44 protein-coding genes and 2 pseudogenes are annotated in these 42,341 nt (G+C 72.0%); 15 read left to right on the top strand and 31 right to left on the bottom strand.

The genetic code is table 11. The features are described 5' to 3' along the window. Positions 1-456: pseudogene (locus ABD401_RS24870) on the top strand (hypothetical protein); the annotation flags it as partial. 121 nt (positions 457-577) lie between these two features. Here the strand turns inward: ABD401_RS24870 and ABD401_RS24865 are convergent. The 4 genes from ABD401_RS24865 to ABD401_RS24850 form a co-directional block, all read right to left on the bottom strand. Beyond that, entirely contained in the window at positions 578-856 is a 279-nt protein-coding gene (locus tag ABD401_RS24865) for a hypothetical protein (RefSeq protein WP_344609904.1), read from the bottom strand. A 206-nt stretch (positions 857-1,062) separates the two neighbouring features. Beyond that, positions 1,063-1,416: a hypothetical protein gene (locus tag ABD401_RS24860; protein ID WP_344609902.1), complete on the bottom strand. Its 354-nt coding sequence runs from the start codon at positions 1,414-1,416 to the stop codon at positions 1,063-1,065. Positions 1,417-1,678: 262 nt separating this feature from the next. Further along, positions 1,679-3,139 (bottom strand): ABC transporter substrate-binding protein, encoded by a 1,461-nt coding sequence (locus ABD401_RS24855; protein WP_344609900.1) that lies wholly within the window; start codon positions 3,137-3,139, stop codon positions 1,679-1,681. A gap of 84 nt (positions 3,140-3,223) precedes the next feature. Continuing rightward, positions 3,224-4,195 (bottom strand): zinc-binding dehydrogenase, encoded by a 972-nt coding sequence (locus ABD401_RS24850; protein WP_344609898.1) that lies wholly within the window; start codon positions 4,193-4,195, stop codon positions 3,224-3,226. A 181-nt stretch (positions 4,196-4,376) separates the two neighbouring features. Here ABD401_RS24850 and ABD401_RS24845 point away from each other — a divergent pair, with 181 nt between their 5' ends. Both ABD401_RS24845 and ABD401_RS24840 read left to right on the top strand, forming a co-directional pair. After that, positions 4,377-5,003, top strand: coding sequence for a TetR family transcriptional regulator (locus tag ABD401_RS24845; RefSeq protein WP_344609896.1), 627 nt, complete (start codon positions 4,377-4,379; stop codon positions 5,001-5,003). Between the two features lie 47 nt (positions 5,004-5,050). Continuing rightward, the gene (locus ABD401_RS24840; protein WP_344609894.1) at positions 5,051-5,638 is read left to right on the top strand and encodes a TetR family transcriptional regulator; all 588 of its coding nucleotides are present in this window, start codon (positions 5,051-5,053) and stop codon (positions 5,636-5,638) included. Between the two features lie 75 nt (positions 5,639-5,713). On the opposite strand, the gene ABD401_RS24835 is transcribed toward ABD401_RS24840, so the two are convergent. From ABD401_RS24835 to ABD401_RS24800, 8 genes are all read right to left on the bottom strand, one after another. Next, positions 5,714-6,193, bottom strand: a complete 480-nt coding sequence (locus tag ABD401_RS24835) for a (2Fe-2S)-binding protein (protein WP_344609892.1) — start codon at positions 6,191-6,193, stop codon at positions 5,714-5,716. Positions 6,194-6,233: 40 nt separating this feature from the next. Further along, positions 6,234-8,609: a molybdopterin cofactor-binding domain-containing protein gene (locus ABD401_RS24830; RefSeq protein WP_344609890.1), complete on the bottom strand. Its 2,376-nt coding sequence runs from the start codon at positions 8,607-8,609 to the stop codon at positions 6,234-6,236. A gap of 312 nt (positions 8,610-8,921) precedes the next feature. Then, the gene (locus tag ABD401_RS24825) at positions 8,922-10,424 is read right to left on the bottom strand and encodes an ABC transporter substrate-binding protein (RefSeq protein ID WP_344609888.1); all 1,503 of its coding nucleotides are present in this window, start codon (positions 10,422-10,424) and stop codon (positions 8,922-8,924) included. Positions 10,425-10,598: 174 nt separating this feature from the next. Then, positions 10,599-11,282 carry a siderophore-interacting protein gene (locus tag ABD401_RS24820; protein WP_344609886.1) on the bottom strand — a complete coding sequence of 228 codons (684 nt, stop codon included), beginning with the start codon at positions 11,280-11,282 and terminating at the stop codon, positions 10,599-10,601. Positions 11,283-11,335: 53 nt separating this feature from the next. After that, on the bottom strand, positions 11,336-11,848 hold the full coding sequence (locus tag ABD401_RS24815; RefSeq protein ID WP_344609884.1) for a hypothetical protein: 513 nt from the start codon (positions 11,846-11,848) through the stop codon (positions 11,336-11,338). A gap of 166 nt (positions 11,849-12,014) precedes the next feature. Then, entirely contained in the window at positions 12,015-13,280 is a 1,266-nt protein-coding gene (locus ABD401_RS24810; protein ID WP_344609882.1) for an MFS transporter, read from the bottom strand. Continuing rightward, entirely contained in the window at positions 13,277-13,960 is a 684-nt protein-coding gene (locus ABD401_RS24805) for a GntR family transcriptional regulator (RefSeq protein ID WP_344609880.1), read from the bottom strand. The genes ABD401_RS24810 and ABD401_RS24805 overlap by 4 nt, the downstream gene beginning before the upstream one ends. Before the next feature lie 59 nt (positions 13,961-14,019). Further along, on the bottom strand, positions 14,020-14,670 hold the full coding sequence (locus ABD401_RS24800; RefSeq protein ID WP_344609878.1) for a maleylpyruvate isomerase N-terminal domain-containing protein: 651 nt from the start codon (positions 14,668-14,670) through the stop codon (positions 14,020-14,022). Positions 14,671-14,692: 22 nt separating this feature from the next. Between ABD401_RS24800 and ABD401_RS24795 the strand changes: the two genes are divergently transcribed. Continuing rightward, positions 14,693-14,977, top strand: a complete 285-nt coding sequence (locus ABD401_RS24795) for a DUF4404 family protein (RefSeq protein WP_344609876.1) — start codon at positions 14,693-14,695, stop codon at positions 14,975-14,977. Here the strand turns inward: ABD401_RS24795 and ABD401_RS24790 are convergent. After that, the gene (locus ABD401_RS24790; RefSeq protein ID WP_344609874.1) at positions 14,937-16,496 is read right to left on the bottom strand and encodes an MFS transporter; all 1,560 of its coding nucleotides are present in this window, start codon (positions 16,494-16,496) and stop codon (positions 14,937-14,939) included. The genes ABD401_RS24795 and ABD401_RS24790 overlap by 41 nt on opposite strands. Before the next feature lie 133 nt (positions 16,497-16,629). Here ABD401_RS24790 and ABD401_RS24785 point away from each other — a divergent pair, with 133 nt between their 5' ends. Continuing rightward, entirely contained in the window at positions 16,630-17,151 is a 522-nt protein-coding gene (locus ABD401_RS24785; protein ID WP_344609872.1) for a GAF domain-containing protein, read from the top strand. Here ABD401_RS24785 and ABD401_RS24780 read toward each other — a convergent pair. After that, the gene (locus tag ABD401_RS24780) at positions 17,126-18,991 is read right to left on the bottom strand and encodes a peptidase M6 immune inhibitor A (protein WP_344609870.1); all 1,866 of its coding nucleotides are present in this window, start codon (positions 18,989-18,991) and stop codon (positions 17,126-17,128) included. The genes ABD401_RS24785 and ABD401_RS24780 overlap by 26 nt on opposite strands. Before the next feature lie 75 nt (positions 18,992-19,066). After that, positions 19,067-19,774 carry a hypothetical protein gene (locus ABD401_RS24775; protein ID WP_344609868.1) on the bottom strand — a complete coding sequence of 236 codons (708 nt, stop codon included), beginning with the start codon at positions 19,772-19,774 and terminating at the stop codon, positions 19,067-19,069. 120 nt (positions 19,775-19,894) lie between these two features. On the opposite strand from ABD401_RS24775, the gene ABD401_RS24770 reads away from it, so the two are divergent. Together ABD401_RS24770 and ABD401_RS24765 are read left to right on the top strand one after the other, a co-directional pair. Next, complete coding sequence (locus tag ABD401_RS24770) at positions 19,895-20,380, top strand: toxin-antitoxin system HicB family antitoxin (RefSeq protein ID WP_344609866.1); 486 nt, start codon at positions 19,895-19,897, stop codon at positions 20,378-20,380. A 34-nt stretch (positions 20,381-20,414) separates the two neighbouring features. Then, positions 20,415-21,044 (top strand): DUF4097 family beta strand repeat-containing protein, encoded by a 630-nt coding sequence (locus tag ABD401_RS24765; RefSeq protein ID WP_344609864.1) that lies wholly within the window; start codon positions 20,415-20,417, stop codon positions 21,042-21,044. A 24-nt stretch (positions 21,045-21,068) separates the two neighbouring features. On the opposite strand, the gene ABD401_RS24760 is transcribed toward ABD401_RS24765, so the two are convergent. The 5 genes from ABD401_RS24760 to ABD401_RS24740 form a co-directional block, all read right to left on the bottom strand. After that, positions 21,069-21,509: an OsmC family peroxiredoxin gene (locus ABD401_RS24760; RefSeq protein ID WP_344609862.1), complete on the bottom strand. Its 441-nt coding sequence runs from the start codon at positions 21,507-21,509 to the stop codon at positions 21,069-21,071. Between the two features lie 139 nt (positions 21,510-21,648). Then, positions 21,649-22,317 carry an AIM24 family protein gene (locus tag ABD401_RS24755; protein WP_344609860.1) on the bottom strand — a complete coding sequence of 223 codons (669 nt, stop codon included), beginning with the start codon at positions 22,315-22,317 and terminating at the stop codon, positions 21,649-21,651. Between the two features lie 24 nt (positions 22,318-22,341). Beyond that, the gene (locus tag ABD401_RS24750) at positions 22,342-23,046 is read right to left on the bottom strand and encodes a hypothetical protein (protein ID WP_344609858.1); all 705 of its coding nucleotides are present in this window, start codon (positions 23,044-23,046) and stop codon (positions 22,342-22,344) included. A gap of 78 nt (positions 23,047-23,124) precedes the next feature. Next, positions 23,125-24,120 (bottom strand): non-homologous end-joining DNA ligase, encoded by a 996-nt coding sequence (gene ligD / locus ABD401_RS24745; protein ID WP_344609856.1) that lies wholly within the window; start codon positions 24,118-24,120, stop codon positions 23,125-23,127. Positions 24,121-24,141: 21 nt separating this feature from the next. Next, on the bottom strand, positions 24,142-25,746 hold the full coding sequence (locus ABD401_RS24740) for a non-homologous end-joining DNA ligase LigD (RefSeq protein WP_344609854.1): 1,605 nt from the start codon (positions 25,744-25,746) through the stop codon (positions 24,142-24,144). A gap of 142 nt (positions 25,747-25,888) precedes the next feature. On the opposite strand from ABD401_RS24740, the gene ABD401_RS24735 reads away from it, so the two are divergent. Next, positions 25,889-28,075, top strand: a complete 2,187-nt coding sequence (locus ABD401_RS24735) for a malate synthase G (protein WP_344609852.1) — start codon at positions 25,889-25,891, stop codon at positions 28,073-28,075. Further along, entirely contained in the window at positions 28,072-28,497 is a 426-nt protein-coding gene (locus tag ABD401_RS24730) for a GlcG/HbpS family heme-binding protein (protein ID WP_344609850.1), read from the top strand. The genes ABD401_RS24735 and ABD401_RS24730 overlap by 4 nt, the downstream gene beginning before the upstream one ends. 54 nt (positions 28,498-28,551) lie before the next feature. Here ABD401_RS24730 and ABD401_RS24725 read toward each other — a convergent pair whose 3' ends face one another. Beyond that, entirely contained in the window at positions 28,552-29,922 is a 1,371-nt protein-coding gene (locus tag ABD401_RS24725; protein ID WP_344609848.1) for an FAD-binding oxidoreductase, read from the bottom strand. 63 nt (positions 29,923-29,985) lie between these two features. Between ABD401_RS24725 and ABD401_RS24720 the strand changes: the two genes are divergently transcribed. Continuing rightward, positions 29,986-30,393: a thioesterase family protein gene (locus ABD401_RS24720; protein ID WP_344609846.1), complete on the top strand. Its 408-nt coding sequence runs from the start codon at positions 29,986-29,988 to the stop codon at positions 30,391-30,393. Here ABD401_RS24720 and pntB read toward each other — a convergent pair. Further along, a complete protein-coding gene (gene pntB, locus ABD401_RS24715) occupies positions 30,390-31,838 on the bottom strand; it encodes a Re/Si-specific NAD(P)(+) transhydrogenase subunit beta (RefSeq protein WP_425566248.1) in 1,449 nt (482 codons plus the stop codon). The genes ABD401_RS24720 and pntB overlap by 4 nt on opposite strands. Continuing rightward, the gene (locus ABD401_RS24710) at positions 31,838-33,376 is read right to left on the bottom strand and encodes a Re/Si-specific NAD(P)(+) transhydrogenase subunit alpha (RefSeq protein ID WP_344609842.1); all 1,539 of its coding nucleotides are present in this window, start codon (positions 33,374-33,376) and stop codon (positions 31,838-31,840) included. Before ABD401_RS24710 ends, pntB begins: the two co-directional genes overlap by 1 nt. 107 nt (positions 33,377-33,483) lie before the next feature. On the opposite strand from ABD401_RS24710, the gene ABD401_RS24705 reads away from it, so the two are divergent. Further along, complete coding sequence (locus ABD401_RS24705) at positions 33,484-33,978, top strand: metallophosphoesterase family protein (protein ID WP_344609840.1); 495 nt, start codon at positions 33,484-33,486, stop codon at positions 33,976-33,978. A 17-nt stretch (positions 33,979-33,995) separates the two neighbouring features. Here the strand turns inward: ABD401_RS24705 and ABD401_RS24700 are convergent, their stop codons facing one another. The 3 genes from ABD401_RS24700 to ABD401_RS24690 form a co-directional block, all read right to left on the bottom strand. Continuing rightward, the gene (locus ABD401_RS24700; RefSeq protein WP_344609838.1) at positions 33,996-35,036 is read right to left on the bottom strand and encodes a CobW family GTP-binding protein; all 1,041 of its coding nucleotides are present in this window, start codon (positions 35,034-35,036) and stop codon (positions 33,996-33,998) included. A 33-nt stretch (positions 35,037-35,069) separates the two neighbouring features. After that, entirely contained in the window at positions 35,070-35,429 is a 360-nt protein-coding gene (locus ABD401_RS24695; RefSeq protein ID WP_344609836.1) for a hypothetical protein, read from the bottom strand. A gap of 169 nt (positions 35,430-35,598) precedes the next feature. Further along, positions 35,599-36,624: a hypothetical protein gene (locus tag ABD401_RS24690; RefSeq protein WP_344609834.1), complete on the bottom strand. Its 1,026-nt coding sequence runs from the start codon at positions 36,622-36,624 to the stop codon at positions 35,599-35,601. A gap of 321 nt (positions 36,625-36,945) precedes the next feature. Between ABD401_RS24690 and ABD401_RS24685 the strand changes: the two genes are divergently transcribed. From ABD401_RS24685 to ABD401_RS24675, 3 genes are read left to right on the top strand one after another with little or no spacing between them, the layout of a single operon-like run. Next, positions 36,946-37,542 (top strand): hypothetical protein, encoded by a 597-nt coding sequence (locus ABD401_RS24685; protein WP_344609832.1) that lies wholly within the window; start codon positions 36,946-36,948, stop codon positions 37,540-37,542. Between the two features lie 2 nt (positions 37,543-37,544). After that, positions 37,545-38,072, top strand: a complete 528-nt coding sequence (locus ABD401_RS24680; RefSeq protein ID WP_344609830.1) for a hypothetical protein — start codon at positions 37,545-37,547, stop codon at positions 38,070-38,072. Next, positions 38,069-38,959: a signal peptidase I gene (locus tag ABD401_RS24675; protein ID WP_344609828.1), complete on the top strand. Its 891-nt coding sequence runs from the start codon at positions 38,069-38,071 to the stop codon at positions 38,957-38,959. Before ABD401_RS24680 ends, ABD401_RS24675 begins: the two co-directional genes overlap by 4 nt. A gap of 17 nt (positions 38,960-38,976) precedes the next feature. On the opposite strand, the gene ABD401_RS24670 is transcribed toward ABD401_RS24675, so the two are convergent. Continuing rightward, positions 38,977-39,132, bottom strand: coding sequence for a hypothetical protein (locus ABD401_RS24670; RefSeq protein WP_344609826.1), 156 nt, complete (start codon positions 39,130-39,132; stop codon positions 38,977-38,979). A gap of 72 nt (positions 39,133-39,204) precedes the next feature. On the opposite strand from ABD401_RS24670, the gene ABD401_RS24665 reads away from it, so the two are divergent. Beyond that, positions 39,205-40,026 (top strand): crotonase/enoyl-CoA hydratase family protein, encoded by an 822-nt coding sequence (locus ABD401_RS24665; protein ID WP_344609824.1) that lies wholly within the window; start codon positions 39,205-39,207, stop codon positions 40,024-40,026. A 22-nt stretch (positions 40,027-40,048) separates the two neighbouring features. Here ABD401_RS24665 and ABD401_RS24660 read toward each other — a convergent pair whose 3' ends face one another. From ABD401_RS24660 to ABD401_RS25145, 4 genes and pseudogenes are all read right to left on the bottom strand, one after another. Continuing rightward, positions 40,049-40,366 (bottom strand): hypothetical protein, encoded by a 318-nt coding sequence (locus ABD401_RS24660; RefSeq protein WP_344609822.1) that lies wholly within the window; start codon positions 40,364-40,366, stop codon positions 40,049-40,051. A 237-nt stretch (positions 40,367-40,603) separates the two neighbouring features. Next, entirely contained in the window at positions 40,604-41,743 is a 1,140-nt protein-coding gene (locus ABD401_RS24655; protein ID WP_344609820.1) for an HNH endonuclease signature motif containing protein, read from the bottom strand. Beyond that, complete coding sequence (locus ABD401_RS24650; RefSeq protein WP_344609818.1) at positions 41,658-42,197, bottom strand: hypothetical protein; 540 nt, start codon at positions 42,195-42,197, stop codon at positions 41,658-41,660. The genes ABD401_RS24655 and ABD401_RS24650 overlap by 86 nt, the downstream gene beginning before the upstream one ends. Before the next feature lie 33 nt (positions 42,198-42,230). Beyond that, positions 42,231-42,341 (bottom strand): annotated as a pseudogene (locus ABD401_RS25145) (IS1595 family transposase); the annotation flags it as partial.

Here is a 42,341-nt window from a genome sequence, read left to right as displayed (position 1 = left end):
GACTTCTTCGGTCCCGGCGGCATCGGCGCCGTCGGCCCGAGCGGCGGCGCGGCCGTCGACACGGTCGCGGGCCAGGACGGCCACGACGGACTCGACGAGCAGTACGGCGGAGGCGGCGGCGCCGGCGGTTACGGCACGTCGAACTCCATCAAGCACTCCGGCAACTGGGCCGGCGGCACCGTCGGCGCCGGTGGTGGCGGCGGTGGCTACGCCGGTGGTGGCGGCGGCTCGGCCGGCGCGACCGCCGGTGGCGGCGGGGGCGGCGGCAGCGGCTACATCGCCGCCTGGCGCCTGTCCGACCTGGCCACCGTGCAGCTGCTGATGGGACAGGGCTCGACCAACGACGGCCTCGTCGTCATCACCTACCAGCTACCGGCCCAGCGACCCGGCAAGTCCGGCACCGGCGCCCCGGCCGCGCAGCTGAGCGCCGCGACGGCGCCGGGCAACCGGGACTGAGCGCCCGCAGAAAGACTGAAGACCTCCCGCTCGGGAACGCCGGTCGGCGACCCCGTGGCGGGAGGTCTTCAGTTCGTTGAGGCGAGTCGAGCTCGTTGCGGTCGAGCTGCGACCGGAGCGGCTACTTGCCGCCGGGGGTGTCGTCGCCGGCGAAGTCACCGGCGTTGCTGCCGGTCACGCCGTTGCCGTAGTAGCCGGAGGCGCCACAGGTGGTGAAGCCGTCCAGCGGGCTCCCGGTGCACGGGACCGGAGGGGAGGCACCCGGGGTGCTGGCGCTCGCGGCGGCAGGAGTCGCCAGGACCGCGACCGCCGCGGCGCCGGCCGACACAGCAGTACGCAGCGCGATGGCGCGGGTGCGGTTGGGCTTGCGGTGACGACCACCGCTCGAGGTGTTGTGCATGGGGACGCTCCCAATCGTTAACCGGTCCGGCGGGGCAAATCCGGACAAGGTGGGCAGCTCGCAGGTTAACGGCTGAGCGGGTCCCCCGAAAGGCGTCCAACCAAACTTGTGTGACAGCACCAACAAAAGTCTTACCCCTGAGTGGCGGTCAATTCTGACCGCCACTCAGGGGTTTTTGTTCAGGAGCACAAGCGCCTGAGCGTGAATCAGGCCTCCGGGCCGCCCTCGCCGCCGGTCTTGCCGCCGCCGTTCTCGCCGCCGCTGTTGGCGCCGCCGAGCTGCGGGGTGTCGCCACCGACGCCGTCACCGCGGTCGCCGCCCTTGTCGTAGTGGCCGCCGCCGGCGCAGGTGCTCTGCGCGTCGAGCGGGGAGCCGGTGCACGGGATCGGGATCGGGAACAGCGGGACCGGGTCGACGAAGGCGACCTGGGTGCTGCTCGACTCGGCGCCGCTGTCGGTGGCCGCGACCAGACCGGTCGCCGCGAGGATCGCGGCCGCGCCGGTCGCTGCCAGCCGGGTCGCGAGGGAACGAGTACGGGTCTGCGTGGGGGCGGTTCGCATTCACTACTCCTCTGGGTCTCGCCCGCTCGGGGAAAGCGGACGAAGCTGGACGAATGCTGCGTCGTTCGTGCCGCATCGCTGCCCGCCGCGATCACCCACAAACAGAGGCCCACGTCACCCCGTGTCAACGCGCTGTGTCGACGCGCCGTGTCGACGCGCCGTGTCAGAAAAGGGTGACACCCCTTACTGCGCAGTAAGGGGTGTCACCCTTTTTTGACAGCCGCGGGCGGGCACACGACTGAAGCGACGTCAGAAGCAGGCGTCAGAAGCAGACGTACTTGTTGCCCCGGGGGGCTTCCCAGCCGCGCTCGGTGAGCAGGGCGTAGTACACGCAGTTGTGCTCGTGCGCCGACTTCTGCCCGGGCGAGAAGGTGATCGGCGGGGCGAGGCCGTCGAGGGTCTCGTTCTTCACCCGGCCGAGGCCGGTCAGGATCGACTCCGAGGTGATCGGCGCGGTCCGGGTGGCGTCCCCGAGGTTCTCGATCGCGACGACGAACAGTTGCGCGGCCGCCCACGAGGCGAGGGAGACGGCGTCGCGTGGCGTCCCCGGTGCGTACCGGTCGAGGGCCGCGGCGAACTCCTTCTGCCCCGCGTTCTCCGTCAGCATCCAGGGCGCGTTGGGCGTCGAGACCGAGAGGGTGTTCTGCCGCATGCCGGGGTCGTTCGCCTGCGCCGCGCTGACCAGCATCGCGCCGGAGATGAGTTGCGGCCGGTAGCCGAGGGCCGCGCAGGAGCGCACGACCCGCGTGATCGTGGACCCGTCGACACCCATGCCGAAGGACTGCACGCCGGCGTTCTTGGCGTTCTGACACTGCGCGGTGAAATCGGTCTGGGTCAGCGAGACCGGGGAGCTGTAGACGAGTTTCGCGCCCATCTGCTCCGCGTACTTCGACACGACGTCCTGCACGCCGGCGCAGAGCGGCGTCTCCACGCAGTAGAGCATTCCGATCTTCGTGAACCCCGCGTCGACGGCCTGTCGGAGCGCGCCGGCGACCGCCCCGTTGAGGCCCGCGCCCTGCGGGAACAGCAGCGGGTGCTGGTACCAGTCCGGCATGACGGAGTCGCCCCCGACGACGGGGAGCCGATACCGCTCGATCGCCGACCGCATCGCGGGGATCGACAGCGGCGCCCACAGCGACACCAGGGCCTGCACCTTGTGCTGCGTGGCGAGGGTGCCGACCGCGGCCGCGCCCCGGCTGGGGTCCATGCCGTCGTCCATCACGTAGAGCGTGACGGGGTGGCACGCGAGTCCGCCGGAGGCGTTCACGTGCTTGACCCAGACGGCGAGCGCGGTTCGCCCACTGGCCGTGATGGGGCCCATGACGCCGCTGAAGCTGCCGATCTGACCGATCGGCAGCGGCGCCTCCCGGCCCGTGCACGCGGCTGACCGCGCGCTCGCCGGGGCGGAGCCCCGCGCCGCCGTGGGCACGGCGGCGTCGACCTGGACCTCACCCGGCTGCGCTGCCGGGGCCGCCGGGCCGCCGGGCGTCGAACCGACCGCCGCGGGCGCGGTCGCCCCGCCCGGGTCGCTCGCCGCCGGGGCGGCGACCGGAGCGGAGCCGGCGGAGCGCAGTTGTTCCAGCGACTCCGGAGCGATCTCGACCGGGCCGGTCTGGACGCCCGCGCGCACCTCGTCCTCGCTCATCCGCGTCCCGCACCCGGACGCGAGCAACCCGAGGGCGGCCGCGATCGCGGGCACGGCGAGACGGAGCCGGGCGGACATGGCGCCGAGTATCGCCTGGCCACGGCCGGGCACCAACCCCCGACCGATCGGACGACGGGGCGTTTGTCCGCACCGACAAAGCGGTCAGGGGACGAGGACGTACCGACCCGTCGCCGAGCGGTCGGCGAAGCCCCGCAGAACTGACGCAGCGTCAGCAAGGGGAGCCGCGGTCGGACGCACGGGGTGGAGCTCGCCCCGACCGATGCGGCCGAGGACGTCGGCGAGCAGCCCCGCGTTCTCCTCGACGGTCGCGACCTCGCGGGCCCAGTCCCCCCAGTCGACGCCGACGATCGTGCGGTTGCGCAGCAGCACGAAGTTGGCCGGCAGCCGCGGGATCTCGCCCGACGCGAAGCCCAGGACGCAGAAGCGGCCGTAGGCGCGCAGCGCCCGCAGCGCCGACTCGGCCGCGGCTCCGCCGACCGGGTCGATCACGACGTCGGCGCCTCCACCCGTCGCGGCGCGGATGCCGTCCTTGAGGTCGGTGTAGTCGATCGCGACGTCGGCGCCGGCGGCGGTCGCGGCCGCGCGCTTGCCCTCCGACGAGGCGACCGCGACGACCTTCGCCCCGAGGCTGCGCGCGACGTCGACGGCGGCGAGGCCGATCGCCCCGCCCGCGCCGAGGACGACGACCCACTCCCCCGGCGCGATCGTGACCCGGCGCGTCACGGCGTAGACCAGCGTCCCGTAGCTCTCGAGCACGCTCGCGGCGATCTGCGCGTCGACACCCTCCGGCCGCGGCACCACCGCCGCGGCGGGGACGACGACGTGCGACGAGTACGCGCCGGCGGTGAAGCCCGACCCGGCGATCGACGTCCCGACCGCGACCACGTCGACCCCGGTCCCGACCGCCGCGACCGTGCCGGCGAACGACGTCCCCGGCGTGAACGGCAGCGGGGGCTTCACCTGGTAGAGCCCGCGGGCGATCAGACCGTCGGCGAAGCTCACCCCGGCGGCGGCGACCTCGACGAGCACCTGCCCCGGCCCGGGCTCCGGCGTCGGTTCCTCGACGAGCGCGAGGGAGTCCAGGTCGAACGAGGTGCACACGATCCGCTTCATGCGCGCCATTCTCCGCGGCCCCGATCGGCGGATTCGCCCGCGGGTCGAAAAATCGGTATGCCTAAATCATTTAGGGCCAGGCATCTGCCGCTGACCAGGGAATTTATGACCTCAGGCACAACCGTGCGGTAACCAGCCTTATCCGTGTAGGCAAACTGACCGAGCACGCGATAATCGATGCATGACCAGCTCGCCCGCCCCGGTGCTCAACCGCCGGTCGATCGCGCGGACGGCGCTGAACCTGATGGACCGGGACGGGTTCGCCGCGTTCAGCCTGCCGCGTCTCGGGGACGAGCTCGGCGTCCGGACGCCGTCGCTCTACCACCACTTCCGGGACCGGGCCGACGTGCTCGAGGAGGTCGCGAAGACGATCGTCCTCGACACCGAGGTGCCCGAGACGATCCCCGGCGAGCCGTGGCCGGAGTACTTCGTGAAGTTCTCGCTGAACTTCCGCCGGACGATTCTGCGGCACCGCCGGGCGGCGCCGGTCCTGCTGCAGTTCCTCCCCCGCGGCATGCTGCTGCGCCGCTACGAGATCGTCGCCTCGCAGGTCGCCCAGCACCCCGACGTCCCGGACCGCCGGCACCTGCTGTTCATGGACGGCCTGGAGAAGTTGACGCTCGGCAGCGCCCTCGTCGAGGCCGTCGCGCTCGACGGTCCACGTGACAACCCGTTCCCCACCGCGAACGAGGACGAGCACCCCGCACTGATGGCCGCGATCCGCGCGAACGAGCTCGACGCGGAGCGTCTGTTCGTGGATCAGATCAGGGCATTTCTGGCCGGCGTCCCTGTATTGGATGTCACATAACTGCTATTTTCGGACTCAGCCCGCCACCCGAGTCCCGGAGCGTCAAGATGGGCCGAGCGTCCCGCGCGGTCGCCGAACAGCACCACCGCCAACTCATCGAGGCCGCGGCTCGCCTCTTCCGGGAGCGCGACCTCGGCGCGGTCAGCGTGCCCGACGTCATGGGCGAGATCGGCCTGACGCGCGGCGGCTTCTACAAGCACTTCGAGTCCAAGGACGCCCTCGTCGCGGCCGCGGTCACGCAGGCCTTCCGGGAGCACCTGGACCGCCTCGACGCGTTCTCCGAGGCGCACGACCACGACCCGATCGCGACCCGGCAGGCGTTCGTCGACTTCTGCCTGTCCTTCGCCCACCGCGACAACCCCGGCGACGGGTGCCCCAGCGCGTTCGCCAGCGGCATCTCCCGCACCGAGCCCGGCAGCGCACCCCGGGTCGCGTACACCGAGGGCATGCGGACGCTGCTGGCCGTCCTCGCCGAGCGCACGGCCACCGACGAGGCCGACGCCGCCGTCCAGCGCGAGCGGATCATCTGCGACTTCTCGATCCTCGTGGGGGCGCTCCTGCTCGCCCGCGCCACCGCCGGCGACTGCCTGTCCGAGGAGTTCCTCGCGGCCGCCCGCGACCGGCTCGCCCAGTAATCCCCCGCGCGAAAACGGCCCCCCACCCGAGCAACTCGGGTGGGGGGCCGTCCACGGTGCACGCTCCCGTGGGTCCTACATCTTGCTGGCGGCGTACTTGATCGCCTCGCGGATGCGGGGGTAGGTGCCGCAGCGGCAGACGTTGCGCAGGGTGTCGAGGTCGGCCTCGGAGATCTTGCGGCCGGACTTCTTCACACGGTTGATCAGCGCGGTCGCGGCCATGATCTGGCCGGGCTGGCAGTAACCGCACTGCGCGACGTCGTACTTGATCCAGGCTTCCTGGACCGGGTGGAGGTTCTTGCCCTTCACCGTCTTCGCGAGGCCCTCAATGGTCGTGATCCGGTCCGAGGAGCGGATGTCCGACACCGGGACCGAGCACGGGTTGAAGTGCTTGCCGTTCAGGTGGGAGGTGCAGGCCTGGCACACGCGGATGCCACAGCCGTACTTCGGGCCAGTGACACCGAGGACGTCACGCAGCACCCACAGCATGCGGACGTTGTTCTCGATGTCGACACTGACCTTCTTGCCGTTCAGGACGAACGAGTGCTTGGGCACGGGGTTTCCCTTTCTGAGTACCCGTTAGGAACGGAGTTGGTCAGCGCGCGAAGCGACGGCCGTTGACGGGCGACTGCGGAATGGGCGGAACCGTCGGCTTGACGACGAAGCCCAGCGGCTCCCGGAAGTTCACCGGGATCTCGGTGATGTTCTTGCCGGTGGCCTTGGCGTAGGCACACGCCGCCGCACCCTGCGCGGCCGCGACGCCGGCCTCACCGACGCCACCACCGATCTCACGGTTGGCCGGCATGACGTGGCAATCGAAGACGTACGGGACGTTCCACTGCCGGGTGTACCGGTAGTTGTCCCACGACGCCTCCTGGACCGTGCCGTCCTTGATGTGGCAGGCCGCGGTGAGCGCCTGCGCGATGCCGTCCATGGCACCACCCATCAGCTGGGCCTTGATGTTGCGCGGGTTGATCGGGTTGCCGACGTCGATAGCCATGAACGTCTTCGTGATGCGCGGGCCGGTGTAGGCCTCGCGGATCTTGCGGTTCACCATCGCCGGGCGGCAGTCGATCTCCATCAGCGTCGCCACGTAGGCCTGGTACTCCTCGTGGAACGCGATGGCCTGCGCGGTGCCCTCGGGCATCGAGCGGCCCCAGTTGCCCATCTCGGCAACCTTGTCGAGGACCGCGCGCATCCGGTCGTTCTTGAGGAAGGCGCGACGGAACTCGTAGCCGTCCATGCCGAAGTTGTCGGCGAGCTTGTCCACGAACAGCTCACGCGAGACCGCGACGTCGGGCGAGTACACGTTGCGGACCGCGGAGGTCGGCAGCGTGTCGTACGAGAAGACCTCGTTCAGGTACAGCGCGGTCGGGCCGAAGTTGTAGGGCACCGTCGTCACGAGCTGGTAGAAGGCCACGGCCACCGAGAGGTTGCCGAGCTCCTTGTTGCCCGTGAAGCCCAGACGCGGGTCCTGGGCCGCGGCGGACCCGGAGATGATCTCGCCGAGGCCGTGGGTCCAGTCGCAGGCGCTCGACGCGCTGCTCATCGCGAAGCTGGTGATGCTGCCGCCCTGCTTCGTCGCGCGCACCCGGTTGACCATCATCGGGTGCATGCGGCCGTGCCGCGCGTCGTCGGCGCGGTGCCACATCAGCTTGACCGGCTTGCCGAACAGCGCGGAGGCCTCGACGGCCTCGTAGATCGCGTCCGAGAACAGCTTGCGGCCGAACGATCCACCGGCCGGCGGGCAGTGCAGCGTGACGTTGTCCTCGGGGAGGTTCAGCATCATCGCGATGCGCTGGAGCGTCACGATCGGCATGTTCGCCGCGCCCCAGACCTCGGCCCGGTCGGGACGGACGTCGGCCACCGCGGTGTTGGGCTCCATCGGCGAACCCGAGCGGTAGTGGCAGACGTAGTCCTCCTGAATGACCTCGTCGGTCGGGAGGGTCGGGGCGAGCGGCAGCAGGACCGCGGCGACCTTCTCGGTCAGGGTGTCGTTGTTCTCGTTGTCGACGGTGCCGCCGCCCCAGGTGACCTTGAGGGCGCGGATGGCGTCGATGCACTGACCGAACGTGCGGGCGCGGACCGCGACACCGCGCGAGATCGCACCGACGTCGGTGACGCCCGGCATCGCCTTGACCTGCTCGAGGTTCTCGATCGACTGCACGGTGCCGTTCAGTGTCGGCGGCCGGCAGATCATCGTCGGCAGCGCGTTCGGCACGGGCAGGTCGCCGGCGAACTTCTTCGCACCGGTGACCATGTCGAGGGCGTCGACGCGGCCGACGTCCTGGCCGACGTACTTGCCCGGCTTGCTCTTGAGCTTGACGTCGAGCGGCTTCGTGATCGTCGACGCCGCGAGCTGCGAGAGCGAGCCGTAGGTGGCGCGCTGACCGTCGGGGCCGAACACGGCACCGTCGCGGGTGGTGACCGCGGAGACCGGGACGCCCCACTTCTCGGCCGCGGCCGCGGCGAGCGCGGTGCGCGCCGTGGCGGCCATCATCTTGATCGGCATCCACAGCGAGAAGTGCGCCGTCGAGCCACCGGTGAGCTGGTTGAAGATCAGCTCCGGGCGGGCGTCGGCGAGGGTGACCTTCACGTCCTCGATGCGCATGTCGAGCTCGTCGGCGATGACCTGCGCGAACGAGGTGGTGATGCCCTGACCGGCCTCCTGCCGCGGGAGGGCGAAGACCGCCTTGCCCTGCGGGGTGATCTCGATCTTGAGGTGGTGGTTGGTCGGCAGGCAGGCGTCGCGGTACGCGTCGAGGAAGTCGTAGGCGTCCGAGAGCGTCGGGTTGCTGGGAATGGGAGTGGCGCCCGCAGCGCGGGCGGTGCTCGGGGTGAGCGTCAGATCGGCGGTGACAGCCAGCGTCGTGCCGGCCAGCACGTACCCGACGAACTGGCGTCGCGTGGTGCCGGTCGGTGCGATCGCGTCGACCGCAGTAGCCACATCCGGGCGGGGAGATGCAGACATGGAACCGTTCCCTTCACGCCGGCTCGGGGGAGACCGGCATCGGGTTCGTCGCGGGGCAGGGGGCAGTGCCCCTCGTCGCCCTCGACGACGAGATGGAGGGGGCGTGCGCCCGAGTGAGCTCTCCGACCGGAGGACGTCACTCCGGTCGGTGCAGCGCGCACTCAGGCTGATTTAAGATGCACTCTGTAATCTAATGCACAGTTCCGCCGGTCACAAGGCTTTAGATGATAAATGACCGCTATTTGTCCGGGTTCCCCCAACACACCGCGGCCCCCCGCCCGAGGGGCGAGGGGCCGAAGAACGGCGCCGAGGTCAGCCGCTGGCGCCCGGCAGTGTCCCCGTGCAGCGGAGTGCCTTGCCCGGGAAGCGTGAGTACTTGGCGTTCTTGATCACGACGACGCCGTAGCAGAGCTGCCGCTTCATCGGCTGGCCCTTGACCATCGTGATCGGGAACGTCATCCCGTCGAGGTTGTCGTTCTTGACCCCGTACACGCCGGCCTCGACGTCGGCGAGCGTCACCTCACCGGCCGGGAAGTTCTTCCCGATGGACTCGAAGAACCGCCCGAGGATCCAGCCGTTCGTGTTGCCGCCGGTCGGCGGCGCCCCCGGTGCGTACTGCGCGAAGGCCTGGGTCACCTTCGCAATGCCGGGCACCGAGGTGTCCGTCCAGGGGGCCATCTTCGACGCGATGATCATGCCGTCCGCGTTGGGGTCGGACGGGAGACTGGAGAGCGCGAGCAGGTCGGCGGTGCCGAAGATCGGCCGGTAGTTCTGCCGCGCGCAGTCGCCGGCGAAGCGGCGGAGGCTGGCCGTGTCGAGCGCGAGCATGATGACCTCGGCCCCGCCCTGTTTCGCCGCGAGGCACTGCGCCGTGTAGTCCGGTTGCGTCAGCGACGGCCGGCCGCGCGCCACGATCTCGAACCCGACGGCCTTGAGCGCCTCGGGGTTCGACCAGCGCTGGTCGAAGTTGTCGCACAGTCCGAAGTCACTGCAGGCGAACTCGGCGAACTTCTTCTTGCCCAGCGGGCGCGCGACGTCGCCGAGCGCGAGCAGGATCGAGTCCGCGTTGACCTTGCCCGTCGGCGTCGCCGTCAGGACGTAGGGGTTGTTGTAGGCGGTCTCCAACCCACCCTCGGTGCCGAGCGTGAAGATCTTCTTCGCGTCCAGGTACTTGTTGTTGCCGTTGGGCGAGAAGCCGAGCGTCGCGTAGAGGAACGCGACCGCGCCCTTCTGCTCGACGAACTGCTGCTCGATCGAGTTGAAGCGCGCCGGGTCGCCGCCGTCGTCGCCGACGAGGACCTCGATCGGGTGGCCGGCGACGCCGCCGCGGGCGTTGATCCACTGCATCCACACGCGGATGCCGGTGATCGTGTCCTTCACCAGCGCACCCACCGGGCCGGTGAACGTGCCCACCGCGCCGACGCGGATGACCGGACCCGTGGCGGGACCGGACGCCTTGCCGCCGCCGCTCGCCTTGGCACCGCCGGAGGCCGCGGTCTGCGCGTTCGACTTCGTGCTGCCCGCGGAGTTCGTCGTCGTGGTCGTGGTGCCCGTCGTCGCGGGGCCGGTGTCGACGGCCGCGGGGTTCGCCGCCGCGGCCGGGTCGACGGCGCCGGGGACAGGCGCGACCACGCCGGCGTCGGGGACGACTCCCGCGGCGGCATCGGGGTTCGCGACCTGGACGGCCTGGCCGACCCCGGCGGCCCGTTCGATGGCCTCGTCACTGACGCGGGTTCCTCCACACCCCGTCAGCAGAACGGCGAACGCGGTGATCGTCGCCGCGACGGCGCTGCTCCGATGGCGGTGGCTGGGCATGGCGAGTCCTCCTCGCAGCCGATCCGGGACCGGGGGCGGTTCGGCTAATAGTGACAACGAGGGGCGTTTGTCAGGAAAGCGCCCGGACCCATCTCACTCGGATCGGGCCGTCACGTAAAGAGGTCGCGAGCACAAAAGTCGGTCACACGACCGATTTCCTCGGCGGTGCCGGGCTCAACGCGCGTGGCGCCAGTACCCGATGGCCCCGAAGCGGTCGTTGCCGAGGCTCCACTCGTCCCGGAGGAACTTGCGCGCGGTGCGGGTGGCCTTCGACTCCCCCGCGACGTAGACGTAACCCGGCCCCTCGGGGCGGTGCAGCCCGCGGACCAGGTCGCCGAGCGTGCTGTGCGCGGCGAGGTCGGCGTTGTGGACCCAGCGGACCTCGGCCGCCGGGATCGGGATCTCGTCGGCCGGGTCGGGGACCTCGAGGACCACCTGGGTCGGGATCGTGCTCTCGGCGCAGATGCGGGCGAACGCCGGCAGGGCGGTGATGTCGCCGAGGAGGATCTGCCAGGCGGCGTCCGCGGGGCGCTTGAACCAGCTGTTGTGCTCGGTGATGCGCAGCGTCTCGCCGACCGTCGCGCGCTCGGCCCAGCCCGAGCCCCGGCCGCCGGGGTGCAGGACGATGCCGATCACCATCCGCCGCGGCCCGACCTCGGCCAGGGAGTACCAACGCCCGGGCTCGGGCAGGTGCCGACGCGGCGAGTCCGGCGCCGGGAACTCGAACACGCACGCCTCGTCGGGGACGCCGAGCGAACGGAACTCCGCGAGACCCTCGCCCCCGAGCTCCACCCGCATCAGGCTCGGCGACTGCCGCGTCACCGCGGTCACCTCAGCGGTGTACGACTGCTTGCTCACGCGCCTGTCCCCCGCGGTCCTTCCGACGACCGCGAAACTCTACGTCGGCGACGTCAGCAGGAGGCGGCGACCTCCGTGTTGGAGCGAACGATCGTCGCGGTCTCGTGCAGAGTCCGGTCGACCGGGGCGATGGCGGGGCCGGCGGCGTCGGCGACGGTGTCGAGGGTGTCGGCGACCGCGTTCACACCCTGGTTCGCGACGTCGTTGCCGGCCGCGAACGGGGCGACGCCCGCGCGGAGCTGGTCGACGTAACCGGGGGCGTCCGAGCGGAGCTGCTGGACCCCGTCGGCGGCACCCGAGAGCACCTGGGACTGGACGGTGTCGAACGGCGGCGGCAGTGGCTGCGACAGCGGGACGAGCAGCACGCCGAAGGCGATCGACGGGCCGGCGGCCGCGGCGGTGCCGACCGTGTCGAGCGCGGACGAGAGCCCGGTGACGCGGGCCGCGGGGCACTCCGCGGAGTCCCCGGAGTCAGCCTTCGCGATCGTGGGCAGCGCGACCGCCGCACACACGACGGCACCAGCCACGACAGCGGCGGTACGACCAGCCCGCACGGCGATCTTCATTTCGCGCTCTCCTTGGTTCAAAGGGCTCACCTACACCCCGTAGTTATCGCTCAGTCCACCGTGCGCGGCCGTGATCGTTCTCCGGGTTGCCTTGCCTTTGGGTAAGCCCTGGACATTGCCGCCCGACATCCGCGGTCAATCCGGACAGACCGGCGTGACGGCCGTCTCAGGCCGCGGCGGGGAGGTGCTTCGCCCAGTGGGCGGCGCACACCGCGGCGCAGCCGGCGGCGAGCACCGCGACGGCGGTGAGCATCGCCGGGTAGCCGAACCAGTGCGCGAGCCCGGCGAGGACCGCCGGGAGCAGGAAGCCGACGTAGCAGAGCGCGTAGTAGACCCCGGTCAGGCCGGCGAGCTCGTCGGGCCGCGCGATGCGCTGGACCTCGAGCAGCCCGGACACGACCGCGATGCCGTAGGCCGCGCCGAGCAGCAGCGCGACGGGCGCGGCGAGCCAGGGCGACTCGGTCGCCGCGGTGACGGCCGCGAGCGCGACACCGACGGTCATCAGCGCCATCGACACGACGATCGCGCGCGCCGAGCCGGCGTCGTCGAGCCGCCGCGCGACGGGCTGGACGAGCACGCCCGTCCCGAGCGTCCCGACGGCGAGCGCGGCCGCGAACAACAGCGCCCACTCCCCGACGGCGCCCTCGACCTGCTGGGGCACGATCGCGTAGGCGACAGCGGCGGAGCCGAACACCCACGGCGCCATCGGCAGAACGACGCGGAGGAAGCGGCGGTGCCGCACCGCAGGCACACGCAGGTCGGCCAGGCGCAGCGGCTCGGTGCGGCGCGCCCGGGTCTCCGCCCAGGGCGCCGTGGTCAGCAGCACGATCGCGGGCACGCACAGCAGCGCGTGGGTCAGGAACGGCCACGTCAGCGCGGGGCTCGCGTACTGCGCGAGCAGACCGGCCGACGCCGGTCCCAGTCCGAGCCCGGCGGTCAGCCAGAGCGCGGAGCGGCGCGCCCCGGCGCCCGAGCGCGTCCCCGAGCGCGTCGCGAGTTCGCTGACCCACGTCGTGCCCACGGACATCGCGATGCCGACGGACACGCCGCTGAGCATCCGGCCGCCGACGACACCGGCATAGCCGCCGTGCACCCCGAGCGAGAGCAGCAGCGTGCCGACGAGCGCGGACCACAGCCCGGCCAGCAGCACCGGGCGGCGACCGAGCCGGTTCGACAGCGCGGACGCGACGAGCAGGCCGGGGATGAGACCGAAGACGTAGGCGCCGAGGAAGACGTCGACGTCGAGCTGGGTGAACCCGCCGAGCTCCTTGTAGACCGAGAGCAGCGGCGTGAACTGGTTGCCGCCCCAGCCGATGACGAACATGGCCGCGGCGACGCGACGCCAGGCGTGCGGGTGCGGGTCGTCCACGGCGGTCGCGGCGTCGGTCGCGGCGTCGGTCGCGGGCGGGCGGAGCGAGGCGTCGACGCTCACGCGTCCTCCCGCACGGCGAAGATCGGCTGCGTCCCGGCCTGGCCGAGCACGCTCTGATGGGTCGTCAGGAAGTGCCGCGCGAGCAGGGCCTCGAACGCTGCCACCTCGGCGTCGACGACGAGACCGGCCAACTGGCGGTGCTCGTCGGCGAGGACCGGCAGACGGTCCGTGCGGGCGCCGACGGCGCCGATCGTCATGCGCTGCTGACGGTCGGCCAGCGAGGCGTAGACGCGGTCCGCGATCTGGTTGCCCGAGGCGGTCACGATCGCGCGGTGGAAGTCGGCGTCGGCCGCCGCGAACGCCGCGAGGTCACCGGCGGCGGCGATGCGGTCCTGCTCGGCGAGCAGCGCGGCCGCGGCGGCGCGGAAGGCCTCGCGCACCGCGGGGTCCGCGTGCGCCAGGCGGCGGGCCGCGGAGACCTCGAGCGCATGGCGGATCTCGAGGACGTCCGCCGCCTCCCCCGGCCGGACCGGGACGACGATCGCGCCGCGCCGCGGCGCCAGCTCCAGCAGGTCCTCGGCCTCGAGCTTGCGGAAGGCCTCGTGCACGGGCGTCCGGCTGACCCCGAGCCGCGCGGCGACCTCGACCTCGCTGAGCAGGCTGCCGCCGGCGAGCGTCCCGTCGAGGATCTCCTGCCGGATTCGGTCGTACACGCGCTGGGCCGCGGGGGCTGAGGTCATCCGCAGCAGCGTACCCCGCTTGCATGCAAGCTTGCATGCAAGATGCCTCACACGACCGGTCAGCCCAGGATCAGCGGCACGCGCTCCGCGAGTTCACCCAGGTCAGCGGCCAGGTCGGGCGTCAGGGGCCGCCGCCCGGTGCCGACCTGGAGGGCCTCGGCGTCCGGCCAGGCCGCCGGGAACTTCGCCGCCGCGATCCGCTCGAGCAGCGCCCGCGCCGCCGCCCGGGACGCGGCGGCCGGCCCCGGCCGATCCAGGTGGGCCACGAGGTCGAGGTGGTGCAGCGTCGCCTCCAGGACGTAGGCGTCGAGGTAGTCCCCGACGCGCAGCACCTCGCCCTGCGTCCGCACCGGAGCCGCCCGGTCGGCGAGCGCCGCCGCCCGCCCCGCGGCGGATCCGACGTCGTCGAGGTGGAACTGCAGCAGGGCGGGGTCCTCGTACGCGGCGGCCAGGCGCACGGTGAGCGCGTCGAGGGGGTCGTCCCCGGTCGGCGGGGCGTTCCCGACGGTCCAGTACGACGCCGCGTCCCGGGTCGCCGGCCCGGCGGCGGGCGTCGCCAGGGTGATCAGCACGTCCTGCGCGTCGATGACGAGATGGCAGACCAGGTCCCGGACGAGCCACCCCGCACAGCCCGACGGCTGGGCGAAGTCGGCCGCGTCGAGCGCTGCCACCGCCGCCAGAAGATCGCCCCACGCGGTGCTGAAGTCCATGCCAGCAACCTAGGCTGACCCCGTGAACCCCTTCCGGCGCCTGCTCGACGAACTGGACGAGATCCTCGACCGGCACGACCCGGACGCCGAGGACGAGACGACCGAGGGAGCCGACTCCCTGTCCGAGCTCCGGGCCGAGGTCGCGGACCACCTGGCCCACGACCGGCCGGCGGACGAGGATCCCGAGAAGCACTCGCGGATCGTCGAGATCCTCGAGGACGCCGAGGACCGCTGGCAGGCCCAGCACCCGCGACTCGCGCAGGCGATCAGCCAGACGCTGCGGTCGTTGTCGGACGCGGGTCTGTGACCTCACCCGCCGGCCGGTCGTCCCGCGCCGGGTAGCGCGCCAGGAAGTAGCCGGTCGCAAGCGCACAGAACGCGGCGACGGTGCCCATCGCGGCGAGCCAGCCGGTGTCGACGCCGTCGAGCACGGCGGTCACGTACGTCGGCGCGTCCGCCCCGGCCTGACCGGCGGCGGCGAGGCCGGACGCCGGAGAGTCCTGCGCGAGAGCAGCCAGCGGGTCGGCCGCGGGGTCGAGCGCGGCGGAGATCTCGTGCCGGTAGCCGATGTTGAACGCGGTTCCGGTGAACGCGACCCCGAACACCGCGCCGAGTTCGCGGGTCAGGTTGTTCACCGCCGACGCGACACCCTGCTTCGCGGCGGGCAGGCGGCGGGTGATCTCCTCCGTCACCGGACCGCCGCCGAGCCCGATCGCCCCGAGGAGCGCGAGTCCGATCGCGAGACCCCAGTAGCCCTGCCACACGGCGAGCACGCCCGACAGGCTCGCCCCGACCGCGCCCGCCAGCAGCGACGTCGCCACCACCGCACGGGTCCCGTACCGCGCCGCGAGCCGCGGGCCCAGGACGGCGAGCGGAATCATCGTCACGCCGAAGGGGAGCAGGCCCAGCGCGGCCCGCAGGGCGGAGAACTCCAGTGCGAACGCGAGGTACTGGAACGACAGGAAGGCCATCGCGTAGGTGCCGAAGAACACGGCCCAGATCGCGACGGCGGCGGGGGCGACCCCCTCCTCCCGAAAGAGCCGCAGGTCGAGCAGCGGGCGGGTCCGGCCGAGCTCCCACCGGACGAACGCGGCCAGCGCGACGCCGGCGAGCGCGAGCCACCCGAGCGTCCCCCGGTCGGTCCAGCCGTGTGACGGCCCCTCAGTGACGCCGAGCACCAGCGCCGCGATGCCCACCACGGACAGGACGACGCCCACCGGGTCGAGGGGCTGACGGACCGGGTCGCGCGTCTCCGGCACGACGACCAGCGCCAGCAGCGCGAACACCACGGCGAGCACGCCGAGGACGACGTACCCCGCACGCCAGGTGTCGGTCGTCGCGATCAGCACCCCGCCGATCAGCGTGCCGCACATGCCACCCATCGGCACCGCCGCGGCCCAGATCCCGACCGCGGTGCTGCGCCGCTCCGGGGCGACGGCGACCGTGATCGTCGCCAGTGTGGCGGGGAACGCGACCCCCGCACCGAGCGCGGAGAAGAAGAGCGCCGCGATCATCGCGCCGGGCGAGTCCGACCGGGCGACGAGGAACATCCCGGCCGCGAGCACCCCCGTACCGGCCACCAACGCCTTCTTGCGGCCGAGGCGATCACCGAGGACGCCGGCGGGCAACAGGATCGCCGCGACCACGAGCGGGTACACGTCGCCGATCCACTGCAGGTCGGCCTGATCGGCCCGCAGCGCCGCCGCGATCTGCGGCGCTCCCGAGAACGTGACCCCGAGGGTGAGGAACACGCTGGTCGCCGCGCCGCAGGTCGCGACCAGCATCGCGATCAGCCGGACCCGGCCCTCGACGTACTGCTGCGCCACCGGCCGGCCTCTCCGCCGCGATAACCAAACGCAGTCAGGTTATCGCGGTGAGAATCCGCCGGACAGCCGGAGGTTAGAGACCGGCCGAATGTCGGAATCACCTTTCCGGCGAACGGATCGGAGGACCGGCGAGATGGCCAAGGACGACGCGACCCTGGTCGAGGAGACGGTCGCCGCCGTGCAGGCCGCGACGAATCTCGACGAGGCCCTCCACGGGGTGGTGCGGCTCCTGCGGCCCCGGTTCGACCTCTGGCACGCGAGCTTCTGCGCGCAGCCGTCCGAGGAGCCGTCGATCCGGATCCTGGCGTCCTGGTCGCTCGCGGAGAGCGTCTTCGACCCCGGGACCGAGATCAACGCGACGATCTCGGAGATCGTCCCGCGCGTCCTCGACGAACTGCGGGAGGGCAACCCGACCGCGTTCCTGGTCGGCGAGGACCGGGAGTCGATCGTGGACCACCTGCTCGAGAAGCAGGGCGTGTCCTCGGTCGTGACCGTCCCGATCCACGACGACGGGCAGTTGCTGCTGTTCCTCGCCCTCGGCGCCAGCACCGGCGAGGCGTTCCACACCGCCGGCCGGCGCTTCTTCACCGAGCTCTCGCTCGGCATCGGCGAGACCGTCCTGCGCCTCGTCAGCCCGTCTGCTCCCGGCCGTTGACCGTGTAGGTGTAGGGCGCGTTCTCGTCGCCGTTGGTCTCGGTGTCCACCGGGTCGTCGTGGCTGACGACCGCGACGAGCAGCGGGTACGACCTGAACGCCGCGAGGTCCTTCGCCCCGAAGGAGACGTCGAACCCGTCGACCGAGCGGACGAGCGCCCGGTGCTTCTTGGCGTCGATGCCGACGAGACTGACGTGCCAGTTGGCGACCGTGCCGGCGCCCTCCTCCGGCGAGCCGAAGAGGATCTCGTCGAGCAGCGCGATCGGGTCGTCCCCGCTCGAGGACTCCTGAGCGCCGGGGAGCATCTTTGCGCCGGTGAAACCGAACGAGGTCGGCAACGCGTCCTTGCCCTGACGCAGGACGATGTAGTCCGCGCCGTTCGGCGCCGCGCCCGGTTTCGCGTACGACGCCGGGTTCTCGAGGTTCACGGTCGCGTTCAGGCTCTTGCTCGTCACACGCTCCTTGGCGATGCCGCGGACCTGCCCGTCCTTGCGGTCGACGAACCGGTCGAGCAGGTTCATCAACTGGTAGTCGTGCAGGACGTCGAGCACCTTGGTCCCGGACGCGACCTGGTCGAGCTGGCGCTGGACGCTGGTGAGCCCCTGCGCCTCCTTGTCGCGATGCAGGCCGGCCAGGATCTCCACGCCCCAACGGTCGTAGAGGAAGAGCATGAACGACCAGGCGTTGCCGTAGTCGGCGAGGATCTCGGAGCCCTCGCCCTCGTCACCCCACTTGGTCAGTGAATTCTGCGGACCACCGCACGCCTGCGGGTTCGGGTTGCCACGGGCCTTCACGATCGACCAGCCCTGGAAGCAGTGCAGCGAACCCTGCGATCCGGCCTGATCCACCGTCAGAGTGGCGTCGGCGTACCCGACCAGCGTCTCGGTGAACTCGGACAGGCCCTCGTTGACCCAGGTGTGCTCGAGCGAGTCCTGGTAGTAGTGCAGCAGGTGTTGCCACTCGTGCGCGAACGTGCCCTCGTAGGACCGCGGGCGCGCGGGGCGCGACTTGCACAGGTCGTCGTCCGGCTCGTCCTTCGGGTTGGCGCCCGTGCGGTGCAGCCAGTCGAAGGCGTCGATCGTCATGATGTTGCGGTCGGTGAGCTCGTTGAGCAGCGGCATGAAGAACCCGGCGATGTAGGACCGGTTCTCCGGGAACTCGTAGAAGTTCGGGTCGCGCACGTTGTCGACGAGCGTGACGGTGTTGTCGCCGTCGCCCGCGAAGTTGACGCCGGCCGCGGACAGGCCCGGGATGGTGTTGATCCCCGCCCGGTCCCGCGGTGTGGAGAAGGCGGCGGTCTCCTTCGGGTAGATGTTGTTGTCGAACTCCGAGACCAGGCTCTTGAGCTGCGCGTCGGTGATCTCGACGGAGCCGGGCACGTCGTTACGGCAGTCGCCCTCGGGGAAGCGGATGCCTTGGGAGGTGCCGTCCTGCCCGGAGGCCACCCACACCTCGACGTGGTTGCCAACGGCCCGCAGCGTGTACTGCTTGAGGTACACCCCGATCGGCCCGCCCTTGGCGGCGTCGAGCGCCGGCCACAGCAGCGTGGTCCCGACCGGCGGGGTCTTCTCCCCCGGGATCGACGGCCGCGCCGCGCGCAGCTTCGCGAGCGTGTCCAGGTCGATCGTCGTCGCCCCGAGCATCTCCTGGAGCTGGGGCGAGAGCGCGAGGCTCGTCACCTCGGGCAGGTGCAGGGTGTCCGGGGCGCTACCGGCGCGCGTCGCGGACTCAGCGGGCGAGTCCGCGGCGCGCGCGGTGGTCGATGCCCCCGTCGTGACGGCAGCCAGGAGGCCGAGCACCCCGGCCGCCGCGACGACCGCTCTCGGCGTCTTCACCCTCATGCACCGCTCCTACCCAGGCGTCCGCCCGAGATGGACGGATTTGGCCGGAGCGTAGGTGCGGTTCCTATGAGTCCTCTATGAGCGCGCTGGGCGCGGTGCGTCGTCCGAACCGAGCCCGAGCGCGTCGAGCAGGCCGCCGAGCAGGTCGCCGAGCGTGTCCCCGAGCAGGCGGTTCAGGGTCAGCCCCTCCCCGGACCCGGGGTCGACGGAGTCGTCGGAGTCGTTGGAGTCGGAGTCGGCGGAGCCCGATCCCTTCGGCGGAGCGGGCGCCGGTTCCGGGGCGGACGCGGGGGCGGGCTGGTCCGCCGGCAGCACACGGGTGCCGCCGCAGGGGTGGGCGATCAGGTCGTCGGGGTTGAGCCCGTACTTCTTCTGCTCGACGCGGGACGGCCGCTCGGCGACGACCAGGTACGGGCCGGGGCCGGAGAGGCCAAGGTCGCAGGGGCGATCGGGCAGCTCGACGACGTACTGCGGATCCTGCACCGAGCCCTTGTGGACCTGGCTGGGCGCGAACTGGTGGACGAGGCCGGACTCGGTGACCTTGCCGTTCTCGTCCGTGCTCACCGAGCTGGTCGAGCCCTCCAGCGTCCCCTCGAACACGACGTCGGCGCGCTGGCGCTGGTCCGCGGCGGACCGCTGCTCCCCGCAGCTGCAGGCTGCAGCACCGGCGGAGCTGCTCGCCGCGGCGGGCGCGGCGGCCGCCCCCGCGATCAGGCCCGTCACCAGCACGGATGCCAGCAGGACACCGCTCCCGACCCGCCGGATCGTTCCCCCGTTTCGCATGGGTCCAGCGTGACTCAGCCGCTCCGGGCGGATCGCGCGCCACGCCGGACATAGCGGACATCCCGCCCACTGACAGCAAACAAGGTTGCGATGACATCATCGTGATGTCATTCTGGCGGCATGCACCTGCACCCCTTCACCGACGGCGTCCGCGCCCAGCTCCTCGCCGCGGCGGCGCTCGGCGACGACCGCACCCAGCAGACGGCCCAGGCCCTCGCGACCGCGGCCGAGCCGGCCGTGCGGCTCGCGGTCCTGGAGGCGGTCTCCGCCGCGGCGGACGAGATCACCGCCGCCCTCCTCGACGTCCCGGGGGCCCCGGCGGTGTCGGTGCGACTGGAGGCGGACGAGGTGCACATCGACGTCCGCACCGGCCCCACGACGGACCCGACGCCCCCGGCCGCGGTGGACGAGGGAGAGAACGACGCCCGGATCTCGCTGCGGCTGCCGGAGTCGCTCAAGGCGCAGATCGACACCGCCGCCCGCGCCGCCGGGATCTCGGTGAACACCTGGCTGCTCCGCGCCGCCACCTCCGCCCTCGGCCCCGGCCGCGGCGCGCCCACCACCAGCAGCGGACCCGGCCGGATCACCGGCTGGATCAACGGCTGACCCACCCACACGACCCGCCCAGGAGGCGATCCCCATGACCCCGCAGACCTACGCGTGGCCCGTCGACGGCCCGCTCCAACTGTCCGTCCGCCTCGGCCACGGCAGCCTCACGATCGACGCCCGCGAGGACGTTTCCGAGGCCGTCGTCACGCTCACGCCGGCCGACGCCGACGGGCTCGACCGGTTCACGGTCGACCTGCGCGGCCGGACGCTCGTCGTCCACGCCCCCCGCAACTCCGGATGGCGCAAGGGCCGCGGCGCGGTCGACGCGACGATCGTCGTTCCGGCGGGGACGACGGCCAAGCTGGCCACCGCCACCGCGGACATCTCGGTGACCGGCCGGCTTGCCGACGCCGACGTCGCGGCCGGCACCGCGGCCGTCGACGTCGCCACCGTGACCGGGAACCTGCGTGCCCGCGTCGGGGCGGGGTCCACGAACGTCGGGACCGCGCACGGCGACGTCGACCTGGCCGCGGGCTCGGGCACGCTGACCGTCGGTATTCCTGAGGGTGTGTCAGTTCGACTCGACGTCCGGACCGGGTCCGGCGTCCTACGTTCGGACCTGCCCGTCGAGGACGGCCCGAGGGCGGGCTCGCGCGCCGTGTCGTTGCGCGCCCGCATCGGCCGCGGCGACGTGCATCTGGTCCGCGCGCCCGCCGCCTGAGCGTCGAGCCGCCTCGACTCGGGGCTAGCCCTCGAGCGCCGCGTCGAGCGAGATCTCGACGCCGGTGAGGGCCTTGCTCACCGGGCACGCGGCCTTGGCCTCGTTGGCGACCTTGAGGAAGCCGTCGGCGTCGAGGCCGTCGACCTCGCCGCGGACCGTGAGCCGGATGCCGGTGAGCCGGAAGCCGCCGGCGGGGTCGGGGCCGAGGTCGACGTCCGCCTGGACGTCGAGCGCCTGCGGGGTGCCGCCGGCCTGGCCGATCAGCGCGGAGAGCTGCATCGCGTAGCAGGACGAGTGCGCCGCCGCGATCAGCTCCTCGGGGCTGGTCGTCCCGCCCGCGTCCTCCGCGGCGCGCTTCGGGAACGAGACGTCGTAGGTCCCGACCTTGGAACTCGTCAGCTCGACCTTGCCACTGCCCTGCTCGAGGGTCCCGGTCCAGGCGGTGCGTGCGGTGCGCGTGGGCATGTCGTCTCCCGTGGGTGCGTCGTCGGTGTCCGTACTCGGGGGCTGTGCGTCCTTGTCCCCAAGTTCCCGCGACGCCGAACCATTCCTTGCGTCCGACGATGTGGCTGCAATAGCGACCACATGTTCGGACGCAACGGGGTCAGTGGTTGTGAGGAGCGACGTACGGGCCCTCGGAGGACTGGACGACGACGAAGCCCTGACCCTCGAACGCGAGCTGGAACGCCTCGCCGGAGCCGCGGCCGATCAGGGCCGAGGCGCCGGCTGTGCGGACGAGCCGGGTCGAGAGCGAGGACGACCAAGCGATCGCGGACTGCAGGTCGGCGAAGGTGGGCGCCTGCGAGGCGTCGAGCACGACCGGCGTCCCGAACGAGGAGAGCGCGATGCGTCCGACGCCGGTGAAGACCATGTTGAACACGCCGCCCGCGAGCATCGACGCGCCCTCGACGCGGCGGATGTCCCACGTCAGGTTCGGGTCGAACGCGAGGACGTTGTCGCCGTTGACGGTGAGGGAGTCGCCTTCGAGATCGACGAGGTAGAGGTCGTAGGCGTTCTGCGCGAGGAACAGGTCACCCTGCCCCCGGCAGCGCATGAGCGGGACACCCTCGCCGGTGGCGACCTTCTTCAGCAGCTTCTTCATGCCGCCGGCGCCCTCGTAGGCGAACTCCATCGCGCCCTGGTACGCGACCATCGCCCCCTGGCGGGCCAGCAGCTCCCCGTTCAGTTTCACCTTGAGCAGCTTGGGGTTCTGCAGCGACATGTAGTCACTGGTCTCGAGCTCGACATTGGCGCTGAACAGATGACTCCGCATGGGCGTCACCTTCGCACACGACGATCAGAACCCGAACCACTCGTCAGTGGCGACCGCCGCCCTCCCGGGCGGGGGTGTCTCGCGGGCCAGCAGCCACACCTCGACCTGCGCGCCGAGGAAGCGGCCGAGCGTGGGCGTCGCACCCGGACGCGTGCGCAGGTGGGCGATCCACCCGCAGCGGTCGGCGAGGCGCGCGATGCCCGCCCAGCACTGGCCGAGCGCGATCCAGTGAGCCGGGTCGTCCCCGCGGGCGCGCAGGGTCAACCCGACGTGAGTCGGCAGCGGCATCGGCGCGACCCGCAGCGCGATGCCCTCGCTCGCCGCACCGCGCTCGCACGCGGCGACGAGTTCGCGGGCGCTCCGTCGTCCCGACCGGCCCACGCCGAGCAACCGTGGCCGCGCCGGCCACGCGATCTCGCCCGGGTCGCGGTGGAGCGCACGAGGATGCAGCGTCACCGTCGCCCACGCCGTCAGGTCCTCGGGCGGCAGCACCGCGACCTCCGCCCGCATCCCCCGTTCCTCCGCTCCCACCCGTAGGTCGAACAACGCGATCCCGGCTTCGAGGAGCTGCTCCGGACCGTCCCCCCGCTCCGGTCCGCGCAGCGTGACGAGCCGGCCGGTGACCTCGAGGCGCAACGAGTTCCCGCCGCGGTCGGCGAAGCGCCGGCCCGCCGACGCCACCACGGCCGCGACGGAGTGCGGAATCATCGGACCCCCCGGATCCCCCATGCCGGACAGCGTTCTCCCCCGAACCGGCCAGTCCTAGAGGTTTTTCGTCCCCGAACCGGCAGGACCAAAGTCCCGTTCTCACCGGGTGACGTCGCGCGCGTCCTTGTCGTGCCGGAGGCCGAGGTAGCGGGGATGGCGCAGCTTCCCGTCGCGGGTCCACTCGGTGAAGCCGACCTGCGCGACGAGGATCGGGTCGACCCAGCGCGCGTCCTTCGAGCGTGGGGCGTCGACGAAGGGCGAGTCCGGAAGGGTCAGGTCGTCGAGCGCGCCGCGCAGCGCGAGCAGCGTCTTCTGGTCGAAGCCCGTGCCGACCTTGCCGGCGTAGCGCAGGTCGTCGCCGTCGTAGTAGCCGACAAGCAGCGCCCCGAATCCGGTGCGCCCCGCCGCGGCCGAGACGGTGAACCCGCCGACGACGAACTCCTGCTCCCGCACGCACTTGAGCTTCAGCCAGTGCGAGGACCTTCGCCCCGCTTCGTACCGGCTGTGCGCCCGCTTGGCGATGAGTCCCTCCCAGCCGCCGGCGCAGGCCTCGCGGAGGAACTCGACACCGACGCCCTCGCGGTGGTCGCTGAACCGCAACGGGTCGACGTAGGTGACGACCTCGGCCAGCACCTGCTTGCGGGTGCTCAACGGAAGCTGCGTCAGATCCTGACCGGAGTACACGAGGACGTCGAAGAGGAAGTAGTGGACCGGCACCCCGACCGCCAGCGACCGCCGGACGTCGTTGATGCCGAGACGCTGCTGGAGCAGGCCGAAGCTCGTGGCGTCCCCGTCGAACGCGACGACCTCGCCGTCGACGACGAGGCCGGGCGGGGCGGCGACGTTGAGGGCTGCGACGACCTCCGGGAACGTCGCGCTGTTGTCGCGCTGGATCCGTGAGTACAGGCGGGTGTTCTGCTCGCCCCGGACCGCGAGGATCCGCACGCCGTCGAGCTTGCGCTCGTAGAGCCACCCGTCGCCGGTCGCGGGCCGGTCCGCGGGCGAGGCGAGCATCGGCGGGACGAAGTCCGCCTTCGCCGGGCGCAGGAGCTTGCGCTCCGCCGGCGTCAGCAGGCGCTCGAGCAGGTCGTCCATTCCGCTCAGGCTAACGGGCAGTCAGGTGAGCTTCGGCAGCGTCTGCCGGACACCGAGCAGGGCACGGAACGGGTCGCCGCGCTCCGCGAGGCGGTCCCCCACGGTGCGGATCGTGAACGTGTCCGAGCGCAGCTTCTCGTCGTCGAGCTCGTCCCACTCGATCGGGACCGAGACCGGGGCACCCGCCGACGGCCGCGGACTGAACGGCGCGACGAGCGTCTTGTTGATCGCGTTCTGGGTGTAGTCGAGCCGCGCGAGCCCGTCCCGGTCGCTCTTCTCCCACTTCCAGGACACGAGCTCCGGCACGACGGCGCCGACGGAGCGCGAGACCTTCTCCACCCAGGCCCGCGTCTCGTCGAACGACGGTCCGGGCTCGATCGGGATCCAGATCTGAATCCCCCGACTCCCCGTCAGCTTCGGCCGCGCGATCACGTCGAGGTGCTCGAGCGCGGTGCGGTGCAGGCGGGCGAGGGTGAGCAGCTCGTCCCAGGTCGTCCGCGGCCCCGGGTCGAGGTCGATCAGCGCGTAGGTGGGCTCGTGCATCGCCTCGGTCCGCGAGGTCCACGGGTGCCACTCGAGCCCGCCGAAGTTCGCCGCCCAGACCAGCGCGGCCGGCTCGTCGACGACGAGGTAGGTGGTCGTCTCCCCCGGGTCGGCCTCGGGGTTGTCCCAGCGGGCGATCCACTCCGGGGCGTGCTGCGGGAGCTGCTTGTGCCAGAAGCCCTTCTGCTCCGTCCCGTCCGGGTAGCGGTGCAGGTTCAGCGCCCGGCCCTGCAGGTACGGCAGCGCGACCGGCGCGATCGTCGCCGCGTAGCGCAGGAACTCCCGCTTCGTGATCGGCTTCCCGCCCTTGCGACCCGGGAACAGCACCTTGTCGAGGTTGGTGACCTTGAGCCGCCGGCCGAAGATCTCCCACGACCCGGACTTGCCGAACTCGTCCAACGCGGCGAGCTCGTCCTCGCTCGGTCCCGGCACCGGTTCCGGGCGCAACACCTCGGCGGCCTCCGCCGCCGGCCGGTCCGAGTGCCACGCCTTGTCGGGCGCGACGGCCACCTCGTCGTTGGTGCGGCCGGACAGCACCGAGCGCGGGTGCTCCTCGGGGTCCCAGCCCTCGACGGCGTGGTCGTCCTTCTTGTGCAGCAGGAGCCAGTTCTCCTTGCCGACCTTGACCCCGTCCTGCTCGCGGCGCACGAGCACGAACCGGCCGCGCAGCTTCTCGCCGAACACCTCGGCGTGCAGCTCGCCGTTGGCGACGGCCGCCGCCGGGTCGTCGGTGCCGTGGGGCTCCCACTCGCCGGTGTCCCAGACGATGACGTCGCCCCCGCCGTACTCGCCCGAGGGGATGACGCCCTCGAAGTCGATGTACTCGAGCGGGTGGTCCTCGACGTGGACCGCCATCCGCCGGGCGGAGGGGTCGAGCGTCGGACCCTTCGGGACGGCCCAGCTGGCCAGCGCTCCGTCGATCTCGAACCGGACGTCGTAGTGCAGCCGCCGGGCCCGGTGCCGCTGGACGACGAACCGCGGCCGCGCCCCCGGCTCCGGACTCTCCCCGCCCGCCGGCTCGGGCGTCCTCTCGAAGTCCCGCTTGCGCCGGTACTCGGTCAGCGAGTCGCCCTTGCGCGCCATCAGCGGTCCCGCCGGGGCGCCGCCGGTACGGAATCCGAGACCACCGTCATGTCCCCTGACTTCCCCGACCGGATCGGGGCACGCCTCGGGTGACAAGGTAGAGCCGAGCTCAGCGGATGGGCCACACAGACGGGAGTGCGCGATGTCCTCCAGCCCCACGTCGGTCTCCGTCGCCGACCTCACGGTCGACGCCGGACTGCACGCCTTCGTCACGACCGAGGTCCTGCCCCCGACCGGGGTGTCCGCGGACCAGTTCTTCGCGGGCCTCTCGGACGCGGTCCACACCCTGGGGCCGCGGAACCGTGAGCTGCTCACGGTCCGGGAGCGGCTGCAGGCCGCGATCGACGACTGGCACCGCGGCCACGGCGGCCTCGGGGACCCAGCCGGGTACCGGCGGCTCCTGGAGGGCCTGGGCTACCTCGTCCCGCCCGGGCCGGAGTTCACCGTCACGACCGCGAACACCGACCCGGAGATCTCCTCGATCAACGGGCCGCAGCTCGTCGTGCCGGTGACCAACGCCCGCTACGCGCTCAACGCCGTCAACGCGCGGTGGGGATCGCTTTACGACGCGCTCTACGGCACCGACGCCCTCGGCGAGGCGCCGCCGCCCGGGCCGTACGACCCGGACCGCGGCAAGCACGTGATCGCCTGGGCCCGGGCGTTCCTCGACGACGTCGTCCCGCTGGCCGACGGCTCGCACTCCGCCGCGACCGCCTACTCCGTCGCGGACCGCGCGCTGCGCGTCACCCTGGACGACGGCCGCGCCGTGGGCCTCGCGGACCCGGCCGCGTTCGCCGGCCACGTCGGCGAGGCCGCGACGCCGACCGCCGTGCTGCTGCGCAACCACGGCCTCGGGATCGAGATCCGCATCGACCGGGCGCACTCGGTCGGTGCGACCGACGCGGCCGGCGTCGCGGACGTCGTTTTGGAGTCGGCGGTCACCGCGATCATGGACTTCGAGGACTCGGTCGCCTGCGTCGACGCCGAGGACAAGGTCGAGGCCTACCGGAACTGGCTCGGCCTGATGCGCGGGTCGTTGTCCGCCCCGGTGCACAAGAACGGCCAGACGTTCACCCGCACCGTCAACCCGGACCGCGAGTACACCGCCGCCGACGGCTCGCCGGCGCGCCTGCGTGCGCGGTCGCTGCTGCTCGCCCGGACCGTCGGCCACCTGATGACGACCTCCGCCGTGCGTGACCGCGACGGCCGCGACATCGGCGAGGGCATCCTCGACGCCTTCGTCGTCTCGGCCTGCGCGCTGCGCGACCGGCTGCGCGACGCGGCGGACCGCAACTCCCCCGCCGGGTCCATCTACCTGGTGAAGCCGAAGATGCACGGCCCGGACGAGGTCGCGTTGACCTCCGACCTCTTCGCCGCGGTCGAGCGCACCCTGGCCCTGCCGACGGACACACTGAAGATGGGGATCATGGACGAGGAGCGGCGGACCACCGTCAACCTCGCCGAGTGCATCCGCGCCGCGTCCTCGCGGGTCGTCTTCATCAACACCGGCTTCCTCGACCGGACCGGCGACGAGATCCACACCTCGATGCAGGCGGGCCCGGTCGTGCGGAAGAACGACATGAAGGCGACGACGTGGATCGCCGCCTACGAGAACTGGAACGTCGACGTCGGCCTACGTTGCGGCCTGGCCGGACGCGCCCAGATCGGCAAGGGCATGTGGGCCGCCCCGGACCGCATGGCCGACATGCTGGCGCAGAAGATCGGCCACCCGCAGGCCGGCGCCAACTGCGCCTGGGTCCCGTCCCCGACCGCCGCCACCCTGCACGCGACGCACTACCACCGCGTCGATGTGACCGCCCGTCAGCAGGAGCTGGCCGGGCAGACCCGGGCCTCGCTCGACGAGCTGCTGCAGGTCCCGCTCGCCCCGGCCGTCGACTGGACCCCGGAGGAGCGCCGGGCCGAGCTCGACAACAACGCGCAGGGGATCCTGGGCTACGTCGTGCGCTGGGTGGACCTGGGCATCGGGTGCTCGAAGGTCCCGGACATCTCCAACGTCGGCCTGATGGAGGACCGCGCGACCTGCCGGATCTCCAGCCAGCACATCGCGAACTGGCTCCTGCACGGCGTGGTCACGGCCGAGGAGGTCGAGGACGCCCTGCGCCGGATGGCCGTCGTCGTCGACGGGCAGAACGCCGGCGACCCGCTCTACACCCCGATGGCGCCGGGCTTCGACGGTCCGGCGTTCCGGGCCGCGCACGACCTGATCTTCCGGGGCACCGAGTCCCCGTCCGGCTACACCGAACCGATCCTGCACGCCCTCCGGGCCGAGGCCAAGAAGGGCCTTTCACAGATGGGACAGCGCTCGTGAGCATCAACCTGGAGACCGCGCGCACGATCGTCGCGGCCGCGCGGAAGTTCGGTGCGGACAAGGGCTTCTCGCCGCTGACCGTCGTTGTTCTCGACGCGGGTGGCAACGTCCTCGCCGTCGAGCGTGAGGACGGCTCGTCGAACAAGCGGTTCGAGATCGCCCACGGCAAGGCGTTCGGCGCGATCTCGATCGGCGTCGGCTCCCGCGCCCTGATGGCCCGCGCCGAGCAGCAGCCCTACTTCGTCTCCGCCGCCGGCGCGGCGATCGGCGGCGCGCTGATCCCGGTTCCCGGCGGCGTGCTGGTGAAGGCCGACGGGGCGACGATCGGCGCCGTCGGGATCTCCGGCGACACCTCCGACAACGACGAGGCCGCCGCCGTCGCCGGCATCGAGGCCGCCGGCCTGACCCCCATTACCGGCTGACCCCCGCTCGCGATGTCAAGAAAGGGTGTCACCCTTTCCTGACATGCCGGCGGGTCAGTCGAGGATGGTCCCCGGGTTGAGGATGCCGAGGGGGTCAAGGGCGTTCTTGATCGCGCGGGTGACGTCGAGGACGTCGTCGCCGACCTGGTCCCGCAGCCACGGGCGCTTGAGGCGGCCGACGCCGTGCTCGCCGGTGATCGTGCCGCCGAGGGCGATGGCGAGGTCCATGATCTCGCCGAACGCGAGGGTGGCCCGGCGCTCGCAGTCCGGGTCGGACGGGTCCACCACGATCAGCGGGTGCGTGTTGCCGTCGCCCGCGTGGGCGATCAGCGCGATCACGACCTGACGGTCGTCGGCGATCTTCTCGATCCCGGCGACGAGGTCGGGCAGTCGCGGCACCGGGACGCCGACGTCCTCAAGCAGCAGCCGGCCCTTGCGCTCCACCGACGGGATGACGGCCCGGCGGGCGGCGACGAACATCTCGCCCTCGGTCTCGTCGTCGGTGTGGAAGCACTCGGTGCAACCGTTCGAGTGGCAGGCGTCGAGGAGGGTGTCGATCTCCCGCTGGTCCCCGGCGTCGGACTTGGCGACGACGATCGCGGCGGCCGAGCGGTCGAGACCCATCTTCATGACGTCCTCGACCGCGTTGATCGAGGCGTTGTCCATGTACTCGAGCATCGACGGGCGCATGGTCGAGGTGATCTTCAGGATCGCGGCCGTCGCGTCGCGGGTGTCCCGGAACGTCGCGACCAGCGTGTGCGCGGGCGGCTGCGCCGGCATCAGGCGCAGCGTCACCTCGGTGATGATCCCGAGCGTCCCCTCACTGCCGACGAACAGCTTCGTGAGCGAGAGCCCCGCGACGTCCTTGACCCGGGGCCCGCCCAGGCGGATGGCCCGCCCGTCGGCGAGGACGACCTGCATGCCCAGCACGTAGTCCGTGGTCACGCCGTACTTCACGCAGCACAGCCCGCCGGCGTTGGTGGCGACGTTGCCGCCGATCGAGCAGATCTCGAACGAGGACGGGTCCGGCGGGTACCAGAGCCCGACCTCGGCGGCGGCCTTCTTCACCTCCGCGTTGAACAGCCCCGGTTGCGCGACGGCGATCCGGGTGACGGGGTCGACGGAGATCTCGCGCATCCGCTCCGTGGAGACGACGACGCCGCGGGCGATGCCGCCGGCCCCGCCGGACAGGCCGCTGCCCGCGCCGCGGGGGACGACCGGGATCCGGTGCTGGGTCGCCCAGCGCATCGTGGTCTGGACGTGCTCGGTGCACTCGGCGCGGACGGCCGCGAGCGGTGGCTCGGCGGCCGGGTCCAGGGCCCGGTCCCAGCGGTACTTGTCGAGCCCGTCGGGGTCGGTGAGGACCACGCCGTCGGGCAGAGCGGCCGTCAGTTCGGCCAGTACCTCGGAGGAAATCGCACCCACGGCTGCAGACTCTCACAAACCGGACAGGCGACGAAGATCGTCGAGGAGGCTAATCTCGAAGGCGTGGAGGCCCCCGGTTCCCGCAGGCAGGCGACGGTCCGTCACGTTGTCGGACCGGACGACACCGCGCTCGCGCTCGGCTCCGGCAGCGTCGAGGTGCTCGCGACCCCGCGCCTGCTGGCCCTGATGGAGGCCGCGACGGTCGAGGCCGGCGCCGCGGAGCTCGCACCCGGTCAGACCTCGGTCGGCATGCGCATCCAGATCGAGCACATGCGACCCAGCCCGCTCGGCGCCGAGGTGATCGTCCACGCCCGGCTCGCCGACGTGGACGGCCGGCAGATGCGCTTCGAGGTGGCCGCCGAGCACGCCGACGGAGGCCTCGTCGCCAGCGGCCAGGTCACCCGGGCCGTCGTCGACGCGGAAAAGTTCCTGGCCCGCGCGAACGGGCGCTCGACCAACTCCGCCGGCTAGCGGGACGCCGAACCCGCCCCCGCGGGAGCGAGCGCGTCGAGGCTGCGCAGGATGTCCTCGACCCGGGCCTTCGCGTCGCCGAAGAGCATCGAGGTGTTCTCCTTGAAGAACAGCGGGTTCTGCACGCCCGCGTACCCCGTCGCCATCGAGCGCTTGAAGACGATGACCTGACGGGACTCCCACACCGGCAGGACCGGCATGCCGGCGATCGGGCTGCCCGGGTCCTCCAGCGCCGCCGGGTTGACGGTGTCGTTGGCGCCGATGACGAGGACCACCGACGTCGACGGGAAGTCGTCGTTGATCTCGTCCATCTCCAGGACGATGTCGTACGGCACCTTCGCCTCGGCGAGCAGCACGTTCATGTGCCCGGGCAGGCGGCCGGCGACCGGGTGGATGCCGAACCGGACCTCGATGCCACGGTCGCGCAGTTTCCGCGTCAGCTCCGCGACGGCGTACTGCGCCTGCGCGGTGGCCATGCCGTAGCCGGGGGTGATGATGACCGACTCCGCGTCGGCGAGCAGCTCGGCGACTCCGTCGGCGGTGATCTCGCGGTGCTCGCCCTGCTCGCCCGCGTCGCCGGACGGGGCCTCCATGCCGAACCCGCCGGCGATGACCGAGATGAACGAGCGGTTCATCGCCTTGCACATGATGTAGCTCAGGTAGGCGCCGGAGGAGCCCACGAGCGCACCGGTCGTGATCAGCAGGTTGTTCGAGAGCAGGAAGCCCGCGGCGGCCGCGGCCCAGCCCGAGTAGCTGTTCAGCATCGAGACGACGACGGGCATGTCGCCGCCGCCGATCGCCGCGACCAGGTGGATCCCGAGCACGAGCGCGATCACGGTGACGGCGATCAGCAGGCCGAGGTTCGGCTCGACCGTGAACGCGACCGTGCACGCCGCGAACGCGACGAGCATCCCGAGGTTCAGGTAGTTGCGCCCCGGCAGCATCAGCGGCGCGGACTTGATCTTCGCCGAGAGCTTCAGGTACGCGACGACCGAGCCGGTGAACGTCACGGCGCCGATGAAGACGCCGATCATCACCTCGGCGTGGTGGATGTCGAGCAGCGAACCCGTGTAGTGCGTCTGGGTCGGGTCGTCCTCGACCTCGTAGTACCCGTTCCAGCCGACGAGCACGGCCGCGAGGCCGACGAAGCTGTGCAGCAGCGCGATCAGCTCGGGCATGCCGGTCATCTCGACGACCTTCGCCCGCCAGAGCCCGATCACCGCACCGATGCCGACGGCGACCGCCATCAGGATGCCGCCGGTGGCGTCGATGTCCTCCGTGGCCAGTCCGATGACCGCGGCGAGCGCGATCGCCATGCCGGCGATGCCGTAGATGATTCCCTGCCGCGCCGTCTCGTGCCGGGACAGGCCCGCGAGCGACAGGATGAACAGCAGGGCCGCGACGATGTACGCGGCGTGCGCGATGGATTCGGCGTCCACGTTCATCAGCCCTTCGAAAACATGCCGAGCATGCGGCGGGTCACGGCGAAGCCGCCGAAGACGTTGATGGACGCGAGCAGGATCGCGAGGAACGACAGCGTCCGGATCGTCGCGTCGTCGTGGGCGATCTGCAGCAACGCTCCGACGACGATGATCCCGGAGATCGCGTTGGTGACCGACATCAGCGGCGTGTGCAGCGCGTGGTGCACCTTGCCGATGACGTAGTACCCGACGACGACCGAGAGCGTCAGCACCGTGAAGTGCTCGGGGATCGGGTCGGGCGCGAAGGCGTTGAGCAGGAAGAGCACCGCGGCGCCGACGGCGACGAGCCCCAGCTGCAGCTGCGCCGACATCTTCTTCTCGGGCTTCACGACCGGCGCGGCCACGGGCTTGGCTGCCGGGGCGGCCGAGACCTGGACCGGCGGCGGGGGCCAGAGGTTCGCGCCCTCACGCACGACGGTGATGCCGCGCTGCACGACGTCGTCGAGGTCGAGGACGATCGTCCCGTTCTTCTCCGGCGTCAGCAGCTTCATCAGGTTGACGAGGTTCTGCCCGTAGAGCTGCGAGGCCTGGGTCGGCAGCCGTCCCGGCAGGTCGGTGTAGCCGATGATCGTGACGCCGTTGGAGGTGACGACGACCTCGCCGGCCTTCGTCCCGGCGACGTTGCCGCCCTGCGCGGCGGCCATGTCGACGATGACGCTGCCGGACTTCATCGACGCGACGTCCTCGGCCGTGATCAGCTTCGGCGCCGGGCGGCCCGGGATCAGGGCGGTGGTGATGATGATGTCGACGTCCGCGGCCTGCTCCGAGTAGATCTCCGCGGCGCGGCGGTTGTACTCCTCGGGCGTGGCCGTGGCGTAGCCGGTCCCGCTCTGCTCCACCTCGACGTCGACCGCGAGGTACTCGCCGCCGAGGGACTTCACCTGGTCGGCGACCTCGGGCCGCGGGTCGGTCGCGCGGACGATCGCCCCCATCGACGAGGCGGCGCCGATCGCCGCGAGCCCCGCGACGCCGGCGCCGGCCACCAGGACCTTGGCCGGGGGCACCTTGCCGGCCGCCGTCACCTGCCCGGTGAAGAACCGGCCGAACACGTGCGCGGCCTCGACGACCGCGCGGTACCCGGCGATGTTGGCCATCGAGGAGAGCACGTCCATCGACTGGGCGCGCGAGATGCGGGGAACCGCGTCGAGCGCCAGCGCCGTGATGGGCCGGGCCGCGAGCGCGGAGACCAGGTCGGGGTTGAGGCCGGGCGCGAGGATCGAGATCAGCGTCGCGCCGTCACGGATCAGCGCGAGTTCCTCGGTCTCGGGCGCGCGCACCGCGAACACCACGTCCGCGCCCCAGGCCGCCTTGGTGTCGCCGACCTCGGCCCCGGCCGCGCGGTAGGCGTCGTCGGTGAAGCCGGCCAGCACACCGGCGCCGGACTCCAGCAGCACGCGATAGCCGAGCCCGATCAGCTGTTTCACGGTCGCAGGGGTGGCGGCGACGCGCGTCTCCCCGTGTCCCGCATGGCTGACCACACCGATCAGGGCGCTTTCGGCCATCGATCCTCCGCATCCTCGGGAAGGTCTCCTGCCGAGCCAACCTACTTGCGGTCGCCGCGAACCGGGGCAGGGCCCACGGGGACACCTTGACCGGACACACTGGACCGGTGCGGATCGTCGTCCTCTCCGACACCCACGCGCCGCGGTTCTGGAAGAGCTGCCCACCCCGCGTGGCCGACCGGCTGCGCACCGCCGACCGGATCCTGCACGCGGGCGACGTCTGCACCGCGGGCGTCCTCGACGAGCTGGCCGCCTACGCGCCGGTCTCGGTCGTGCTCGGCAACAACGACGGCCCGGAGGTCGCGGCCTGGGGTGCGCCGGAGACGCTCGAGCTGGAACTCGCCGGCGTGCGCGTCGCGATGATCCACGACGCCGGCCCCGCCGCCGGGCGCGTCCGCCGGATGCGGCGCCGCTTCCCGGCGGCGGACCTCGTCGTCTACGGGCACTCGCACATCCCGATGGACGTCACCGAGGACGGGCTGCGCATCTTCAACCCCGGCTCCCCCACCGACAAGCGCCGCCAGCCGCACGGGACGCTCGGGGTGCTGGAGCTCGACGCGGGCCGGATCGTCTCGGCGCACATCCTGCCGGTGACGGGCTGAGCGGCGCAGACGCCGGTTCAGCGGCCGAGCAGCTCGTCCCAGCCGTCGTCGCGGTCGCGCCAGCCGTCGCTGCCGTCGACGAGTTCGGCCTCCGTCATCAGCGCGGTGTCGAAGGCGTCGCGGAGGTCCTCGGGGTCGCGCTCCGTGCCGGTGATGACCAGCCGCGTCGACGGCGGACCGGCCCAGGAACCGACGTCGCCGACGGAGAGCTGGCCGCCGACGCCGTCCCAGATGAACCGGAGCCCGGATCGCGTGGGCAGCCAGAAGTAGCCGCGGGCGCGGAGCGGGCCCGTGCCGAGGCGTTCGAGCTGCGCGCGGAGCCGGTGCGGGTGAAAGGGACGCCAGGACTGCAGGTCGACGGTCCAGATCCCGCAGTCGGCGGCGGCGCCGGTGGGGCGCGCGCGGGCCGGGTCGCCGCGGCCGATCCAGGAGAACGGTGTCGTGTGGTCGAGCACGTCGGCGGGCTGCAGGTCGAGCAGACCGACCCGGCGCGGCTCGCCGCCGACAAGGTGGTCGAGCAGGACGGACGCCCGGCGGCCGAGGTCGCCGTCCAGGGCGAGCACGTCGGCGCTCTCCACCTGGCGGGCGAGCGCCTCGCCGACCGAGCGCCGGTCCTCGGGCGTGAACGCGAGGTCCCGCTCGGCGAGCAGGTCGTTGCCCAGCAGGTCCCACTCGAAGCGGTGGGCGTCGACGGCCGCGACCGTGGCGCGGACCCGGACGCCGTCCCCGCGCAGCCGGGCGAGGGCGTGCACCGCCGGCACCGGGTCGGCGGTGACGGGTAGGACGAGCGCGATCGCCGCCGGCTGCTGCGCCGCGACCCGGACCACCGTCGGCACGATGTCCGCCCGCAGCGCGCAGGACAGGCAGGTGTGCTCGAGCTCGACGTCGACGTCCTCCTCGACCCGGTCGGCGCGCGTGACCACCCGGCGCAACCGGTGCTCGGCGGCGTAGATCTCGTGGCGGATGACCGTGAGGTCCGGGACGTCGCAGAGCAGCCCGCTCGCGAGCACCTGCGGCATGACGGGGTCGATCGAGGAGACGACGACGAGGGGAACCATGAACGGCCTTTCCGAGGGGACGGGTTCGCGGGCTCAGTTGTGCAGCGCGGCGGCGGGGCCGGTGTTCAGCCGCAGCGACCAGGGCAGGTCGGCGGGGTCGAGGTCCCCGGAGCGGAGCCAGGCGATCAGGTCGGCGACGTCGCTGCGCGTGCGCAGCGGGCCGACGTGGACGGCCGCGCCGACGGGACGCCGCTGCTCGTCGCAGGGCTGCACGAGCACCACCGGCCCGGGGACGCGGGAGCGGCAGGTGAGGGTCCCGACCGTGCAGCCGGAGGACACCAGCACCGCGTGCGGGGTGGCGCGGACGAGCGTCCGCAGGGCGGGCATCAGCCCCAACCCGCTGCGGCAGCCGCCGGACTGGCAGACCACGACCGTGTACCCCGCTACCGACATGAGCGCTCCCTCCGCTTATTGATAACGATTATCATTAGCGATAGCGGAGAGTTGACGCAACTCGCCACCCCGGAGACGGCGAACGGCGCCGGGGGCCCCCGGCGCCGTTCGGTGCAGCTGCTTCTGTTGTCGAGGCCCGCCCGTCAGCAGGGCCCGTTCGTCGAACTGATCAGTCGTCGTCGTGCTGGTCCGCGTCCTGGTCGCAGGACTTGGCGTTGCTCGCGTCGGCCTTCGCCGTCGCGGGGTCGTCGTCCTCGCCGAGGAGCCCGCCGAGGTCGAACGCGCCGGCCCCGGTGACGGACTCGCCGCTGCCCTGGCCGCCCAGGACGTTCACGGGCACGTAGTTGTTGCAGCCCTGCAGCGGGACGTGGACGTTGTTGTCCGTGACGTTGATCAGACCGTTGGTGTTGCGGTCACCGGCGCCCCCGTCGCGGTCGTGCTGCACCGCGTCCTGGTCGCAGGACTTGGAGCTCTCCGAGGTCGACTCCGCCGACGGCGCTCCGCCGAGGATCCCGAGCGCCCCGGCCAGGGTGGCGTTCTCGCCGCTGCCCTGCCCGCCGAGCACGTTGACCGGCACGTAGTTGTTGCAGACCTGCACCGGCACGTGGACGTTGTTGTCGGTGACGTTGATCAGGCCGTTGACGTTCTCGGTGCCGCCGACCGCGCCGTCGGCGGCATTCTCACTGCCGACGCCGTCGGTCTGGTCGACGACCTGCTCGCAGGCCTTCAGGTTCTCGGCGTTCGCCCCGGCCGCGTCGCCGAGGAGCGCGAGCCCGCCCGTGACCGCCTCGCCGGCGCCCTGGCCGCCGAGCACGTTGACCGGCACGAAGTTGTTGCAGACCTGCCCGACGACCTGGACGTTCAGGTCGGCGACGTTGACGACCCCGTTGATGTTGCGGTCGCGCGGGACGGTGACCGTCGGACCGTCGGTCGGGGCGTCGGCGCCCTCGACCTCGGGGTCGTCGGCCGGGTCGCCGGTGGAGTTCACGTTCGCCGGCCGGTCGGCCGGCTTGGCCGACTTCTTCTCGGCCTTCGGCGGCGCGGAGGTCGTCGCGGCCTCGCCCGGAGGCGTGCCGTCGGCGCCGGCCGGCGGCGCGAGCAGGATGCCGGACGCGCTCAGCAACAGAGCCGCGCCCGAGCACGCCCCGGTCTTGGCGACCAGGGCCGCTCGCGAAGGCTTGGAGTGCATTCCCATGTGTCGTGTTTCCCTTCGACTCCGCGCAGGGCGGAGCAAGCTCTCGATCGACACGCGCTGTCACCTGAGCCCGGCACGCCTTCGGGACGCGCGCCGGGAGTGGGGGGCTCCAACGCGAAAAAGCGACTACTTTCTGTAGTCGCAACGGAGCTATGGGTTAGCTGAGCCCGACTCAAACCTGTCGGATCGGACAAAAACCTTAAGCGAACCGTCCAATGGGCATGCGTTTGCCGAACTGCCGTCGACCCGACAGCTCAGGTTGGTGGCGGGCCGGTCGATGGGGGCCGTGAAGGACCTGACCAGGTCTCGAGAGGACCCGCCATGACCGAGCCGACTCCCACGCGCCGCCCCCGGCGCCGCCGCGCGGCCGCCCTGCTCCTCGCCGTCGGCGCGGTCGTCACCGCGTCGGGCACCTGGGCCGCCTGGCAGTCCGACGGCAGCCTCACCCAGTCGGTGAGCTCGGCGACGGTGACCGTCAACGTCGCGGACGCCGGCACCGGTCAGGCCACCTGGAGCACCGGCATCACGAACCTGCTGCCGGGCGACTACTTCCACCGCTGGGTGACGGTCACGAACACCGGTTCCGTGCCGCAGGCCTTCACCGGCACGCTGTCCGGGACGGCGACGCTGCCCGGCGCCCTGACCGCTTGGATCTCCTCCTGCGACGTCGCGTTCGCCGCGGGGTCGACGACCTGCTCGGGCAGCAGCACGAACCACCTCGGCACGCAGGCGACGCCGGCGGCGCTCGGATCGCTCTCGAACCTCGGGACGATCAACGCCGGCGCGAGCAAGCACCTGCTGGTGCGGGTCGTGTTCAGCGGCACCGCGGATCAGACGACCTACCAGAACCAGGCCTCCACCCTGACGCTGGCGTTCACCGGGACCGCGACCGGCGGTAACGACCGCACGGACGGGTGAGCATGACGCCGCGCGCCACCTTCTGGGTGGCCGCGGCGGCGGTGCTCTCGCTGGTCTCCCCCGGCGCCTGGGGCGCGTGGCACGGGACCGGGAACCGGAACGCCCCGCTCGCCTCGGCCCGGGTCGGCTACCAGCTGACCGGGTCGAACGTGACCGGGGGCGGGACCGGGTACAGCGGAAGCTTCGTCCTCCCGTTGCTCGGTCTGGCCTCGGACACGTTCTCCGTCAAGAACACCGGCACCGCTCCGGAGACGATCACCGCGACGGTCGGGGTGGGCGGGGTCAACATCGGCTCGCTCACCGTCTACGGCTGCCCGAACACGTTCTCCGGCGTCACCTGCACGGGACGGGTCACGCTGACGACCTCGCCCGGGCCTTTCACGATGGCCACCAGCCTGGCCCCGGGCGCCACGTACAACCTCGCCGTTCAGATCACGGGCATCCTGGGCCTCGGCGTCACGGTCACGATCCCCGCCAACTCGATCACCCTTGCGTGGGTCGGCGGCGGCGCGAACCGGACCAGCGGATGAACCGCCTCGTGCGCGCAGCCGGGCGGCTGCTCGCGGACGTCGCCGCGATCGCGCTGATCGTGCTCGCGATCGCGATGCTCTCCGGCCGGGTCGCGGTGCAGCCGGTGCTCTCCGGCTCGATGAGCGGCTACGCCGACCGCGGCGACCTGGCGATCGCCCTCGAGACCGGAGCGGCCGGACTGGAGGTCGGCGACGTCGTCATGTTCGCGCCGCCGTCGCCCTGGGAGCCGCCGGGCAACCACCCGGTGGCCCACCGGATCATCGAGTTGAGGGTGACGGACGGTCAGCTGACGGCGCGCACGAAGGGCGACGCCAACCGTGAACCCGATCCATGGACTCTCGACCTGTCCCGGACGCGGACCGCCGAGGTCCGTGCGGTCGTCCCGTACGCGGGCTGGCCGTTCATCCGGCTCGCGGTGCTCACCACCCCGGCGGGCCGCATCGGCGTCGGGCTCTCGTTGATGGCCGCCGGCGCGGTCCTGCTGTTCACCGGACGCCGCTCCCGCCCCGACGAGGCCGACGAGCCCGACGCGCCCGTCCCCTGCACTGGAGATGACATCTCTTATGCAGATGACATCTCCAGTGGTGGGAGCCTGGCCGGGCCGCGGCGGCGCCAGGGAGGCGGCACCGCCGTCCTCCTCGACGAGCGGCCCCTCGTCCTCGCGCCAGAGCTGCTCCCACGTCAGCGGCGCCGGGAGCTCGTGGAACCGCGCAAGAACGTCGCGATCGATGTCGCGATCGATGCCGCTCCGGCGGGCCGCTTCGCCGAAGCCGTGTCCAACCGGCCGACGCTGCGGTACACATCCACCATGCGGATTCTCGTCATCCTGGCCGTGCTGGTGCTCGTCGGTTCCTACCTCGTGCACAACTGGAGCAAGCGCGGCTGACGCGCCCATGCCCGTGGTCAGTCCTCCGCGGCTGGGGGCGCCCCGTTCGGCCGGGGTGGACGCGCGGTCGCCCGCGGGTCGGTGGAGCCGTCCCACTCGAAGACCGTGACGTTCTCGCGGGTGAGCCCGTTCCGCTCGCCCGACCGCCTGCGCTGCTCCCGTCGCTCCACCATTGCTACCCCTTCGTTCACGTGCTGAGGTGCGGAGGAACTACCCGCGGGCCGGCCGATGACACGATGCGGGGCATGGATACGTCCCGCGAGAACGGCGCCCTGCCGGCGCTGAGCAACGTGCAGGTCGAGCTCGACGGACCGGTCGCGATCGTGGCGATCAACCGGCCGGAGGTCCGCAACGCGGTGAACCCGCAGACCGCCGCGGAGCTGCGCACGGCCTTCGCGTGGGTGGGGGCGAACGACGCCGTGCGGACGGCCGTGCTCACGGGGCGCGGCGGCGCGTTCTGCGCCGGGTACGACCTGGCGGCCTTCGCGGCAGCGGGCCTGAGCCGCGAGGACCTGGCGGCCTTCGGGCCGGGGCAGCCGGGCCCGATGGGGCCGAGCCGGGGCGTGCCGGCGAAGCCGACGATCGCCGCGGTGGAGGGCCACGCCGTCGCCGGCGGCCTGGAGCTCGCGCTCTGGTGCGACCTGCGGGTCATGGCGGAGGACGCGGTGTTCGGCGTCTTCTGCCGGAGGTGGGGCGTGCCGCTCATCGACGGCGGGACCGTGCGGTTGCCCCGCCTGATCGGGCAGAGCCGGGCGCTGGACCTGATCCTCACCGGCCGGCCGGTCGGCGCGGAGGAGTCACTGGCGATGGGCCTGGCGAACCGGGTCGCCCCGGCCGGGCAGACCTTGGCCGCGGCGGTCGAGCTCGCGCGCCAGATCGCCGAGCTCCCGCAGACGTGCATGCTCGCCGACCGGGCGTCGACGTACGCGCAGGACGGGCTGGACGCCGCAGCCGCGCTGGAGAACGAGGCGCGGGGCGGGCTGGCCGTTCTGCAGAGTGGGGAGAGCGCGGCGGGTGCGTCGCGGTTCGCCGGCGGCGCCGGGCGGCACGGGTCCTTCAGCGAGTAGGTGGGATACCGCTGACGGATCGTCAGTGTGCCGCCCGGACATCCCCGGCATCGATCAACTGCCACACCGCGGCGATGGCTTCGTCGTGGAGGGCAGCGTCGATCTCGAAGGCGGCCGCCTCGCGGCGCAGCCGAAGAGCCTCGCGCAGGTACATCGCGGACTGACTCGGCGCTCGACGTGCCCGGTGCTCGCACGCCGCCGCCATCGCCCGGGCCTCCCGGGCACGGACGCGATCCACGCGGGCGGCGCGGGCGGCTTCGGAGAGGAAGTCCGCGCTCGTCCGCCGCAACCGGGCCGGCGAGCCCACGGACTCGGGGGCCGGGGCGAGGGTCGTCGTCATGCTTCTAGGAGATCGCGGACGCGGGGGCCGGGCCCAGGGACAAGGTCCTGAACCTGGCAGTCCTCTGACCCCAGCTCAGAACCACCCACGTCGGCACTCAAGTTCGCCATCTCCCCACCCACCATGTCCCCACCCGCCATGTCCCCACCCGCCAGGTACCCGCCCTGCTCGTACGCCCGGACGCCGCCCGGGGCGGTGTCCACTGAGCAGACGCGCGACACCCGGGCATGGTTGTCCTCAGAAGGGCGGTTCGTCGTCGGGTCCGGGGGCCGGTGCCGCGGTCCGTGCGGCGCCGGCCCGGGTCCAGGGCGAGGGTGTGGGTGGGGGTTGTTCGAAGTCAGGGGGTTCGTCCCCGACCGGTGGGGGTGGTCGGGTGATGAACACCTGCCCGGTGGGGGTGGTCCAGGTCAGGACTCCGTGTTCGTCCTGCGAGCACGCCCAGCCGGGCATGTGTTTGATCCGGTGATGGAACTTGCACAACGCCGAGAGGTTGAAGTAGACGGTCCGCCCGCCGATCTCGAAGGCGATGGTGTGGTCGAGTTCGCACCGGTCGGCCGGGATCCGGCAGCCGGGGAACCGGCAGTGCTTGTCCCGCGCCCGGATCGCCCGGCGCAGCCTGGCCGGGGGCCGGTAGATGTCGGGGCGGGAGTTGTAGTCCGCGAGCAGCGCGGCGATGTCCACCGGCACCGACGGGTGATGCACGGTCAGGTCCGCCTTGGCCCGCGCCCGCGCCGCCGGGATCCGCTCCCCACCCTGCACCTGCACGAACCCCTCATCCGCGCCGGTCGCGCTTGGTCCGGCCTCGCCGTGGAGGTGCACGACGTAGCCGACGCGGGGGTCCTGGGTGCCGGGGCGGGTGATCAGATCGACGACGGCGTCCGCCTTGCGCTGATCCAGGGTCCGGGCATCGCCGGGAACCTTCTGCCGGGCAGCGGCATCGATCACCCCGTAGACCGCCACGGCCTCCTCGGCCGGCAGCAACAGCGAGATCCAGGCCATCCCGTCCCCCGCCGGCGACATCGAGACCCGGCGTTCGGTACGGGCCCGCTCATGCCGCTTGCGGGCGGCGGCCGGGTCGAGTTCCTCGACCCGCTTACGCACATGCCGGCCGAACGAGGCCGGGGTGGAGTTCTTCGCGCGTTCGAGGCAGTCCCGTTCGATGCGGGCGGCATCGGCGACGGACAGGTCCCGGGTCTCCTCCCACAGCACCTTCGCCGCGCGCTCGGTGATGCCCCCAGCCTCCAGTGCCTTGAGCGTCTCGGGCAGCCGACGCAACAACCCGGAGGCGAAATCACTGCGGGCCCGGGCGGCGGCCGGGGACAGGTGCAGCACCACGCCGAGCTCGGCGGCAGCGGAGGCCTCCGCGGCCTCGATCACCGCCTCCAGCTCCTCCCGGCTCGCGCCCTCGGCGCCCGGCCTGCGCGACCGCGACCGCGGCCTCCTGCGCCCGCGCCATCGCGAACTCCGCCATCCCCCGCAACTCGCTGCCGTTGCAGCGGGCCGCATCGGCCCGCGAACGCACGATCCGCCGCAGCGCCCCATCGGTGGTCGCGTACTCCTGCTCCCACAACGCGAACGCGGTCGCTTCCCGCTCCCGCCACCGCGCCTCATCGGCGGCGGAGAACACGTCCTCCGCCGGCGGACCCGACGCGAACACCTCGTCCGGGACCTCGTCCCACACCCGCGCCGCCGCCTCCGCGAGCACCCGGGCCAACGTCGCCTCTTCATGTTCCGGCGGCGGACCCTCGACCGGGACGTCCCACAACTGCGAACGCAGCTCGGCGAGGTCGATCGCATCGACCTCGTCCGGTTCGATCAGCTGCTCGAACATATGTTCTGCATATCTGCTTGAGTGCAGTAAGCCTTACCAGTCCGGGGAACTGACGATCAGTTCGCTCAGTGGGTGTGGGTCGGTGGCGACGGCCTGCTGGAGCAGGCGGTAGAAGAGCATGCCGCGGGCGCTGGAGTTGCGTCG

The organism is Sporichthya brevicatena, assembly GCF_039525035.1.
Taxonomy (GTDB): domain Bacteria; phylum Actinomycetota; class Actinomycetes; order Sporichthyales; family Sporichthyaceae; genus Sporichthya; species Sporichthya brevicatena.
This window is presented reverse-complemented; position numbering and strand designations above follow the sequence as displayed.

Excerpts from the sequence above, each read along its gene's own strand:
- ligD (WP_344609856.1), bottom strand. The coding sequence starts at position 24,120 with ATGGACGACCTGCTCGAGCGCCTGCTGACGCCGGCGGAGCGCAAGCTC.
- ABD401_RS24650 (WP_344609818.1), bottom strand. The coding sequence starts at position 42,197 with ATGTTCGAGCAGCTGATCGAACCGGACGAGGTCGATGCGATCGACCTC.
- ABD401_RS24710 (WP_344609842.1), bottom strand. The coding sequence starts at position 33,376 with ATGGCCGAAAGCGCCCTGATCGGTGTGGTCAGCCATGCGGGACACGGG.
- ABD401_RS24860 (WP_344609902.1), bottom strand. The coding sequence starts at position 1,416 with ATGCGAACCGCCCCCACGCAGACCCGTACTCGTTCCCTCGCGACCCGG.
- ABD401_RS24685 (WP_344609832.1), top strand. The coding sequence starts at position 36,946 with ATGACCGAGCCGACTCCCACGCGCCGCCCCCGGCGCCGCCGCGCGGCC.
- ABD401_RS24670 (WP_344609826.1), bottom strand. The coding sequence starts at position 39,132 with ATGGTGGAGCGACGGGAGCAGCGCAGGCGGTCGGGCGAGCGGAACGGG.
- ABD401_RS24700 (WP_344609838.1), bottom strand. The coding sequence starts at position 35,036 with ATGGTTCCCCTCGTCGTCGTCTCCTCGATCGACCCCGTCATGCCGCAG.
- ABD401_RS24845 (WP_344609896.1), top strand. The coding sequence starts at position 4,377 with ATGACCAGCTCGCCCGCCCCGGTGCTCAACCGCCGGTCGATCGCGCGG.
- ABD401_RS24760 (WP_344609862.1), bottom strand. The coding sequence starts at position 21,509 with ATGCCCACGCGCACCGCACGCACCGCCTGGACCGGGACCCTCGAGCAG.
- ABD401_RS24750 (WP_344609858.1), bottom strand. The coding sequence starts at position 23,046 with ATGGGGGATCCGGGGGGTCCGATGATTCCGCACTCCGTCGCGGCCGTG.
- pntB (WP_425566248.1), bottom strand. The coding sequence starts at position 31,838 with ATGAACGTGGACGCCGAATCCATCGCGCACGCCGCGTACATCGTCGCG.
- ABD401_RS24695 (WP_344609836.1), bottom strand. The coding sequence starts at position 35,429 with ATGTCGGTAGCGGGGTACACGGTCGTGGTCTGCCAGTCCGGCGGCTGC.
- ABD401_RS24680 (WP_344609830.1), top strand. The coding sequence starts at position 37,545 with ATGACGCCGCGCGCCACCTTCTGGGTGGCCGCGGCGGCGGTGCTCTCG.
- ABD401_RS24675 (WP_344609828.1), top strand. The coding sequence starts at position 38,069 with ATGAACCGCCTCGTGCGCGCAGCCGGGCGGCTGCTCGCGGACGTCGCC.
- ABD401_RS24665 (WP_344609824.1), top strand. The coding sequence starts at position 39,205 with ATGGATACGTCCCGCGAGAACGGCGCCCTGCCGGCGCTGAGCAACGTG.
- ABD401_RS24775 (WP_344609868.1), bottom strand. The coding sequence starts at position 19,774 with ATGCGAAACGGGGGAACGATCCGGCGGGTCGGGAGCGGTGTCCTGCTG.
- ABD401_RS24805 (WP_344609880.1), bottom strand. The coding sequence starts at position 13,960 with ATGACCTCAGCCCCCGCGGCCCAGCGCGTGTACGACCGAATCCGGCAG.
- ABD401_RS24755 (WP_344609860.1), bottom strand. The coding sequence starts at position 22,317 with ATGCGGAGTCATCTGTTCAGCGCCAATGTCGAGCTCGAGACCAGTGAC.
- ABD401_RS24830 (WP_344609890.1), bottom strand. The coding sequence starts at position 8,609 with ATGTCTGCATCTCCCCGCCCGGATGTGGCTACTGCGGTCGACGCGATC.
- ABD401_RS24660 (WP_344609822.1), bottom strand. The coding sequence starts at position 40,366 with ATGACGACGACCCTCGCCCCGGCCCCCGAGTCCGTGGGCTCGCCGGCC.
- ABD401_RS24785 (WP_344609872.1), top strand. The coding sequence starts at position 16,630 with ATGGCCAAGGACGACGCGACCCTGGTCGAGGAGACGGTCGCCGCCGTG.
- ABD401_RS24740 (WP_344609854.1), bottom strand. The coding sequence starts at position 25,746 with ATGGCGCGCAAGGGCGACTCGCTGACCGAGTACCGGCGCAAGCGGGAC.
- ABD401_RS24765 (WP_344609864.1), top strand. The coding sequence starts at position 20,415 with ATGACCCCGCAGACCTACGCGTGGCCCGTCGACGGCCCGCTCCAACTG.
- ABD401_RS24865 (WP_344609904.1), bottom strand. The coding sequence starts at position 856 with ATGCACAACACCTCGAGCGGTGGTCGTCACCGCAAGCCCAACCGCACC.
- ABD401_RS24850 (WP_344609898.1), bottom strand. The coding sequence starts at position 4,195 with ATGAAGCGGATCGTGTGCACCTCGTTCGACCTGGACTCCCTCGCGCTC.
- ABD401_RS24770 (WP_344609866.1), top strand. The coding sequence starts at position 19,895 with ATGCACCTGCACCCCTTCACCGACGGCGTCCGCGCCCAGCTCCTCGCC.
- ABD401_RS24815 (WP_344609884.1), bottom strand. The coding sequence starts at position 11,848 with ATGAAGATCGCCGTGCGGGCTGGTCGTACCGCCGCTGTCGTGGCTGGT.
- ABD401_RS24690 (WP_344609834.1), bottom strand. The coding sequence starts at position 36,624 with ATGGGAATGCACTCCAAGCCTTCGCGAGCGGCCCTGGTCGCCAAGACC.
- ABD401_RS24855 (WP_344609900.1), bottom strand. The coding sequence starts at position 3,139 with ATGTCCGCCCGGCTCCGTCTCGCCGTGCCCGCGATCGCGGCCGCCCTC.
- ABD401_RS24780 (WP_344609870.1), bottom strand. The coding sequence starts at position 18,991 with ATGAGGGTGAAGACGCCGAGAGCGGTCGTCGCGGCGGCCGGGGTGCTC.
- ABD401_RS24800 (WP_344609878.1), bottom strand. The coding sequence starts at position 14,670 with ATGGACTTCAGCACCGCGTGGGGCGATCTTCTGGCGGCGGTGGCAGCG.
- ABD401_RS24825 (WP_344609888.1), bottom strand. The coding sequence starts at position 10,424 with ATGCCCAGCCACCGCCATCGGAGCAGCGCCGTCGCGGCGACGATCACC.
- ABD401_RS24735 (WP_344609852.1), top strand. The coding sequence starts at position 25,889 with ATGTCCTCCAGCCCCACGTCGGTCTCCGTCGCCGACCTCACGGTCGAC.
- ABD401_RS24840 (WP_344609894.1), top strand. The coding sequence starts at position 5,051 with ATGGGCCGAGCGTCCCGCGCGGTCGCCGAACAGCACCACCGCCAACTC.